This window comes from Micromonospora sp. URMC 106, assembly GCF_051386395.1.
Lineage (GTDB): Bacteria > Actinomycetota > Actinomycetes > Mycobacteriales > Micromonosporaceae > Micromonospora.
Window position 1 is genome coordinate 54,929 of record NZ_JBPQTP010000010.1, and the last position, 46,247, is coordinate 101,175.

The 46,247-nt window shown below is 76.1% G+C and carries 38 protein-coding genes and 1 pseudogene (1 of these 39 cut by a window edge); 18 read left to right on the forward strand and 21 right to left on the reverse strand.

Annotated elements, in window-relative coordinates:
* The 6 genes and pseudogenes from ACSNOB_RS05420 to mraZ form a co-directional block, all read right to left on the reverse strand.
* Positions 1–410: the 5' end (the start) of a UDP-N-acetylmuramoyl-tripeptide--D-alanyl-D-alanine ligase gene (locus ACSNOB_RS05420; protein ID WP_436685475.1), read on the reverse strand. The gene continues 1,015 nt to the left of window position 1, outside the view; only the first 410 of its 1,425 coding nucleotides appear in the window; its start codon is at positions 408–410; its stop codon lies beyond the left edge, outside the window.
* Positions 407–1,903, reverse strand: coding sequence for a UDP-N-acetylmuramoyl-L-alanyl-D-glutamate--2,6-diaminopimelate ligase (locus ACSNOB_RS05425; protein ID WP_436685536.1), 1,497 nt, complete (start codon positions 1,901–1,903; stop codon positions 407–409). Before ACSNOB_RS05425 ends, ACSNOB_RS05420 begins: the two co-directional genes overlap by 4 nt.
* 118 nt (positions 1,904–2,021) lie before the next feature.
* Complete coding sequence (locus ACSNOB_RS05430) at positions 2,022–4,232, reverse strand: peptidoglycan D,D-transpeptidase FtsI family protein (protein ID WP_436685477.1); 2,211 nt, start codon at positions 4,230–4,232, stop codon at positions 2,022–2,024.
* Positions 4,233–4,237: 5 nt separating this feature from the next.
* On the reverse strand, positions 4,238–4,843 hold the full coding sequence (locus ACSNOB_RS05435; RefSeq protein WP_436685479.1) for a septum formation initiator family protein: 606 nt from the start codon (positions 4,841–4,843) through the stop codon (positions 4,238–4,240).
* Positions 4,836–5,946, reverse strand: a pseudogene (rsmH, locus tag ACSNOB_RS05440) (16S rRNA (cytosine(1402)-N(4))-methyltransferase RsmH). Before rsmH ends, ACSNOB_RS05435 begins: the two are co-directional and overlap by 8 nt.
* A gap of 204 nt (positions 5,947–6,150) precedes the next feature.
* Entirely contained in the window at positions 6,151–6,582 is a 432-nt protein-coding gene (gene mraZ, locus ACSNOB_RS05445; RefSeq protein ID WP_393103486.1) for a division/cell wall cluster transcriptional repressor MraZ, read from the reverse strand.
* Positions 6,583–6,937: 355 nt separating this feature from the next.
* On the opposite strand from mraZ, the gene ACSNOB_RS05450 reads away from it, so the two are divergent.
* The 4 genes from ACSNOB_RS05450 to ACSNOB_RS05465 are packed head-to-tail and all read left to right on the forward strand — an operon-like array spanning position 6,938 to position 10,431.
* A complete protein-coding gene (locus ACSNOB_RS05450) occupies positions 6,938–8,185 on the forward strand; it encodes a MurT ligase domain-containing protein (RefSeq protein ID WP_436685538.1) in 1,248 nt (415 codons plus the stop codon).
* Positions 8,175–8,897 carry a type 1 glutamine amidotransferase gene (locus ACSNOB_RS05455; protein ID WP_393103484.1) on the forward strand — a complete coding sequence of 241 codons (723 nt, stop codon included), beginning with the start codon at positions 8,175–8,177 and terminating at the stop codon, positions 8,895–8,897. Before ACSNOB_RS05450 ends, ACSNOB_RS05455 begins: the two co-directional genes overlap by 11 nt.
* Complete coding sequence (locus ACSNOB_RS05460) at positions 8,894–9,574, forward strand: TVP38/TMEM64 family protein (protein ID WP_436685481.1); 681 nt, start codon at positions 8,894–8,896, stop codon at positions 9,572–9,574. The genes ACSNOB_RS05455 and ACSNOB_RS05460 overlap by 4 nt, the downstream gene beginning before the upstream one ends.
* Positions 9,575–9,582: 8 nt before the next feature.
* A complete protein-coding gene (locus tag ACSNOB_RS05465) occupies positions 9,583–10,431 on the forward strand; it encodes a phosphotransferase (protein WP_436685483.1) in 849 nt (282 codons plus the stop codon).
* 49 nt (positions 10,432–10,480) lie between these two features.
* On the opposite strand, the gene ACSNOB_RS05470 is transcribed toward ACSNOB_RS05465, so the two are convergent.
* A complete protein-coding gene (locus ACSNOB_RS05470) occupies positions 10,481–11,137 on the reverse strand; it encodes a response regulator (protein ID WP_436685485.1) in 657 nt (218 codons plus the stop codon).
* A complete protein-coding gene (locus ACSNOB_RS05475; RefSeq protein ID WP_436685486.1) occupies positions 11,134–12,354 on the reverse strand; it encodes a sensor histidine kinase in 1,221 nt (406 codons plus the stop codon). The genes ACSNOB_RS05470 and ACSNOB_RS05475 overlap by 4 nt, the downstream gene beginning before the upstream one ends.
* A 133-nt stretch (positions 12,355–12,487) precedes the next feature.
* Between ACSNOB_RS05475 and ACSNOB_RS05480 the strand changes: the two genes are divergently transcribed.
* Together ACSNOB_RS05480 and ACSNOB_RS05485 are read left to right on the forward strand one after the other, a co-directional pair.
* The gene (locus tag ACSNOB_RS05480; RefSeq protein ID WP_436685488.1) at positions 12,488–13,402 is read left to right on the forward strand and encodes an ATP-binding cassette domain-containing protein; all 915 of its coding nucleotides are present in this window, start codon (positions 12,488–12,490) and stop codon (positions 13,400–13,402) included.
* Positions 13,399–14,253 carry an ABC transporter permease subunit gene (locus tag ACSNOB_RS05485; RefSeq protein WP_436685490.1) on the forward strand — a complete coding sequence of 285 codons (855 nt, stop codon included), beginning with the start codon at positions 13,399–13,401 and terminating at the stop codon, positions 14,251–14,253. Before ACSNOB_RS05480 ends, ACSNOB_RS05485 begins: the two co-directional genes overlap by 4 nt.
* Positions 14,254–14,412: 159 nt before the next feature.
* Here the strand turns inward: ACSNOB_RS05485 and leuS are convergent, their stop codons facing one another.
* Positions 14,413–17,250: a leucine--tRNA ligase gene (gene leuS / locus ACSNOB_RS05490; RefSeq protein ID WP_436685491.1), complete on the reverse strand. Its 2,838-nt coding sequence runs from the start codon at positions 17,248–17,250 to the stop codon at positions 14,413–14,415.
* 567 nt (positions 17,251–17,817) lie between these two features.
* Between leuS and ACSNOB_RS05495 the strand changes: the two genes are divergently transcribed.
* The 3 genes from ACSNOB_RS05495 to ACSNOB_RS05505 are packed head-to-tail and all read left to right on the forward strand — an operon-like array spanning position 17,818 to position 22,658.
* Positions 17,818–18,873 (forward strand): AAA family ATPase, encoded by a 1,056-nt coding sequence (locus ACSNOB_RS05495; RefSeq protein ID WP_393103468.1) that lies wholly within the window; start codon positions 17,818–17,820, stop codon positions 18,871–18,873.
* Position 18,874: 1 nt separating this feature from the next.
* Positions 18,875–20,173 carry a DUF58 domain-containing protein gene (locus tag ACSNOB_RS05500; RefSeq protein WP_436685493.1) on the forward strand — a complete coding sequence of 433 codons (1,299 nt, stop codon included), beginning with the start codon at positions 18,875–18,877 and terminating at the stop codon, positions 20,171–20,173.
* A 16-nt stretch (positions 20,174–20,189) separates the two neighbouring features.
* Positions 20,190–22,658, forward strand: a complete 2,469-nt coding sequence (locus ACSNOB_RS05505; protein ID WP_436685495.1) for a transglutaminase TgpA family protein — start codon at positions 20,190–20,192, stop codon at positions 22,656–22,658.
* A 251-nt stretch (positions 22,659–22,909) separates the two neighbouring features.
* On the opposite strand, the gene ACSNOB_RS05510 is transcribed toward ACSNOB_RS05505, so the two are convergent.
* The 3 genes from ACSNOB_RS05510 to ACSNOB_RS05520 form a co-directional block, all read right to left on the reverse strand.
* The gene (locus ACSNOB_RS05510; RefSeq protein WP_350685819.1) at positions 22,910–23,305 is read right to left on the reverse strand and encodes a DUF3040 domain-containing protein; all 396 of its coding nucleotides are present in this window, start codon (positions 23,303–23,305) and stop codon (positions 22,910–22,912) included.
* A gap of 115 nt (positions 23,306–23,420) precedes the next feature.
* Positions 23,421–24,680, reverse strand: coding sequence for a DNA polymerase IV (locus ACSNOB_RS05515; RefSeq protein ID WP_436685497.1), 1,260 nt, complete (start codon positions 24,678–24,680; stop codon positions 23,421–23,423).
* A gap of 89 nt (positions 24,681–24,769) precedes the next feature.
* Positions 24,770–26,308, reverse strand: coding sequence for an MFS transporter (locus tag ACSNOB_RS05520; RefSeq protein WP_436685499.1), 1,539 nt, complete (start codon positions 26,306–26,308; stop codon positions 24,770–24,772).
* A gap of 84 nt (positions 26,309–26,392) precedes the next feature.
* On the opposite strand from ACSNOB_RS05520, the gene ACSNOB_RS05525 reads away from it, so the two are divergent.
* Positions 26,393–26,965 carry a TetR/AcrR family transcriptional regulator gene (locus ACSNOB_RS05525; RefSeq protein ID WP_436685501.1) on the forward strand — a complete coding sequence of 191 codons (573 nt, stop codon included), beginning with the start codon at positions 26,393–26,395 and terminating at the stop codon, positions 26,963–26,965.
* A 93-nt stretch (positions 26,966–27,058) separates the two neighbouring features.
* Here the strand turns inward: ACSNOB_RS05525 and ACSNOB_RS05530 are convergent, their stop codons facing one another.
* The 7 genes from ACSNOB_RS05530 to ACSNOB_RS05560 all read right to left on the reverse strand — a co-directional run bounded on the left by ACSNOB_RS05530 (position 27,059) and on the right by ACSNOB_RS05560 (position 35,568).
* Positions 27,059–28,210 (reverse strand): alkaline phosphatase family protein, encoded by a 1,152-nt coding sequence (locus ACSNOB_RS05530; protein WP_436685503.1) that lies wholly within the window; start codon positions 28,208–28,210, stop codon positions 27,059–27,061.
* Positions 28,207–28,971 carry a methyltransferase domain-containing protein gene (locus ACSNOB_RS05535; RefSeq protein ID WP_436685505.1) on the reverse strand — a complete coding sequence of 255 codons (765 nt, stop codon included), beginning with the start codon at positions 28,969–28,971 and terminating at the stop codon, positions 28,207–28,209. The genes ACSNOB_RS05530 and ACSNOB_RS05535 overlap by 4 nt, the downstream gene beginning before the upstream one ends.
* A 38-nt stretch (positions 28,972–29,009) precedes the next feature.
* Positions 29,010–29,186, reverse strand: a complete 177-nt coding sequence (locus ACSNOB_RS05540) for a hypothetical protein (RefSeq protein ID WP_393103452.1) — start codon at positions 29,184–29,186, stop codon at positions 29,010–29,012.
* 97 nt (positions 29,187–29,283) lie between these two features.
* Positions 29,284–32,649 carry an error-prone DNA polymerase gene (locus tag ACSNOB_RS05545; RefSeq protein WP_436685507.1) on the reverse strand — a complete coding sequence of 1,122 codons (3,366 nt, stop codon included), beginning with the start codon at positions 32,647–32,649 and terminating at the stop codon, positions 29,284–29,286.
* 21 nt (positions 32,650–32,670) lie between these two features.
* Entirely contained in the window at positions 32,671–34,230 is a 1,560-nt protein-coding gene (locus ACSNOB_RS05550) for a DNA polymerase Y family protein (RefSeq protein WP_436685509.1), read from the reverse strand.
* The gene (locus ACSNOB_RS05555; protein ID WP_436685510.1) at positions 34,227–35,027 is read right to left on the reverse strand and encodes a hypothetical protein; all 801 of its coding nucleotides are present in this window, start codon (positions 35,025–35,027) and stop codon (positions 34,227–34,229) included. The genes ACSNOB_RS05550 and ACSNOB_RS05555 overlap by 4 nt, the downstream gene beginning before the upstream one ends.
* Positions 35,028–35,118: 91 nt before the next feature.
* Positions 35,119–35,568 carry an SAV_6107 family HEPN domain-containing protein gene (locus ACSNOB_RS05560; RefSeq protein WP_436685512.1) on the reverse strand — a complete coding sequence of 150 codons (450 nt, stop codon included), beginning with the start codon at positions 35,566–35,568 and terminating at the stop codon, positions 35,119–35,121.
* Between the two features lie 638 nt (positions 35,569–36,206).
* On the opposite strand from ACSNOB_RS05560, the gene ACSNOB_RS05565 reads away from it, so the two are divergent.
* The 6 genes from ACSNOB_RS05565 to ACSNOB_RS05590 are packed head-to-tail and all read left to right on the forward strand — an operon-like array spanning position 36,207 to position 41,570.
* On the forward strand, positions 36,207–36,695 hold the full coding sequence (locus tag ACSNOB_RS05565) for a YbaK/EbsC family protein (protein WP_393103442.1): 489 nt from the start codon (positions 36,207–36,209) through the stop codon (positions 36,693–36,695).
* Between the two features lie 43 nt (positions 36,696–36,738).
* Positions 36,739–37,485, forward strand: coding sequence for a monooxygenase (locus ACSNOB_RS05570; RefSeq protein WP_436685514.1), 747 nt, complete (start codon positions 36,739–36,741; stop codon positions 37,483–37,485).
* Positions 37,482–38,060, forward strand: a complete 579-nt coding sequence (locus tag ACSNOB_RS05575; protein WP_393103438.1) for a GNAT family N-acetyltransferase — start codon at positions 37,482–37,484, stop codon at positions 38,058–38,060. Before ACSNOB_RS05570 ends, ACSNOB_RS05575 begins: the two co-directional genes overlap by 4 nt.
* Positions 38,057–38,947: a carotenoid biosynthesis protein gene (locus ACSNOB_RS05580; protein ID WP_436685516.1), complete on the forward strand. Its 891-nt coding sequence runs from the start codon at positions 38,057–38,059 to the stop codon at positions 38,945–38,947. The genes ACSNOB_RS05575 and ACSNOB_RS05580 overlap by 4 nt, the downstream gene beginning before the upstream one ends.
* Positions 38,944–40,071 carry a glycosyltransferase gene (locus ACSNOB_RS05585; RefSeq protein ID WP_436685518.1) on the forward strand — a complete coding sequence of 376 codons (1,128 nt, stop codon included), beginning with the start codon at positions 38,944–38,946 and terminating at the stop codon, positions 40,069–40,071. The genes ACSNOB_RS05580 and ACSNOB_RS05585 overlap by 4 nt, the downstream gene beginning before the upstream one ends.
* A gap of 11 nt (positions 40,072–40,082) precedes the next feature.
* Positions 40,083–41,570 carry a phytoene desaturase family protein gene (locus ACSNOB_RS05590; RefSeq protein WP_436685520.1) on the forward strand — a complete coding sequence of 496 codons (1,488 nt, stop codon included), beginning with the start codon at positions 40,083–40,085 and terminating at the stop codon, positions 41,568–41,570.
* 57 nt (positions 41,571–41,627) lie between these two features.
* On the opposite strand, the gene ACSNOB_RS05595 is transcribed toward ACSNOB_RS05590, so the two are convergent.
* Both ACSNOB_RS05595 and metF read right to left on the reverse strand, forming a co-directional pair.
* Positions 41,628–42,317, reverse strand: a complete 690-nt coding sequence (locus ACSNOB_RS05595; protein WP_436685522.1) for a CDP-alcohol phosphatidyltransferase family protein — start codon at positions 42,315–42,317, stop codon at positions 41,628–41,630.
* Positions 42,318–42,361: 44 nt separating this feature from the next.
* Entirely contained in the window at positions 42,362–43,279 is a 918-nt protein-coding gene (gene metF / locus ACSNOB_RS05600; protein ID WP_436685524.1) for a methylenetetrahydrofolate reductase [NAD(P)H], read from the reverse strand.
* A gap of 370 nt (positions 43,280–43,649) precedes the next feature.
* Between metF and ACSNOB_RS05605 the strand changes: the two genes are divergently transcribed.
* Together ACSNOB_RS05605 and ACSNOB_RS05610 are read left to right on the forward strand one after the other, a co-directional pair.
* Positions 43,650–45,020 carry a helix-turn-helix domain-containing protein gene (locus ACSNOB_RS05605; protein ID WP_436685526.1) on the forward strand — a complete coding sequence of 457 codons (1,371 nt, stop codon included), beginning with the start codon at positions 43,650–43,652 and terminating at the stop codon, positions 45,018–45,020.
* A 24-nt stretch (positions 45,021–45,044) separates the two neighbouring features.
* A complete protein-coding gene (locus ACSNOB_RS05610; protein WP_436685528.1) occupies positions 45,045–46,127 on the forward strand; it encodes a polyprenyl synthetase family protein in 1,083 nt (360 codons plus the stop codon).
* The last annotated feature ends 120 nt before the right edge of the window (positions 46,128–46,247 follow it).

The following is a 46,247-nucleotide window of genomic DNA, read 5'->3' on the forward strand; positions in this document are numbered from 1 at the left end:
GAGCCGGGCGGGGCGACCGTCGGGCCGAGCCGCGCGGCGAGCTGGGCGATCAGGTCCTTGGTGGTGGTCTTGCCCGACGAGCCGGTCAGCCCGATCACGGTGAGCCCGGGCAGCCGGTCGACCACCGCGCGGGCCAGCCGGCCCATCGCGGTCAGCGCGTCCTCGACCAGCACCATCGGCACGCCGGGCACCTCCCGGGTGCCGAGCACCGCCACCGCGCCGGCCTCCACCGCGGCCGCGGCGTAGTCGTGCCCGTCCACCTTCTCGCCGGGGAAGGCCACGAAGAGCGCGCCCGCGCGCACCTTGCGGGAGTCGAACTCGACCGGGCCGGTGACCCGGGCGTCCGGGTCGGCGGCGGCGAGCCGCCCGTCGACCGCCGAGGCGACCTCGGCCAGGCTGAGCGCGATCATCGCTGACCCGCCGGGTCGCCGAACCGGGCGCGCAGCGCGTCGGCCAGCTCGGTGCGGTCGTCGAACGGGTGCACCTCGCCGCCGATCTCCTGCCCGCGTTCGTGGCCCTTGCCGAGCACCGCGACCACGTCGCCCGGCGCGGCCAGCCGGACCGCCGCGTCGATGGCCGCCCGGCGGCCGGCCACCTCCTCGATCCGCGCCGCCGTGCCGGCCCCCCGGGCGCCGGCGAGCACCTCGGCCCGGATCGCCGCCGGGTCCTCCGTGCGCGGGTTGTCGTCGGTCACCAGCACCACGTCCGCTCCCTCCGCCGCGGCGGCGCCCATCACCGGCCGCTTGCCCCGGTCGCGGTCGCCACCGGCGCCGATCACACAGATGAGTCGGCCGGCGCCGTACTCCCGCAGCGCGGCCAGCGCGGCGACGATCGCGTCCGCCTTGTGCGCGTAGTCGACGACGCCACGCACCGGCCCCGGGGCGCTGACCAGCTCCAGCCGTCCGGGCACCCCGCCGCAGGCGGCCACCCCGGCGGCGGCGGTCTTCGGGTCCACCCCGGCGGCGACCAGCGCGGCGATGGCCAGCAGGGCGTTGGCGACGTTGTGCCGCCCCGGCAGGGCCACCCCGGCCGGCAGCGCCAGCCCGTCCGGGCCGTGCACCGTGAAGCGCTGCGCGTACCCCTCGCCGCCGACCTCGTCGGCCCACCAGGTGGCGCTCGGGTCGCCGGCCGCCGAGTAGGTCACCGTCGCCGGCTTGTACAGCGGCTTCAGCGCCGGGTCGTCGTGGTTGAGCACCTCCACCGCGCAGCGCCCGTCGAACAGCTGGGCCTTGGCCGCGAAGTAGTCCGCCGAGTCGGCGTGGAAGTCCAGGTGGTCGGAGCCGAAGTTGGTGTAGCCGCCGACGGTGAACCGGACGCCGCCGACCCGGCCCATCGCCAGGGCGTGGCTGGAGACCTCCATGACCACGGCGGTGACGCCGCGCTCACGGGCGGCGGCCAGCATGGCGTGCAGGTCGGTCGCCTCGGGCGTGGTGCGCACGCTGTCGACCACCAGGTCGCCGAGGCGGGTCTCCACGGTGCCGATCAGGCCCGTGGTGTGGCCGGCGGCGCGCAGGCCGGATTCGACCAGGTAGGCGGTGGAGGTCTTGCCGGCCGTGCCGGTCACCCCGATCACCGTCAGCCCCTCGGTCGGGTCGCCGTAGACGGCCGAGGCGAGGGTGCCCAGCACCGCGCGCGGATCGGCGACCACCAGCGCCGGCAGGCCCGCCTCGGCCGCGGCCGGGGCGCCCGCCGGATCGGTCAGCACGGCCACGGCGCCGGCCGCCGCCGCGCCGGCGGCGAACTCCGCGCCGTGCCGGCGGGCGCCCGGCAGCGCCGCGTACAGGTCGCCGGGGCGGACCTCCTGGCTGGCGTGGGTAACCCCCGTCACCACCAGCTCGGCGGCCCCCGCCGGGGGGTCGACGGCGAGCCGGGCGGCGAGGTCGCCGAGCCGGGCGCCGATCACGGTACGGGGACGAGGATTGCCGGACACGGCGTCAGACCCTACCCGGTCGTCCGGTTCCGGCCACACAGCCGCCCCGGTGGTTCGTCCGCACTCACCGATGATGTCCCGGCGTGACCGCTCAGCGCGGATAGACCGTGAACTTCGGGGCCTTCTCCCCGCTCGGCGGCACGCCGTGGTGACGCAGCGTGAACTGCATCATGTCCCGGAACGCGGGGGCCGCGATGTCCCCGCCGCCGCCCGCGGGCGTGTGCGCGAAGACCGCGATCACGTAGCGGGGGTTCTCGGCCGGGGCCATGCCGATGAACGAGGCCACCTCGCCGGGCTGCTTGCGCCCGTCGACCAGCCGCCAGCCGGTGCCGGTCTTGCCGGCCACCCGCCACTCGGGGATCGCCGCGGCCCTGCCGGTGGCCCCCTCGACGGTGGTCACCGCCTCCAGGATGGTGCGCAGGGCGGCGGCGTTCTCCGGGCTGAGCACCGACCGGGTGACCGGGGGGTCGGTCGGCGTGCGCTTCCCGTCCGGCCCGATCACCTCCTTGACCAGGCGCGGCTGGACGTACGTGCCGTCGTTGGCGATCGCCGCGTACGCGGCGGCCATCTGCAGCGGCGTGGCGTCGACGCTGTGCCCGATCGGCACGGACCCGTACGACGACCCGCTCCACTCGTCGGCCGGCAGCAGCCGGCCGCTGGCCTCGCCGGGCATACCGACCCCGGTCGGCTCGCCGAGGCCGAACCGCTTCTGGTAGTCGATCAGGCGTTCCCGGCCGAGCTTGTCGGCGATCTCGATGGTGCCCACGTTCGAGGAGTACGCCATCATCCCCGGCAGGCTCATCCGGCGGCCGTCGGCCGGGTGGGTGTCGGCGAACCAGGTGTCGCCTTTGCGGATCGCGTTGGCGATCGGCAGCGTGGTGTCCGGCGTGATCACCCGCTCCTGCAGCGCGGCGCCGAAGGTGATCGCCTTGTGCACCGAGCCGGGGTCGACCACGAAGCTGGTGGCCGCGTCCTCGCGGTCGGCCGGGTTGCTCGGTACGGGCTTCGCCGCGTTGTAGGTGGGGTGGCTGGCCTGGGCCAGCACCTCGCCGGTGCCGACCTCCATGACCACGGCCGCGCCGGTGCTGCCCTTGCTCTGCGCCATGTGCCGGGCCAGCAGCCGCTGCACCATGAACTGGAGGTCGCGGTCGATGGTGAGCGTCAGGGAGCTGCCCGGCTTGGCCTTCGTCGTCTCGCTGTAGCCGCCGGGGATCGGGGCGGCCAGGTCACCGAGGCCGACCTCGTAGACCCGCTTGCCGTCCTCACCGCGCAGCACGTCGTCGTAGCGGGCCTCCAGCCCCTCCAGGCCGACCATGTCCTGGCTGGTGAAGCCGAGCAGGTTGGCCGCGAGGTCGCCGCCGGGCACCTCGCGCCGCTCGTCGCGGTGGGTGTAGATGCCGGGCAGTTCCAGGGCGGTGATCTGCCGGGCCCGGTCGATGTCCACCCCCCGGGCGAGGTATTCGAACTGCGAGTCGACCCCGTTGACCCGCTTGCGCGGCTTCATCTTCTCGGCCAGTTCGGAGGCCGGTATGCCGAGCAGCGGGGAGAGCGCCTTCGCGGTGCCCTGGATGTCCTTCACCTGCGTCGGGTCGGCGTAGACGTAACGCGCCTCGACGCTGTGCGCCAGCGGGGCGCCGGACCGGTCGTAGATCGCCCCCCGCGCCGCCGGCAGGGTGACGGTGCGCAGCCGGTCGGCCACGCCGCCCCCGGCGTACGCCGGGGTCTCCACGGCCTGGAGGACGACCAGCCGGATGCCGATGACGGCGAACAGCGCCAGGGTCAGCACGGTGCCCAGCCGCAGCCGGCGGCGGGGATCGGCCAGCCGCGGCGGCTTCGGCGGCTTGCGGGACGGCCGCCGGGCGGCCGGGCGGTCCGGCCGGCGCGGCGCGCGGCGGCGGGGCGCCGGCGGCTCGTCGTCGTGACGCGGGCCGCGCGGCGTGCGCGGGGTGACGGTGCGGACGACGCCGGAGCGGCCCGCCGCCTCCCGCCGGCCGGTCCGGCCGGCGCCCGCGCGCCCGCCGTCGAGCACCTGGAGGGCGGGACGGAACGGGTCGCCGGAGCGGGTGCTGCGGGGGGTCCGGCGCTGCTCGGCGCGGCCGGTGTCGTCGTCGCGTTCGCCCCGCCCGCCGGCGCGCTGCTCGCGGACGGTGCGCCCCCGCGGGGTGTACGCGCGGGCGTCGGAGATGCCACCGGTTCCCGGCTCGCCGGAGCGCCGCTCGCCGCCCCGACCACCGACGTCCCGGGACGAGCCGCGCCGGGAGCCCGTGGCGTCCCGGCGCGGTTCCTCCGATCTCGGTGGCACGGTCGTCAGCCTCCCGCGCCCTGCTGGCTGGTGATCGACGGCTGGCCGTCGGCCGGCTGCGGCACACCGATCACCTTGCCGTCGGGCAGCCGGATGTAGGCCGGCTCGCCCGCCTCCACCAGGCCCAGACGGCGGGCCTGGGCCTCCAGGTTGCCCGGGGCCTCCGCCTCGGCGATCTGCTTGTTCAGCTGCTGCTGCTCCAGGTCGAGCTTGGCCTGCTGTTCCTGGAGCTTCTCCAGCCGGAACGCGTTCTCGTTGATCTTCGTGTTGACCAGCAGGATGCCGAGCACCCCGCCGACCACCAGCACCAGCACCAGCGCGGCGAACGGCGCCCGCGGCACCTTCACCGGCGGCGGCGGCGCCACCCGGAGCCGCGGCGGGCGCGCCGCGGTGGCGTCGCCCCGCTCGGCCGGCCGCAGCGCGGCGCTGCCCTGCGTCGGGAACTCGCGCGCCCCCCGGGCGCGAGTCTCCCCCAGCCGGCTCGTCCGGTCCGCCCGCGGCGTGCCGGTCCCGGTGCGCGTGGCCCGCTCCGCCGCGGTCCGGCCCCCCGACCGCGGTGTGCGCTGCCCGCCGCCGGTCACGTTCCGGCGGTCGCGCTTGTCATTAGTCATGTCCCTCCCCCTCTACGTCCGTCCCTGTCCCGTCCCCCGGGGTCCGTCGGATCCGTCGCGGATCCGGTGGACCCCGCCCCCGGTTGGTGCATCGCCTTGACCCGCCGGCGGTACCGTTCGCGGTCGGTACGCCCCTGCTGCGCCGCGTCCGGGTCGAGCCGCTCCGCGGCCCGCAGCCGCACGGAGGCGGCCCGCGGGTTCGCGGCGACCTCCCTCTCCCCGGGCAGTTCGGCGCCCCGGCTGAGCAGCCGGAACGTCGGACCTGACCCGGGCAGCTCGACCGGGAGGTCGACCGGGCCCTTGCTGCGGACCCGGTCGGCGAGCGCCGCCTTGGTGAGCCGGTCCTCCAGCGAGTGGTAGGACAGGACCACCATGCGGCCGCCCACGTTGAGCTTGTCGAGCGCGGCCGGCAGCGCCGTCTCCAGCGCTGCCAGCTCCCTGTTTACCTCGATCCGTAAAGCCTGAAACGTTCTCTTTGCCGGGTGCCCCCCGGTTCGTCTGGCTGCTGCCGGAATGGACTCCCGAACCAGCTCGGCCAGCCGCGCCGACGAGGTGATCCGGGCCCGCTCGCGCTCCCGGATGATCGCCGAGGCGATCCGGCCGGCGAACTTCTCCTCGCCGTAGACCCGCAGTACCCGGGCCAAATCCGGGTGGGGGTAGGTGTTGACCACCTCCTCGGCGGTCACCCCCCGGGTCTGGTCCATCCGCATGTCCAGCGGGGCGTCCTGCGCGTACGCGAACCCGCGGTCGGGTGCGTCGAGTTGCAGCGACGAGACCCCCAGGTCGAACAGGATCCCGTCGATCGCCGGGTAGCCGAGCCGGTCGAGCACCTCGGGCAGCTCGTCGTAGACGGCGTGCTCCAGGTGGATCCGGTCGGCGAAACGGGCCAACCGGACGCGCGCGTGGGCGAGCGCCTCGGTGTCCCGGTCCAGCCCGACGAGCACCGTCTCCGGGTGCGCCTCCAGCACCGCCTCGGCGTGCCCGGCCAGGCCCAGCGTCGCGTCGACATGGACCGTCCGCCCGCCCCGGCCCAGCGCGGGGGCCAGCAACTCGAGACACCGCTCGAGCAGCACGGGCACGTGCGTGCCGCGTAGCTCCCCCATGTCGACCCCCACTGGTTGAAACCTCAGTCCTTCTGCGCCTGTCGTCGGACGACGCCGTGCCCGTCGTACCGCCAGATCCCCATCCGCTCCCGCCCGCCGGAGGCCGCGGCCCTCCCATCGGATCGTGCGCCTGGCACCGGGGAAGGGGTGCCAGGAACTCGAAAGCGGGTGGAGATCTCGCAGTACGTCGGGCGTCGTCACGCCCTACAGACCGCCGGGCAGCACCCCCTCCTCGATGTCGGCGAAGTCGTCTTCGCTCTCCGCGAGGTAGGACTCCCAGGCGAGCTTGTCCCAGATCTCCACCCGGGTGCTCGCGCCGATCACGACCAGATCCCGGTCGAGAGCGGCGTACGCCCGCAGGTGGGCCGGGATCGTCACCCGGCCCTGCTTGTCGGGCACCTCGTCGTGCGCGCTGGCGAAGAAGACCCGGCTGTAGGCCCGGGCCGCCTTGTGCGTCATCGGCTGCGCGCGCAACTGCTCCGCGATCCGCTGGAACTCGGGCATCGGGAAGACGTAGAGGCAGCGCTCCTGCCCTTTGGTGATCACGACACCCCCCGCCAGCTCATCCCGGAACTTCGCCGGAAGGATCAACCGGCCTTTGTCGTCCAGGCGCGGGGTGTGGGTGCCGAGGAACACGGCCCAACCCCCTCGCCCTTGAGCGGCGTTCGCGGCGCCGCTGACCCCCCGGGCCGGTGGGCCCTCCCGGCCTCACCATTGCGCCCCACTCTACTCCACTTCCCTCCACCCGCAACCAGAAACGCCCGCGTGGCGCGCCCTTTCGCCGCGCGAAACCGCACGTCAGACGGGGTGGAGCGGAGTGGAGGGCCACGGGGCCCCGGAGGGCCCGTCCGCTTTCCGACATAGATCGACTCCGTCCGGCTGAGCGCGATCCGGCCACCCCGCCGGGGCGCCCCGGCCGAACGGTTCGCCGTCGGCGGCGATCTGGTGGGGCCGCCGGTCCGGTAACCTCGCTCGGGTGACGGACGCGAAGATGCCCCTGCGGGCAAAGGTGGCCAGCTCGGTGTCGCGGACCGCCGCGGCGCTGTCGCGGGCCGCGGGCCGCGGCGACGGCTCGGTGATCGGCGGCTGGATCGGCCTGAAGATCGATCCCGACCTGCTGGCCCACCTGTCGGCCGGGCGCGCCATCGCCCTGGTTTCCGGCACCAACGGCAAGACAACCACCACCCGGCTCACCGCCGCGGCGGTCGGGGTGCTCGGCCGGGTCGCCACCAACTCGTTCGGCGCCAACATGCCGACCGGGCACACCTCCGCGCTGGCCAAGGCCGGCAGCACCCCCTACGCGGTGCTGGAGGTGGACGAGCACTACCTCGCCCAGGTGCTGGAGGCCACCGAGCCGCACGTGGTGGCGCTGCTCAACCTCTCCCGCGACCAGCTCGACCGGGCCAAGGAGGTCGCCATGATGGCGCAGCTCTGGCGCGCCGCGCTGGTCCGGCACACCGACGTCCGCATCGTCGCCAACGCCGACGACCCGATGGTGGTGTGGGCCGCGACGCCGCCACCCAACCACGACCACCGCATCGCCCCGCCGCACGTCACCTGGTTCAGCGCCGGGCAGCGCTGGCACGACGACTCGTGGGTCTGCCCCGAGTGCGGCTCGACCATCCAGCGCTCCGGCGACCAGTGGTGGTGCAGCGGCTGCCCGCTGCGTCGGCCCGAGCCGCAGTGGACGGTGGAGGACGACGGCGTGGTCGACCCGACCGGCGCCTGGCACAAGGTCAAGCTCCAGCTCCCCGGCAAGGTCAACCTCGGCAACGCGGCAACCGCGCTGGCCGTGGCCGCCGAGTTCGGCGTCCGGCCGGTGGACGCGGTGCTCCAGCTCGGCACCGTCACCTCCGTCGCGGGCCGCTACGCGCAGGTCGACCGGGACGGGCGCAACATCCGGCTGCTGCTGGCCAAGAACCCGGCCAGCTGGCTGGAGGCGTTCGACATGGCCGACGAGGCGCCGACCCTGCTCTCCATCAACGCCCGCGACCCCGACGGGCTGGACACCTCCTGGCTGTTCGACGTCGACTTCGCCCCGCTGCGCGGGCGGCAGGTGCTGATCACCGGCGACCGCGCGTACGACCTGGCGGTCCGGCTGGAGGTCAACGACGTGCCGTTCCAGCACGTGCGGACGTTCCACGACGCCGTCCGGGCGGTGCCTCCGGGCCGCCTGGAGGTCATCGCGAACTACACCGCGTTCCAGGACATCCGAGCGGAGTTGGACCGTGTCAACTGAGAGCCTGCGCATCGTCTGGATCTACCCCGACCTGCTCTCCACCTACGGCGACCGGGGCAACGCCCTGATCCTCGCCCGCCGGGCGCGGCAGCGCGGGTTCCCGGTCGAGGTGCTGGAGGTCCGCTCCGACCAGCGCCTCCCCTCCACCGCCGACATCTACCTCATCGGCGGCGGCGAGGACGGCCCGCAGGCGCTCGGCGCGCAGCGGCTGCTCGCCGACGGCGGCCTGCACCGCGCGGTCGCCCAGGGCTCGGTGGTGTTCGGCGTCTGCGCCGGCTACCAGCTCCTCGGCACCTCCTTCTTCGCCAAGGGCACCCGGTGCGCCGGGCTGGAGCTGCTCGACCTCTCCTCCGACCGGGGGCCGACCCGGGCCGTGGGCGAGCTGGCCGGCGACGTCGACCCGCGGCTGGGCGTGCCGGCGCTGACCGGGTTCGAGAACCACGGCGGCCGCACCCACCTCGGCCCCGGCGTCTCCCCGCTGGCCCGGGTCACCGCCGGGGTCGGCAACGACGGCGCCACCGAGGGAGCCTGGCGGGGCAAGCTGCTCGGCACGTATTCGCACGGTCCCGCCCTGGCCCGCAACCCCGCCCTGGCCGACCTGCTGCTGCGCTGGGCCACCGGCGTGCACCAGCTCCCGCCGCTGGACGACACCTGGTCGGACCGGCTCCGCGCCGAGCGCCGCGCCGCGGTGGCCGCCGCCGCCCGGGCATGACCCCCGCCGTCCGGCGGCTGGGGAAGCCGTCGGCCGTCCGGTTCGCGCTGCTGCTGCTCCTGCTCGCCACGTTCGGGGCGGCGCTGCTCGTCGTACCCGTGCCCGAGGCCGGGGAGCTGCCCCGGCTGGCCGACCGGCTGGGCGACCTCGCCCCCGTGGCGGCGGTCGTCGGCGGGGCGCTGCTGCTGGTGGCGCTCGTCCCCCGGACCTTCATCACGCTCGCCTCGGGGGCGATCTTCGGCGCGCTGGAGGGCGCCGCGTACGCGCTGGGCGCCGCGCTGCTGGCGGCGGCGCTGGGCTTCACGGTCGGCCGCCTCCTCGGGCGGGAGTTCGTCGCCGAGCGGGTGCGCGGCCGACTGGCCCGGCTCGACGGCTGGTTCGCCCGGCAGAGCGTCCTCGGCGTGGTCACCGTACGACTGCTGCCGATCGCGGGCTTCGGCCTGGTCAGCTACGGCTACGGCACCACCGGCGCGCGGGTGCTGCCGTTCCTGGTGGGCAGCGTGCTCGCCTCCGCCCCCACCGCCTTCGGCTACGCGGCGGTGGGCGCGGCGGCCACCTCCCCGGGGGACGTCAACTGGTTCGCCGCCGCCCCCGCTGCGCTCGGCCTGGTCGCCAGCGTGGTGCTGATCCGCCGCTGGTGGCGCGCCGAGCGGCAGCGCCGGCTCGGGCCGAGCTGAGGCCGGCGGTGCGCGGCGGGCCGCCCGGACCGGGCGGGGACAGCGGGCCGGGTCACGACAGGCGGCAGCCGACCGGGGCCACCGGCCGCGTCGACCCGGCGGTCGCCGAGGAGCGGCTGGCCGGGGGTTTCATCGCCGAGGTGGTCCGGGTGGGCGACACCGTCCGGCGTACGCCGCCGGCGAACGCCGACTTCGTCGCCGCGCTGCTGCGGCACCTGGAGCGGGTGGGCGCGGAGGTCGCGCCACGCCACCTCGGCACGGACGGGCACGGCCGGCAGGTGCTCAGCCACGTCGACGGCCGGGTGCCGTGGCGGGACCGGGAGGACCCGGCGTTCTTCGCCGACCCGGCGTTGACCAGGCTGGCCGAGCTCATCCGGCGACTGCACGACGCGTGCGCCGGCAGCACGCTGGCCGGGGCCGCCGAGACGGTCTGCCACCGCGACCTGTCCCCGAAGAACACGGTGTACCGCGACTCTCCCGCCGGCCTGCTGCCGGTGGCGTTCCTCGACTGGGACCTGGCCGGGCCGGGGCGGCGGGTCGAGGACGTGGCCTTCGCCGCCTGGCACTGGGCGGAGCTGGGGCCGGACGCCGACCCGGCGGAGCTGGGCCGGCGCGCCCGGCTGCTCTGCGACGCCTACGAGGCGGGCGGCGGGGAACCGCTCGCGCTGCCCCGCGCCGAGCTGGTCGACGTCGTGCTCGGCCAGCTCGACGCCACCTGGCGGGGCATCGTGGCCGGCGCCGAGCGGGGCGAGGAGAGCATGCGCCGGCTGCGCGACGCCGGGGTGCCACCGATGATCCGCGGCTGGCACGACTGGCTCACCGACCACCGCGCCGCGGTGGCGGCCGCCCTGCGCTGACCGGCCGGGGACACGGCCGGCAGCGGCCCGCGCCCGGCGGGACGACGCGTCACCGCGTCGGGGACACCAGACCGGCCTCGTAGGCGGCGATGACGAGGTGCACGCGGTCGCGGGCGTTCAGCTTGCTGAACAGCCGGGCCACGTGCGCCTTGGCGGTGGCCGCGCTGATCGTCAGCTCGGTGGCGATCTCGCCGTTGGACAGGCCCCGGCCGACGAGGGTCAGCACCTCGCGCTCCCGCTCGGTGACGCCGTCCAGGGCCCGGTTCGGGGCGGCGGGCGTCGGCCGGCGGGCGAACTCGGCGATGAGCCGGCGGGTGACGCCCGGGGCGATCAGCGCGTCCCCGGCGGCGACCACCCGGACCGCGCCGAGGATGTCGTCCAGCGCCATGTCCTTGACGAGGAACCCGCTCGCGCCGGCGCGCAGCGCGGCGTGCACGTGCTCGTCGTCGTCGAAGGTGGTGAGCACGAGGACCCGGGTCGGCCCGCCGTGCGCGGTGATCGCGCGGGTGGCCTGGATGCCGTCCGTGCCGGGCATCCGCAGGTCCATCAGGACCACGTCGGGCGCGAGGTCGCGGGCCAGCCGCACCGCCTCGGCGCCGGTGCCCGCCTCGCCGACGACGTCGATGTCGGGGGCGTCGGCGATGAGCACCCGCAGGCCGGCGCGGACCAGTGGCTGGTCGTCGACGAGCAGCACCCGGACGGTCACCGCTCCCCCGTCCCGGTCCGCGATCCGACCGGCTCCCGCGCCGTCGGTGGCGCCGGCAGCCACGCCGCGACCCGGAAGCCGCCCTCGGGGCGCGGCCCGGCGTGGAACCGGCCGCCGGCCAGCGCGACCCGTTCCCGCATGCCGACGATGCCGTGCCCCTCGCCGCCGACCGTGCCGCCCCGGCCGTCGTCGACGACCTCCACCGCGATCTCGTCGGGGCCGTGCGTGACGGTGACCCGGCAGCGGTCGCTGCCCGCGTGTCGTACCACGTTGGTGAGCGCCTCCTGCACGATGCGGAACGCGGCGAGGTCGACCTCGGCCGGGACCGGCCGCCGCTCGCCGCCGCGCCGCAGGTCCACCCGGACCCCGGCGTCGGCGGCGGCCGTGACCAGCCGGTCGAGGTCGTCCAGTCCGGGTGTCGGATCCAGCGACGCCGACTCCGACTGCGGGCGGCGCAGCGCGCCGAGCGTACGCCGCAGGCCGGCCAGGGTGTCGCGGCTGGTCGCCTCGATGGTGGCCAGCGCGGCGCGCGCCTGCGCCGGTTGGGTGTCGATGACCCGGGCCCCCACGCCGGCCTGGATGGCGATCACCCCGATGCTGTGGGCGACCATGTCGTGCAGCTCGCGGGCGATGCGCAGTCGCTCGGCGGTGACCGCCTCGGCGGCGGCGTGCGACCGGAGCGCCTCGGCGTAGCCGCGTCGGGCCCGCACGGAGTTGCCGACCGTCCACGCGGTGACGACCGCCAGCACGGAGAGCGTGGCCCGGTTCACCGGATCGGTGGAGGGGTTCACGAAGCCCGCGACGACCTGCACGGCGAGCGCCACGACGGCCACCGGCGCCGAGACCCGGCGGGACCTCCTCGCCGCGATCAGCCCCACCACCAGGTCGATCGCCAGGAACTGCGCGTACCAGATGTCGGTCAGGTAGCCGTCCTCCGGGACGCCGACGACCACGGTGACCACGCACGCCGCGCCGAGCATCAGCGCCAGGGCGAGCACCGGCCGGCGCGGCAGCAGGCCGGCGGGCGGGGCCACGGCCAGCAGCGGCACCAGGTAGCGCTCGGGGAGCCACCAGTCGCCGAACCCCACGCCGTTCCGGCTCGACGCCACCACCGGGGCCATGAGCACGGCGGCCGGCAGCACCGCGACGCCGACCCAGGGCAGCACCGCCCGCGCCAGCGACGAGGCGCGGCGCGGCGGCGAGGCGGTCGCATCCATGCCGCACACGGTAGCCAGCCCGCCGCCGCCCGGGCATCGGCCCACGGGCGTACGCCCCGGGGCGGGTCACCGGCCGCCGGATGTGGCCGCCGGGGCGACGCCCCGCCGGCCGCCGCCCGGCAGCGTGGGCCGGGTGATCGAACTGAACGCCCTGACGAGACGGTACGGCCGCACGACGGCCGTCGACGACCTCACCCTGACCGTGCGCCCCGGTCACGTGACCGGGTTCCTCGGCCCCAACGGGGCCGGCAAGTCCACCACACTGCGGATGATCATCGGGCTCACCGCGCCGACCAGCGGCACCGTCACCGTGGACGGGGTCCGGTTCGCCGACCGGCCGCGGGGCCTGCGGCACGCCGGCGCGCTGCTCGACGCCGGCGACGTGCACGGTGGACGCAGCGCCGCGGCCCACCTGTCGGCCCTGGCCCGCAGCAACGGCATCGCCCGCGCCCGGATCGACGAGGTGTTGCGGGAGGTGGGGCTGTCGGCCGTCGCGCGGCGACGCATCGGCGGCTTCTCGCTCGGCATGCGCCAGCGGCTCGGGATCGCCGCCGCGCTGCTCGGGGACCCGCCCGTGCTCCTCTTCGACGAGCCGTTCAACGGCCTCGACCCCGAGGGGGTGCGCTGGGTACGGGACCTGTTCCGGCGGCTGGCGGCCGAGGGGCGCACGGTCTTCGTCTCCAGCCACCTGATGAGCGAGATGCAGAACTGCGTCGACCGGCTCGTGGTGATCGGCCGGGGCCGGCTGATCGCCGAGCAGAGCCTCGCCGAGTTCGCCGCCGGCAGCACCCGGGCCGGCGTGACCGTCCGCACGCCCGACGCGGCGGGGCTGGCCGCCGCGCTGGCGGCCGAGGGCGCCGACGTGCGACCGGCCGACGCCGGGGCGCTCGCCGTGACCGGCCTGCCGGCCGCCCGGATCGGCGACCTCGCGCTCGCCCACGGCATCGCACTGCACGAACTGACCACCCGCACCGCCTCGCTGGAGGAGGCGTTCATGGAACTCACCGCCGACAGCGTGGAGTACCTCGCCGGGGAGGAGACCCGATGACCGCCGTGACCGAGCTGACCCGCAGACCGACCGCGACCGGGACGCCGGCCCGGTTCCGCGACCTGCTGGCCGCCGAGTGGATCAAGCTGTGGTCGCTGCGCTCGACCCGCTGGACGCTGCCGCTGGTCTTCCTGTTCGTGGTCGGGGTCAGCGTCAACGCCAGCCTCGCCGACCACCGGAACTGGCCGACGTATCCCGAGGGGCGCCGGGAGATGTTCCGCCTGTACGGCCCGGTGCGGGACGCCTTCCCGGAGGCCGGCTACCTGCTGCTGATCCTCGCCTCGGCCACCCTCGGCGCCCTGACCGTCGTCGGCGAGTACCAGAGCGGGCTGATCCGGGCCACGTTCGCCGCCGTCCCCGCCCGCCGGGCGGTGGTCGTGGCGAAGGCCGCCGTGCTGGCCGGGGTCATGCTCGTCCTCGGCACGGTCACGGCGGCGACCTCGTTCTGGGTGTCCCAGGCGATCCTCGCCGACCGGGACGCCGGCTGGTCGATCGGCGAGCCGGGGGTGCTGCGCGCCGTCGTGGCGAGCGCCGTGCTCGTGCCCGTGTGCGCGCTGGTCGGGATGGGTCTGGGCGCGCTCACCCGACACGCCGCCGGGGCCGTGGCCACGGCCACGTCGGTGCTCGTGCTGGCGCCGATGGTGGTGGACAGCGACGAGCAGCGGTGGATCGCCGAGCTGTACAACGCCCTGCCCCTCACCGCCTGGCTGCGGCTGATCGAGGTGCATCCGGACGTCATCAACCCGGACCCGTTCCCGGCCACGGTGGCCGGCTCGTGGCTGGTCCTCGCCGGTTGGTCCGTCGCCGCGACGCTGACCGCCGTGACCGTCGTCCACCGCCGCGACCCGTAGCCGCCACCGACGGGCCGGGGCGACGGCGCGCCGGCACCGACGGGCCGGGCGACGTCGCGGGTCGCCCGGCCCGGCAGTCCCTGCCGACCGCTCGGGTGCGGGGAGAGTGCCCCCTCCTGCCCGAAGGCGACAGGAGGGGGCCGCCGCACCCGGCGCGGGTCAGGCGACGACGGAGACCATGCGGCCCTTGACGACGATGACCTTGCGGGGCTCCTTGCCGGCCAGGGACGACGCGACCGCCTCCAGGGCCGCCGCGCGGACGGTCTCCTCGGACGCGTCGGCGGGGACCTCGACCCGGCCCCGCACCTTGCCGTTGATCTGCACCGGGTAGGTCACGGTCTCCGCCACCAGCAGCGCCGGGTCGGCGGTCGGGAAGTCCGCGTACGTCAGGGAGGTGTCGTGGCCCAGCCGCCGCCACAGCTCCTCGGCCACGTGCGGGGCGAACGGCGCCAGCATCAGCACCAGCGGCTCGGCCACCTCGCGCGGGGTCTCCGACAGCCGGGTCAGCCCGTTGGTCAGCTCGATCAGCTTGGCGATCGCGGTGTTGAACCGGATCGCCTCCATGTCGCCGCGGACCCCGTCGACCACCTTGTGCAGCAGCCGCCGGGTCGCGTCGTCGGCCGGCGCGTCGGTGACCCGCAGCGCGCCGGTCTGCTCGTCGACGACCGCCCGCCAGACCCGCTGCAGGAACCGGTACGACCCGACGACCGCCCGGGTCTCCCACGGGCGGGACACCTCCAGCGGACCCATCGACATCTCGTAGACCCGGAACGTGTCCGCCCCGTACGCGGCACACATCTCGTCCGGCGTGACCACGTTCTTCAGGGACTTGCCCATCTTGCCGTACTCGCGGTTGACCTGGGTGTCGCCCAGGTAGAAGCCGCCGTCGCGCTCGGTCACCTCCTCGGCGGGCACGTACGCGCCCCGGGCGTCGGTGTACGCGTACGCCTGGATGTAGCCCTGGTTGAACAGCTTGCGGAACGGCTCGAACGACGAGACGTGGCCCAGGTCGTACAGCACCTTGTGCCAGAACCGGGCGTACAGCAGGTGCAGCACGGCGTGCTCGGCGCCGCCGACGTACAGGTCGGTGCCCCCGCAGTCGCCCTCGCCGCGCGGCCCCATCCAGTAGCGCTCGTTCTCGGCGTCGACGAACCGCTCCGAGTTGGTCGGGTCCAGGTAGCGCAGCCCGTACCAGCAGGAGCCGGCCCACTGCGGCATCACGTTGGTCTCGCGGGTGTAGCGCTTCGGGCCGTCGCCCAGGTCCAGCTCCACCTCGACCCAGTCGCGCCGGCGCGACAGCGGGGTCTCCGGGTTGCTGTCGGCGTCCTCCGGGTCGAAGGTGCGCGGCGAGAAGTCGTCCACCTCGGGCAGCTCGACCGGCAGCATCTCCTCCGGCAGCGCGATGGCGGCGCCGGTCTCGTCGTACACGATCGGGAACGGCTCGCCCCAGTAACGCTGCCGGGAGAACAGCCAGTCGCGCAGCCGGTAGGTCACCGCGCCGGCGCCGTGCCCGTTGGCCTCCAGCCACTCGATGATCCGGGCCTTGGCCTCGGCCACCCCCAGACCGTCCAGGTCCAGGCCGCGCTCGGGCGCGGCGCTGTTGACCGCCGGCCCGTCCCCGGTGTACGCCTTGCCGGCGAAGCCCTCCGGCGGCTGCACGGTGCGCACGATGGGCAGCTCGAAGACCTCGGCGAACGCCCAGTCCCGCTCGTCCTGGGCCGGGACCGCCATGATCGCGCCGGTGCCGTAGCCCGCCAGCACGTAGTCGGCGATGAAGATCGGGATCTGCGCGCCGGTGACCGGGTTGGTGGCGTACGCCCCGACGAAGACGCCGGTCTTCTCCTTGGTGTCGGCCTGCCGCTCGACGTCGGTCTTGGCCGCCGCCGCCTTGCGGTACGCCTCCACGGCCGCACGCGGGTTGGCGTGCCCGCCGGTCCACGCGTCCCTCGTCCCGTCCGGCCAGGCGGCCGGCACCAGCGCGTCGACCAGCTCGTGCTCGGGGGCCAGCACCATGTAGGTGGCGCCGAAGATCGTGTCGGGCCGGGTCGTGAACACCCGGATCGGCTCGACGGTGGTCGGGAAGTCGATGTGCGCGCCCTGCGAGCGGCCGATCCAGTTGCGCTGCATCAGCTTGATCGGCTCGGGCCAGTCCAGCGTGTCCAGGTCGTCCAGCAGCCGGTCGCCGTACGCGGTGATCCGCATCATCCACTGCTTCAGGTTGCGCTTGAAGACCGGGAAGTTGCCCCGCTCGGAGCGGCCGTCGGCGGTGACCTCCTCGTTGGCCAGCACGGTGCCCAGCCCCGGGCACCAGTTGACCGGCGCCTGCGACACGTACGCCAGCCGGTGGTCGTCGACGACGGCCCGGCGCTCGGCGACGGACAGCTCGGCCCACGGGCGGCCGTCGGGGGTCGGCCGGTTGCCGCCCTCGAACTCGGCGATCAGCTCGGCGATCGGGCGGGCCCGCTTCGCCTCGGCGTCGTACCAGGAGTTGAAGATTTGCAGGAAGATCCACTGGGTCCAGCGGTAGAAGTCCGTGTCGATGGTGGCCACCGAGCGGCGCTCGTCGTGGGCCAGGCCCAGCCGGCGCAGCTGCGCCCTGTAGCGCTCGATGTTGGCCACGGTGGTGGTCCGCGGGTGCGTGCCGGTCTGCACCGCGTACTGCTCGGCCGGCAGGCCGAACGCGTCGAAGCCCATCGCGTGCAGCACGTTGCGCCCCGCCATCCGCTGGTAGCGGGCGAAGCAGTCGGTGCCGATGTAGCCCAGCGGGTGCCCGACGTGCAGGCCGGCGCCCGACGGGTACGGGAACATGTCCATCACGTACAGCTTCTCGGCCCCGGCGCGCGGGTGGCCGGGGTCGGCCAGCGGCCCGGTCGGGTTCGGGGCGTGGAAGGTGCCCTCCCGCTCCCAGATGTCCTGCCAGCGCTGCTCGATCTCCTCGGCCAGGGCCGCGGTGTACCGGAACGGGGGAATGTCGCCCGCCGGTGCTGCCTCACTCATGGCGTCTCCTCGCTTCGCTCGTCGCCGCCGGCCGCGCCACGGCCGGGCTGGATGCTGACCTCGCTCGGCGCGGTCATGTCGGTATGGGTCGGGTCTGCTCGCCGCCGACGCCGTGCCGCCGGCGCCGGTGCCGATCGCCGGGACGCCCGGCGAAGGGCACAAAAAAGCCCCTCGCGCAGGAGGGGCCGCCGTGCTGTCGCGCGTCAGCGCATCAGCACGGCCCGGTAAGAAGCAGGAAGAATCCGGCCATGACCGGGAGTGTACCCCGCCGTCCGGTCCCGCACCTCGCCCGCTACCACCGGTCGGGACGCGGGCCCCGCCCGGAGGACACCCCGTCGCCCCCTTCGCGATCATGGCTCGCACCGGGAGCGACCGCGGATCCCCCGACCCGGCGAATATTCGGGGCGTAACCGGCGGTCCACCTGCGGGGGTCGGCGACAGCGAGAAACATGGTTAGCCTGAGAGACCAGTGAGATTCCTGCGGCAGACGAGGCTCGACGTCGCGAACCCAACGGCGGGTCCAGCTGCTCTATACAGAGCTGCCGTCCGGCGACGAGGAGGAGGCCCGTGACACAACAGACCTGGGACGAGGTGGGCGGCCTGCTGCCGCACGACGAGTTCCGCGCCGCCAGCGAAGCCATCGTCTCGAACATCGAGCAGGTCATCGAGGGTAAGACCGCCACCGTGCGGCTCGCCCTGGCGGTCCTGCTCGCCGAGGGGCACCTGCTCATCGAGGACGTGCCGGGCGTCGGCAAGACCAAGCTCGCCAAGGCCATGGCCCGCTCGATCGACTGCTCGGTGCGCCGCATCCAGTTCACGCCGGACCTGCTGCCCAGCGACGTCACCGGGGTCAGCGTCTACAACCAGGAGACGCACGACTTCGAGTTCCGCCCCGGCGCGGTCTTCGCCAACCTGGTCGTCGGCGACGAGATCAACCGCGCCTCGCCGAAGACCCAGTCCGCGCTGCTGGAGTGCATGGAGGAGCGGCAGGTGACCGTCGACGGCGTCACCTACCAGCTCCAGACGCCGTTCATGGTCATCGCCACCCAGAACCCGATCGAGATGGAGGGCACCTACCCCCTCCCCGAGGCGCAGCGCGACCGGTTCACCGCCCGCATCGCGATGGGCTACCCGGACCCGAACGCGGAGCTGGCCATGCTCGACGGGCACGGCGCCACCGACCCGCTCGACGAGCTGCGGCCGGTCTCCGACGCCAACACCGTGCGCCAGCTCATCGGCCACGTCCGGCAGGTGCACGTCGCCGACGCCGTCAAGCAGTACGCGATCGACCTGGTCACCGCCACCCGCGAGGCCCCCGACCTGCGCCTCGGCGCCAGCCCGCGGGCCACCCTCCAGTTGCTGCGCACCGCCCGCGCGGTCGCGGCCCTGGAGGGGCGCGACTACGTCCTCCCCGACGACCTGCAGGCGCTGGCCGTGCCGGTGCTCGCGCACCGGATCATCCCGACGGCCGACGCCCAGCTGGCCCGGCGCACCACCGACGCCATCGTCTCCGAGCTGGTGCACCGGCTGCCGCTGCCGCACGACCGCACCCGCTCCCCGTACGACACCCGGCCCACGGGTGAGGGCAACGGTCGAGCCGCCTACGAGCCGCGGAGGCGGTGACGTGCGCGACGGGCTGCGGGGGCTGACCACCCGCGGTCGCTCGTTCCTCGCGGCGGCGGTCGCGGCCGCGGTCTCGGCCGGCATTCTCGGCGAGAAGGACCTGCTCCGGGTCGCCGTGCTGCTGGCCATCCTGCCGCTGCTGGCCGCGGCCTACGTCGGGCGCAGCCGCTACAAGCTGGCCTGCAACCGGTCGCTGGACCCGCACCGGGTGCCCGTCGGGGCCAGTTCCCGGGTGGTGCTGCGGCTGCAGAACCTGTCCCGGCTGCCCACCGGCACCCTGCTGCTGGAGGACCGGCTGCCGTACGCGCTGGGCAGCCGCCCCCGGGTGGTGCTGGAGCGGCTCGGCGCGCACCAGGCCAGCTCGGTGGCCTACACGGTGCGGGCCGACGTACGCGGGCGCTACGAGGTGGGCCCGCTGGTGGTCCGGATGACCGACCCGTTCGGGCTGTGCGAGCTCAGCCGCGCCTTCCCGAGCACCGACCACCTGACCGTCATCCCTCAGGTCACCCCGCTGCCCTCGGTGCGCCTGCCCGGCGAGTACGCCGGCAGCGGCGACAGCCGGGCGCGGTCGGTCGCGGTGCACGGCGAGGACGACGCCGCCACCCGGGAGTACCGGATGGGCGACGACCTGCGCCGGGTGCACTGGAAGTCGACCGCGCGCACCGGCGAGCTGATGGTGCGCCGGGAGGAGCAGCCCTGGGAGAGCCGGGCGACCGTCGTGCTGGACACCCGCGCGTACGGTCACCGGGGCGACGGGCCGACCGCCTCCTTCGAGTGGGCGGTCTCGGCCACCGCGAGCATCGCGGTGCACCTGCGGCAGGCCGGCTACAAGCTGCGCCTGGTCACCGGCTCCGGGGCCGACGTCGACGCCTCCGAGGCGGCCGGCGACGGGCTGCTCCTGGACCACCTGGCCGAGGTCCGGCTCGACAAGAACGTCGAGCTCACCGCCCTGGTCCAGCGGGTCCGGCAGCGGGCGGACGGCGGGCTGGTCATCGGCCTGTTCGGGTCGTTGAGCACCGCCGAGGCCGAGTTGCTGGCCGGGCTGCGGGCCAACGGCTCGACCTGCGTCGGCTTCCTGCTGGACAGCTCCACCTGGCTCAACCTGCCCGACAAGGCGCGGGCCGAGGCCGACCACGCGCACGGCGCCGCCGCGCTGGCCCTGTTGCAGAGCGGCTGGCGGGTCATCGGGGTCGACCACGGCGCCCGGTTGCCGGCGTTGTGGCCGCAGGCGGCCCGCGGTTCGCAGGGCTTCGCCCTGCGGGCGGCGATGGCCGAGACGGTGGCCGGCGGCGTGCGATGAACGGAAGGGTCCCCTCATGATCGCCCACCGGAACCTGGGCTTCGTGGCCGCCGCGGCGACGCTGCTCGCCGCGGCGCCGCTGTCGGCCATCTTCGAACGCTGGACGTGGCTGATCGAGGCGACGATCGCGGTCGCCGCCGTCGCCGCCGTGGCCGCGCTCGCCCGGCTGGCGCGGGTGCCGCTGTGGGGCCAGGCGCTCGGCATGCTGGCCGGCCTGACGCTCGCCCTGACCTGGCTCTTCCCCAGCGGGAGCGAACTGCTCGCCCTCCTGCCCACCCCCGGGACCTTCGCGCACTTCGGCGAGCTGTTCGGCGGGTCGCTGGAGGACATGCGCTCCTACGGCGTCAAGGTGCCCGACACCGACCCGCTGCTGTTCGTCACCGTGTTCGGGATCGGCGCGGTGGCGGTGGTCGTCGACGTGCTCGCCGTCGGGCTGCGCCGACCGGCGCTGGCCGGCCTGCCGATGCTGGCCATCTACTCGGTGCCGGTCGCGGTCTACGTCGACAGCGTTCCGGCGGTGCCGTTCGTCGTCGGCGCCGCCGGCTACCTCTGGCTGCTGGTCACCGACAACGTCGACCGGGTCCGCCGGTTCGGCCGGCGCTTCACCGGGGACGGCCGGGACGTCGACGTCTGGGAGGCCTCGCCGCTGGCCGCCGCCGGCCGGCGGCTCGCCGTGGTGGGCGTGGCGCTGGCCGTGGTGCTGCCCCTGGCCGTGCCGGGCATGACCGGCGGGCTGCTCGACAGCCTGACCTCCGGCTCCGGCGCCGGCAACGGCACCGGGCGCCCCGGGCAGGGCGGCCCCCCGGGCCGGATCGACCTGTTCGCCGCGCTGAGCGGGCAGCTCAACCAGTCCGACGTCGCCGACCTGGTCAAGGTCACCACCAACGAGCCCAACCCGTTCTACCTGCGCTTCGGGGTCGCCGACCGGCTGGAGCAGGGCGGCTTCTCGGTGCGCAACCCCACCGGGCGGTCGGTCGGGAACCTGCCGGCGCCGGCGGGCGGGGGCGTCGAGCAGCGGACGTACCGGGCCACGGTCGAGGTCACGAAGAACCTCACCATGCCACTGCTTCCGGTCTACCCGGAGCCGGTGCGCACGGAGGACCTCAACGGCAGCTGGTCGTACGACCCGAACCTCCAGGTCATCTTCTCCAACCGCGACAACTCGCGCGGCAAGCGCTACTCGTTCGACTACGTGCGCTCGACGTACACGCCGGAGGCGCTGCGGCAGGCGCGACCGCTGCCGTCGGACCACCCGGTGCGGCGTGGGCACCCCGCGCCGCCGCCGATCCCCGAGGTGGAGGAGCTGGTCCGCACCCTGGTGGCGGGCAAGAACACCGAGTACGACAAGGTCCGCGGGATCTACGACCACTTCTCCGCCGACAACGGCTTCACCTATTCGCTGAGCACCAAGGGCGGCACCAGCGGGCAGGAGATCGTCAACTTCCTGAACAACAAGGTCGGTTTCTGCCAGCAGTACGCCGCCGCGATGACGTGGCTGGTCCGGGCCGCCGGGATCCCGGCCCGGGTGGCGTTCGGCTTCGCCAACGGCAGCAACTCCAGCGGTGACACGTACACGCTGAGCAACCGGAACCTGCACGCCTGGACCGAGGTCTACTTCGACAAGATCGGTTGGGTGCCGTTCGACGCCACCCCGGCGTACGGCGTGCAGGGCTCGACCCGGTCCCAGTCGGCCTGGGCTCCCGACGTCGACGCACCGGAGGACGACACGCCGGCGCCCGGCCCGTCGACCCCGGCCGACGACGTCGACCCGTCGGCCGGCCCGGCGGGTCCGGAGGGTCCCGAGGAGGACCCCGACTCCGGGCTGGCCGTCGGCGCGGCGGCCCCGGCCGAGCAGGCTCCCGTCTGGCCCTGGTACGCGGCCGGCGCGGTGCTTCTCCTGCTGGGCCTGCTCGCCGTGCCGGCGTTGCGCCGGCTGGCCCTGCGCCGGCGGCGCAGCGGTGCGGCGGCACCGGCGGCCGCGCGGGCGGGTGCGGGCGGCGGCGCGCCGGCCGACGGGCGGCGCATGGTGGTCCTCGCGGACGCCGACCGGGCCCGGGCGGACGCGCACGCCGCCTGGGACGAGCTGCTCGACACGCTGGTGGACTACCGGGTGCGGGTGGACCGGACGGAGACGCCGCGGGCCACCGCCGACCGGCTGTCCCGGGAGACGCTCACGGCCGACGCCGAGGCGACCACGGCGGTACGGCTGCTGGGCCGCGCCGAGGAACGCGCCCGCTACGCGCGCGATCCGCTCACCGGCGAGCAACTCCTGCCGGCCCTGCGCCTCGTCCGCGGCGCCCTCGCCGCGCGGGCCGACCGGCGGACCCGCCTGATGGCGGCGGTGCTCCCGCCGTCGGTGCTGCTGCGCTGGCGGACCGCCACCGCCGACGCGTCGTCCCGGCTGCTGGCGGCGCGGGGGCGGAGCCGCTCCCGGCTGCTGCGCTGGAACCCGCGTCGTCTGCTGGCCAACCGCATGGCCCGCTGACCGCACGGCCACGGCCACGGGCCGGGAGCGGCGACCTCGCCGCTCCCGGCCCGTTCCCGTCGCTGGGGCATCCCCGGCGCGGGCCCGGTTCCCGCAGACGCGACAGGAGCGCGCGGCGATGCCGCGCGCTCCTGTCGCAGAAGAAGTGTGTGCGGCGCGCCCGGAGCGCGCGGAAACGTCGGGGGTCGCCGGAAAGTCCCGGCGACGCGGTTCGTCGCGGTGGCGCGGCCCGCCTCAGCGGCGGGTCGGGCTCAGCGGTGTCCCTCCGGGCGCTGCCGCCACCGGTCCTCCATCCGGTCGAGGATCGAGGGCCGGCGACCTGTCCGGCCGCGGGGGCGGCGACGACTCGTCGTCCCTCCCACGACGTGCAGGTCGGGTGACTGGGCCCGACGGTGCGACTGCACCGCGAACGCGGCCGAGGCCAGCATGACGACAAAACCCGCCACTGCCAGCGGCGGAGTCTTGATCACCGCGCCGTAGACCAACAGGGCCAGCCCAGCGATGATCACGCCGGCAGCGACGAGCAGGCGACGCCGCGCGTGGAAACGCGGATCGCTGGCGCGCACGGCCGAGGCGAATTTGGGGTCCTCGGCAAGCGACCGCTCGATCTGCTCGAACAGCCGCTGCTCGTGCTCCGAGAGCGGCACGGCACTCCTCCCCGGTCACGTGGGTCGGCCCGGGCGGGCCGACAGACCGTGGCAGCCAACCGGCTGCTTACCCGCAAGTCTACGAGGGCCCTCGCGCGTCGGAAAGCGGGACGACCTACGGCCGGGGAGGATTTTCATTTCGTCGCCCGTCCCGGCCCCCGAGCAGACTGGCCGGACCTATGACGGACCGCCCGAAACGGGCAGCCGCGGCGTCGGCGGCGGCTTCCGCCTCCCGCCAGCCCCGCTCGGGCGCGCCGAGGGTGAGCTGACGCGGGGTGTCCTGCGCCGCGGCGAGGCCCTCGACGCGAACGCCGACCAGGCGGATGCGCTCTCCCGGGTCGAGCGCGGTGTAGAGCGCCCAGACGGTGTCGAAGATCTCCCGGGCGACGTCGGTCGGCACGCCCGACGTGCGCGACCGGTTGACGGTGCGGAAGTCGGCCAGCCGCACCTTGAGCGACACCGTCCGCCCGACCTGCCCGGCCCGGCGCAGCCGGGCGCCCACCTTGTCGGAGAGGGCGAGCAGGGCCCGGCGGATCTCCAGCGGATCGGCCACGTCGGCGTCGAAGGTCACCTCCGCGCCGATCGACTTCTCGACGTGCTCGGGGCTGACCCGGCGCGGGTCGCGCCCCCAGGCCAGCTCGTGCAGGTGGGTCGCGGAGGCCTCGCCGAGCGCCTTGCGCAGCATGCCGACCGGCGCCTCGGCGAGGTCGCCGATGGTGGCCAGGCCGAGCCGGCGCAGCGTCTCGGTGGACCGCTCCCCCACCCCCCACAGCGCCGACACCGGCAGCGGGTGCAGGAAGTCGAGCACCTTCGTGGCCGGGACGACCAGCAGCCCGTCGGGCTTGGCGCGGGTCGAGCCGAGCTTCGCCACGAACTTGCTCGGCGCGACCCCGACCGAACAGGTGAGCCCCTGCTCGGCGGCGACCCGCTCCCGGATGCGCCGGGCGATGGCGGCCGGAGGGCCGAAGAGCCGCCGGGCACCCGCCACGTCGAGGAACGCCTCGTCCAGGGAGAGCGGCTCCACCAGCGGGGTGACGTCCCGGAAGATCTGCATGACCGCGCGGGAGGCCGCCGAATACCGCGCGAAGTCCGGCGGGAGGTAGACCGCGTGCGGGCAGAGCGCCCTGGCCCGCGCGGTGGGCATGGCGCTGCGCACGCCGTAGCGTCGGGCCTCGTAGCTGGCGGAGCTGACCACTCCGCGCGGACCGACCCCGCCGACCACGACGGCCCGACCGCGCAACTCCGGGCGGTGGCGGACCTCGACCGAGGCGAAGAACGCGTCCATGTCGACGTGCAGGATCGGGCAGCCGGAGTCGTCGGCGTCCGGCCCGAACCGGGGATCGCCGCCCCGGGGCAACGACTGGCTGCGGCCCATCCCCGCAGGTTAGCGGGCACCCCCGACATGCCGCCCGGGCCGGCCGGCGGCGCGCTGCGTCGCCTGGTCCGCCCGGGCGGCGCGCGCCGTCAGCCCCGGTCGGCGGATGGTGCTCCCGGGGGTACGCGTCGCAGGGCGACGGCGCAGACGAGCGCCCCGACGAGCAGGGTCGCCGCCCCGATGACGGCGGTGACCGTGAAGCCCTCGGTGAACGCGGCGAATGCCCGGTCGAGCAGCACGCCCGCCACCTCGGCCGGGACCTGGCCCGCCACGGCGAGGGCGCCGCCGACGGTGTCGGTCGCGGTGTGGGCGAGGTCGTCGCCGAGCCCCGCCGGCACCTCGGTGTCCATCCGGGCCCGGTAGATGCCCGCGGAGATGCTGCCCAGCACGGCGATGCCGAGCGCGCCGCCGAACTCGGTGCTCGTCTCGGAGATGGCCGAGGCGGCCCCCGCCCGCTCGGGCGGCGCCGTGGTGAGCACGAGCGAGGTCGCCAGGGTGCTGGTCATCCCGACGCCGACGGTGAGCAGCCCGTAGCTCGCGATCAGCCACCAGACCGGCGCGTCGACCCGCATGGCGCTGACGAGCAGGAAGCCGGCGGCGGCGACGACGAGTCCCGCGGCGACCAGTACCGCGGGTCGGGTGCGCGGCGCGAGCGCGGACGCGAGGGCGACGCCGACGACGCTGCCCAGGATGGTCGGGAGCATCCAGAGCGCGGCGTCGAACGGGCTGAGGCCGAGCACCGTCTGCAGGAACGTGACCGCGAGCAGACCCATGCCGGCGCTGGCGAAGGCGATCGCCGTGTTCGCGCCGATGGCGGCGGAGAAGGAACTCGCCGAGAAGAGTCGCACGTCGATCATCGGGCGGTCGCTGCGGCGCTGGCGGCGGACGAAGAGGGCGCCGACGGCGAGGCCGACGAGGAGGGCCACCAGCGACGACGGGTTCGGGCCCTGCTCGGCGAAGTGCTTGACGGCGTAGATGACCGGCAGGACGGCGGCGAGGGACAGCACGGAGCTGAGCGGGTCGAACCGGTTCGGGGCCGGATCCCTCGACTCGCGCAGCAGGAACGGCCCGACGGCGAGCAGCAGGAGCATGACGGGGACGTTGATGACGAACACCGATCCCCACCAGAACCGCTCCAGCAGGAAGCCGCCGACGATGGGGCCGATCGCGATGCCACCGGTGAAGCCGGCCGTCCAGATCCCGACCGCGGTGCGCCGCTGGTTGTCGTCGGCGAACATGCCGCGGATCAGGGAGAGCGTCGACGGCGCGAGGGTCGCCCCGCCCAGGCCGAGCAGGGCCCGGGCGGCGATGAGCAGCTCCGGGCTGGTGGCGAACGCGGCCAGGAGAGATGCCGCGCCGAACGCGGCGGCACCGACGAGCAGGAGCCGGCGGCGTCCGACGCGGTCGCCGAGGCTGCCCATGGTCACCAGCAGACCGGCCATCACGAAGCCGTAGATGTCCATGATCCACAGGTACTGGCCGGTGCTCGGTTCGAGTTCGGCGCTGATCCAGGGCGCGGCCATGAACAGGACCGAGAGGTCCATGGAGGTGAGGAGGGCGGGAATGACGAGAGCGGCGAGGCCGAACCACTCGCGACTGCGGGCACGGGGAGGAACAGAGGTGGTCACGCGCCGAACTGTACAGGCGTACAATACGCATGTTCAATACGCGCGTACAAGACGGTCGTTCAAAGACCTGGCTACACTGCCGTCATGGGACAGCGAGAGGAACTCCTGGCGGGGGCGAAGCGATGCCTGGTGGAGAAGGGCTACGCCCACACCACGGCCCGCGACATCGTGGCGGCGACCAACGCCCACCTCGGCTCCATCGGCTACCACTTCGGCAGCAAGGACGCCCTGCTGAACGCCGCCGTCCTGGAGATCTTCGACGCCTGGGGGGACGCGATCGCCGCGGCCGTCACGACCGAGCCCGGCGGAGCGCCGCTGGAGCGCCTCCGGCAGTTCCTCCACGGCGTGTTCGAGCTGGCGCACGAGCAGCGGGCCGTCCTGGTAGCGAGCGTGCAGGCGTACGCCCAGGCGGAGTTCGCGCCCGAGGTGCGCGACCAACTCGCGGCCGGCTACGCCGCCAGCCGGCGCGACCTCGCCGCCCTGACGCTCGACATCGCTCCGACGGAGGTCTCGGCGGAGCAGGCCCGCCGCTACGGTTCGCTCGCCCTGGCGCTCATCAACGGTGTGATGCTCCAGTGGCTGCTCGACCCCGGAGCCGCGCCCACCGCCGACGACCTCGTGCGGGCGCTCGAAGGGCTCGCCGGGCGGGAACGGTGACGGCGGCACCGCCGGTCCGCGCCTGACCGCGCCGGCGGGACAGGCGATCCGCGCCGCGACGCGGCGCCCGCCGGCGGGACGGTCGCCCGGTCGTCAGCCGCGTACGACCAGCAGCGGGATGGTCATCTCGGCCGCGGTGTCCGCCCCGTGGTACGCGACCAGCCGGGAGACCGTCGGCGGCTCGGAGCGGGAGGCCGTCACCGCGTACGTGGCGTTGCAGACGACCACCACGTCGCCGATGCGGAGCAGGTGCTCCTCCGGCACCGGGCCGAACCAGCCGGAGGCCACCACCTCCTCGCGGGTGCGGACCCGGGCCGCGGGGCCGAGCACCGCCGACCAGGCGGCCACCACGTCGTCCCGGGCGCCGGGCGTGACGTGCAGGTAGCGGACCCGGGGCTCCCCGGCGACCACCGCCACCCCGGCGCGCAGCCGGGGATCGGTGTCCAGGTCGACGCGGTGCGCGGCCGGCACGTCGAGCTGCCCGTGGTCGGCGGTGACCAGCAGCGCGGCGTCGGGCGGCAACCCGTCGACGAGCCGGGTGAGCAGCCGGTCCACCTCGGCCGCGGCGACCCGCCAGGGCGCCGAGTCGACGCCCGTGAGGTGGCCGTGGCGGTCCAGGTCGGGGTGGTAGCCGGAGACCAGGGTGGGCCCCGTCCCGGCGGCCAGGGCGGTGAGCATCCGTTCGGCGAGCGCGTCGACGCCGGCCGCGCCGCGGTAGTCGCCGCCCCGGTTGGCGGCCACCGTCAGCCCGCTGCCGCCGAACTCGGGTCGGCTCACCACCGTTACCGCGACCCCGGCGGCCCGGGCACGTTCGAGCTGGGTACGGACCGGCTGCCAGCGCAGCGGCGCCGGGTCGGCCGCCCACTCGATGTGGTTGAGCACCCGGTCGGTTCCGGGCACCCGCACGGTGAAGCCGAGCACGCCGTGCGCCCCGGACGCGGCGCCGGTACCCAGCGTCACCAGGCTGGTCGGCGTGGTGGACGGGAAACCGGAGGTCAGCGGCCGGCCGACGGTCGCGGCGAGCCCCGCCAGGGTCGGCGCGTACGGCGCGGCGGTCGGGATCTGGTGCCAGCCGAGGCCGTCCACGAGCAGCACCGCCACCCGGCGCACCCCGGCCAGCGCGGGGCCCAGCCCGAGCGGGTCGGTGGCGCCGGGCACGCCGAGCACGGCGAGCGCGCTGGGCAGGACGTCGGCGAGGCTGCCGTCGCCGTAGCGCGGCGCGACGACCGCCAGCGGGTCGGTCACGGGCGACGGGCGAACAGGTGCAACTGGGCCGCGAGGTCCCGCCAGGGGCTTCGCGCCGCGAGCGCCCGTTCCAGCTCCACCAGGGCGGCCGGCTGGCCGTCGGCCACGGCCGCGGGAAGGAGGTCGGCGAGCACGCGTACGCCGTGGATCTCCTCGACCACGAGCCCGGCGGCGCCGAGCAGCGCGGCGGCGCCCTCGGCGTCGTAGCGCCGGCGCAGCGTGTCCCGGGCCCCCGCGCTGCCCGCCGGGTCGGCGGCCAGCGTGGCGGCGACGTCCAGGTGCCCGTTCATCGCCCGGCCGAGCACCGCGGCGGCCCGGCCGGCGACCAGCACGCTCGCGGCGCCGCCCGGGCGCAGCGCGGCGGCCAGCGCGGCCACCACGGGCGCCGGATCGTCGACCACCTCCAGCACGGCGTGGCAGAGCACCAGGTCCACGCCGCCCGGCTCGACCAGCCCGGCGAGCGCGTCGCCGTCGCCCTGCACGGCACGGACCCGCTCGGCGACCCCGGCCTCCGCGGCCCGGCGGGTCAGCGCGGCGAGCGCGTCGGGACTGGCGTCGACCACGGTGACCCGGTGCCCGGCCTGGGCGAGCGGGACGGCGAAGCCGCCGGTGCCGCCGCCGACGTCGAGCACGGTCAGCGCGGTGTCGCCGCGGCGTTCCAGCTCGGCGCGCAGCACCGACCAGATCACGGCGGTACGGGGGGTCAGCGGCGGCCCGGCGAGCCGGCCTGGGGTCTGCTCCACCCGGTCGAGCCTAGTCACCCGGTCCAGCCCCCGACGGGGACCGTCCGGTGCGGCGCTCAGGACTCGCCGGTGGCGCCGTCCTCCTCGGCCCGCGACCGCAGGGCGTTGGCCACCGGGCCCTCGGTGATCTCGTACTCGCGAGGCTCGGTGTGGTGCGTCGGGGTCCATCCGGCGCTGAGCCGGGTCCGCCGGGAGTTGGCCACCCCGCCGCTGTACTCGTGATTCCCCGTCATCGGTTCGTCCCCCTCGTGCTGACGCGGGCCGCTCTGCCCGCGCGAGCAGGAGTCTCCCGCCATCGCGCGCGGAAAACCGTAATGTGGATCACTACCGTCAACGGAAATCGCGCGATGCCGGGCTGACCGGCGGCTCGATGGCGTCCAACCGGTCGGCGGTGAGATTGGTGACTCCCTCGTGCCGCTGCAACCGGCCGCGCACCACCAGCGCCGCGCTGGTGCGGGCGATTCGACGGTAGCGCTGCCAGAGCCCCGGGGAGCACGTGACATTGAGCATGCCCGTCTCGTCCTCCAGGTTGAGGAAGGTGACCCCGCCGGCGGTCGCGGGGCGCTGCCGGTGGGTGACGATCCCGCCGACCCGGATCCGCCGACCCGGCTCCACCCGGCCGAGCCGGGCGATCGGCACCGCCCCGAGGGCGTCGAGCTGCGGGCGGATGAAGCGGGCCGGGTGGCTCTCCGGCGACAGCCCGGTCGCCCACACGTCGGCGACCAGCCGGTCCACCGCCTCCATGCCGGGCAGGGTGGGCGCGGCCGTGCCGGTCACCGTGCCGGGCAGCCGACCCGGCCGGTCCTGGGCCGCCGCGCCGGCCGCCCAGAGGGCCTGCCGCCGGGACAGCCCGAAACAGGCGAAGGCGTCCGCGGTGGCCAGCGCCTCCAGCTGCGCGGCGGTGAGACCCACGCGCCGGGCCAGGTCCGGCATGTCGCGGTACGGCCCGTGCGCCGCCCGCTCCGCCTCGATCCGCTCGGCCACCTCGTCGCCGAGGGTACGCACGCTGGCCAGCCCGAGCCGGACGGCCGGGCCGCCCAGCCCCCAGGCGTGCGGCGGCTCCCCCGGCGCGCTGCCCCACCGGGTCTGCGGGGTGGACTCCAGCACCGCCTTGGCGCCACTGGCGTTGACGTCCGGCCGGCGCACCTGCACCCCGTGCCGGCGGGCGTCGTCGACCAGCGTCTGCGGCGAGTAGAAGCCCATCGGCTGGGCGTTGAGCAGCGCGGCCAGGAACGGCCCCGGGTGGTAGCGCTTGAGCCAGGAACTGGCGTAGACCAGGTAGGCGAAGCTCATCGCGTGGCTCTCCGGGAAGCCGTAGCTGGCGAACGCGGAGAGCTTGCGGTAGACGTCGTCGGCCAGCTCGCCGGTGATGCCCCGCTCGGCCATCCCGGCGTAGAGCCGGTCGGCGATGCGGGCCATCCGCTCGGCGGAGCGCTTGGCGCCCATCGCCCGGCGCAGCTGGTCGGCCTCCGCGGCGTCGAAGCCGGCCAGGTCGATGGCGAGCTGCATCAGCTGCTCCTGGAACAGCGGCACGCCGAGGGTCTTCTCCAGCGCGTTGCGCATCAGCGGGTGGGCGTACTCCACCGGCTCCTGGCCGTTCTTGCGCCGGATGTACGGGTGCACCGAGCCGCCCTGGATCGGGCCGGGCCGGATCAGCGCCACCTCGACCACCAGGTCGTAGAACTCGCGGGGCTTCAGCCGGGGCAGGGTCGCCATCTGGGCGCGGCTCTCCACCTGGAACACCCCCACCGAGTCGGCCCGGCAGAGCATGTCGTAGACCTCGGGGTCGTCCAGCGTCATGCCGCCGAGGTCCAGGCTCATCCCGATCATGTCGTAGCCGTAGTGCAGCGCGGAGAGCATGCCGAGCCCGAGCAGGTCGAACTTGACCAGGCCGACGGCGGCGCAGTCGTCCTTGTCCCACTGGAGCACGCTGCGGCCCGGCATCCGCCCCCACTCCACCGGGCAGACCTCGATCACCGGCCGGTCGCAGATCACCATGCCGCCGGAGTGGATGCCCAGGTGCCGGGGGAAGGTCTGCAACTCGTCGGCGTACGCGACCACCTGCTCGGGAATGTCCGCCACGTCGACCGCGGCGACCGAGCCCCAGCGGTCGATCTGCTTGCTCCAGGCGTCCTGCTGGCCGGGCGAGAAGCCGAACGCCTTGGCCACGTCCCGCACCGCCGAACGGGGCCGGTAGGAGATGACGTTGGCGACCTGGGCGGTGTGCTCCCGGCCGTAGCGGGCGTAGACGTGCTGGATGACCTCCTCCCGACGGTCGGACTCGATGTCCACGTCGATGTCCGGCGGGCCGTCGCGCTCGGGGGCGAGGAAACGCTCGAAGAGCAGCCGGTGCCGGACCGCGTCCACGTTGGTGATCCGCAGCGCGTAGCAGACCGCCGAGTTGGCCGCCGAGCCCCGGCCCTGGCAGTAGATGTCCTGCTCGCGGCAGAACGCGACGATGTCGTAGACCACCAGGAAGTAGCCGGGGAAGCCCAGCTCCTCGATCATGTTCAGCTCGTGGTCGAGCTGTGCGTACGCCCTCGGGTGCGCCTCGCGGGGGCCGTAGCGCTCCCGCGCGCCCCGCTCGGTCAGGTGGCGCAGCCAGCTCATCTCGGTGTGCCCCGGCGGCACCGGGTACGCCGGCAGCCGCGGCGCGACGAGCTGGAGGTCGAAGGCGAGCTCGGCGCCGAACTCGGCGGCCCGCGCCACCGCGCCCGGGTACGCGGCGAACCGGGCCGCCATCTCGGCCCCGCTACGCAGGTGGGCGGTGCCGGCCGCGGGCAGCCAGCCGTCGATCTCGTCCAGGCTGCGCCGGGCCCGTACGGCGGCGACCGTGGTGGCCAGCCGGCGCCGGCCCGGGGTGGCGTAGTGCACGTTGTTGGTGGCCACCGTGGGCAGCCCGGCGGACGCGGCCAGCTCGGCGAGCGCGTCGTTGCGGTCGGCGTCGACCGGATGACCGTGGTCGGTCAGCTCCACCGCCACCGTCTCCGCGCCGAACAGGGCGGTCAGCCGGTCCAGCTCGCGGGCCGCCGCGGCCACCCCCTCGGTGAGCAGCGCCGCCGGCACGTGCCCCTTGCGGCAGCCGGTGAGCACCAGCACGTGGTCGCGCAGCTCGGCGGCGACCTCCTCCAGCTCGCCGTAGACCGGGCGGCCCTTCTCCCCGCCGCGCAACTGGGCGCGGGCGATCGTCGAGGCGAGCCGGGCGTACCCCTCGTGGCCGTGGGCGAGCAGCAGCAGGTGCCGCCCGAGCGGGTCGGGCTCGCCGTTCTGCGGGCCGGGCAGGCCCAGCGAGAGCTCGGCGCCGAAGATCGTCGGCAGGTGCAGCGCGCGGGCCGCCTCGGCGAAGCGCACCACCCCGTAGAAGCCGTCGTGGTCGGTGACGGCGAGCGCGGTGAGGCCCAGCCGGGCGGCCTCCTCCGCCAGCTCCTCGGGATGGCTGGCGCCGTCGAGGAAGCTGAAGTTGGTGTGCGCGTGCAACTCGGCGTAGGGCACCGCGTCGTCGGGACGGGCCAGCTCCGGCGGCGCGTACTCCTGCCGCTTGCGGCTCCACGCCGGGGAGTCGCCGCCGTCGGCGTCGACCGCGAGCGGGTCCACCACGTGCAGGTGCCGCTCACCCCTGGGACGCCCGACGTCGGACCGCCCGGAGAGCACCTGCTCCAGCTCCGACCAGGGCATCTTCGGGTTGTGGAAGCTCACCGGCCCACCACCCGGCGGCGGTCAGTCATAGATCGCCTCCACCAGCCACCGGCCGCCCTCGACCGCGAGCAGCAGGGCCGCGCCGTCGGCCAGGCAGACCTGGAACCGGGCCCGGCGGCGAGCCTCGGCCGGCGCCCACCAGCGCTCGTCCACCGGCCACGGACCGGCCCAGCCGACGATCTCGGCCGGCCGGGCGGTGCCCACGGCCAGCCGGGCCGGCGCGGCGCTGACCTGGAGCCGCGCGCTGACCACGACCGGCTCGCCGGCCGCGTCGTGCACGGTCGCGGCGAGCGGGTCGGGCAGCACCACGGCCGGCGCCGGTGGCGGCAGCCGGCCCGGCCACGGCGGCTCACCCGGGCGGGCCGGCAGGCGTTCGTCCCCCCACGGCACCAGGCGCACCTGGTCGGCGGGCGAACGCCCGCCGCCGAGCACCGCGGTGACCACCGCCTCGGGGCCGAGGATGCCCTGCACCCGGCTCAGCGCCCGGTACGCCCGCTCCCGCTCCTCGCCGGCCTCCCCCCACAGGCCGGGTTGCAGGCCGGCCTGGGCGAGCACCCCGTCGGGGACCAGCCGCAGCCGGATGATGCCCGCCGTCGGGCGGGCCGGGCGGGCGCCACCCCGGCCGCCGCCGGACAGCCAGCCGTCGAGCTGCCAGCGCACCCGGTCGGCGATGGCTGCCGCGGTGAGCAGCCCGTCGTGCCGCCAGACCCGGTGCAGCTCCTGGCCGTGCGCGGTGACCGCCTCGATGCCGAGGCGGGTGCAGGCCAGCCCGTGCGCGGCGAGCCGGTCGTGCAGCCGCTCGGCCAGCGCCCGGGCGGCGAAGGCCGCCGCGTCGACCCGGTCGAGCGGCTCGTCGTGGTCGGCGGTGACCGCGAGGTCGGCCGGGGGCTGCCGGACGGCGAGCGGGCGGTGGTCCCGCCCGGCCGCCAGCCGGTGGGCCAGCGCGCCGTCGAACCCGAACCGGGCCAGCACGTCGCCGGCGGGCAGCGCGGCGAAGTCACCCAGGGTGCGTACGCCGAGCCGGCGCAGCAGGTCGGTCAGGGCCGGCCGGCCGAGCGCCTCGACCGGCAGGTCGGCCAGGAACCGCGGGGTCTCCCCGGGCGGAACGACCTGCCCGGCGCGGGCGGCCAACCCGGCGGCGAACACCCCGTCGGCGATGCCGACCTGGCTCTCCACCGCGCAGGCCTGCGCGACGTGCTCGACGATCCGCTCGGCCGCCGCCTCCTCGCCCCCGAGGTAGCGGCTCGGGCCCCGGGCCGCCACCGCGCACGCGCCGGGACGCACCACCTCGACGCCCGCGACCAGTTCCTCGACCGCGGCGACCACCGGCTCGAACGCCCGGGTGTCCCGTCCCGGGTCGTACTCGACGACGGTGAGCTGCGGGCAGCGCCCCTGCGCCTCCCGCTTGCGCAGCCCCCGGCGCACCCCCTCGGCGCGGGCCCGCTCCGAGCAGGCGACCACCCGGTTGGCGTGCAGCACGGCGACCGGGCCCGTGGCGGGCACCCCGTCGACGATCTCGGCGGCGAGCACCGGCCAGTCCGGGCACCAGAGCAGCAGGGTCCGCACCGGCGCACCGGTCATGCCGGACCGACCAGGGTGAGCGCGCCGCGACGGGAGGTGCCGGCGGACGCGGAGGCGGCCACGGCAACCGGGCGGGGCCGGCCGGCGACCGACCGGCCGGTGACGGAACCGGCGACAGCTCCGGGGGCCGGACGGGGAATGACCCGGGTGAGCCCGTCCCCGGGGAGCCAGACCTTGATCTCCTTGGGGCGGGCGGCGGCCCCGCGCCCGCGCGCCGAGACGGTGACCTCGCGGCGGCGCAGCCGGCCCCGCCCCGGCCCGAGCCCCTCCCAGGCGCCCCGGACCACCTGGAGGGTCACGTCCGCGCCGTCCCACCGCCCGTACGGGACGAGGACGCTGCCCCGCTGCCGGGCGCGGGCCGCCAGCCGGTTGGCGACCGAGGCGGAGACCGTCGCCGGCACGGCGGTGACCACGACGTCCACCCCGTCGATCAGCGCGGCGATGACGGTGGCCCACTCCGGACCCGGGTGGGGCACCAGGGCGAGCCGGTCCAGGGCGATGCCGAGCTCGGCGGCCGCACCCGCCCCGAACGTCGGCACCCCCACCACGGCGCACCACGAGCCGGCCCGGGACGCCTCGGCGAGCAGCGCCAGGACCAGCGACGTGCCGCCGCTGCGGCGGGGTTGACCGGTGGCGACCGCGATCGTGCTGCCGCGCCGCAGCCCTCGGTTGGGCAGCAGCCCGGTCAGCTCCGGGGCCACCGGCAGCACCCGGTGACCGCCTGCCGGGTCCGGCGCGCTCGCCGGACGCACCAGCGCGGCCAGTGCGGCGGAACCGACCACCATCCGGCCCGCCATCGGACCTACCCCCCGTCGTGCTGTCGATCGGATGTGCGCGTGACGCCCCGGCCGCCCGGCTCCCCCCGCTGGGCGGCCGGGGCGTCACGGGTCAGGCGGCGAGGCCGTCGAGCGCCGGTTGGTGGGTCACGCCGAGCGCGGTCTCCACCACCGTGACGAACTGTTCGGCGGCGCGCAGCAGGTCGTCGGCCTCGCGGGCGGTCACGACCCGCGGGATGCCGGCCTCGGCGGCGGCGCGCTTGCCGGCGCCGAGGGCGAAGAACCGGGCCCACTCGTCGAGCTCGGGGGCGACACCCGAGAGCAGGACCCAGACGCTGGTGATCCGGTTGCGCCGGGCGGGAGCGGGACGCGCCCGGGCGGCGAGCAGGGCCGCCGCCGCGCGCAGCGCGGCCAGGTGGGCGGCCGCGTAGCGGAGGCCGTCGGGGCGGGTCTGGGCGGCCTCGGCCAGGCCGTGGCGGGCCACCGCGAGAAGCTGGGCGGGGGTGCGGTGCGGCAGCACGTGCGCCGGCACCGTCGGTGCCTGAGCCGGGTTGGTCGGCATGGGACTGTCTCCTCCACGTGGCCGAGGCGCCGCCCCCGGGGCGGACCTGGTCCGCCGGCGGGACGCCGGGTCGAGTGGTGCGGAGGAAGACGCACCGGGTGGGGCCGGCCGGGTGTGGACGCTTCCCCACACCACACCCGGCCGGCGCAACCGGCGGGTTCGTGGCCCGCCGCCCGGGGGTCGTGGGCGGCGGGCGACGCTCCTGCCTGACGGGCCCGGGCTCGCGACTGCCCGTGACCCAGGTGCGGCCCGCGGAGCCGCACCGCCCGGGGCCGGCGCCGCGAAACACCGCCCGGGATGTTGGAACGGGCGTTCGATGCAATCGAACACTCGTTCTAACTACTGCTGACAGTACACCCTCCCTCCGACGAAAATGCAACGTGTGGCGCGCGGGACGTCGCACCGGTGCCCGCCCCGGCACCGGCCTGCTCACGCCGTCGCCGTCCCGCACCGAACCGACCGGCCGACCGCGCGGGCCCGACCCGGAGCGGTCGCACCTCGGGCGGCCCGGCGTGGCCGGGCGAGCCGACGTGGCCGGGCGGGCGTCCGGCGTGGCCGGGCGGGCGTCCGGCGTGGCCGGGCGGGCGTCCGGCGTGGCCGGGCGGGCCGGCGGCGGGCGTACCGGGAAGAATGGCGGCATGCAGCCACACCCGAACGTACGGGCGGTGCAGGACGTGCTCGACGCCGCGGGCGCGCGGGACGGGTCCGGCGCGCCGAGCGCCGTCCGCCTGCTGCCCGACGCGGTCCACACCGCCGCGGCCGCCGCCGAGTCGCTCGGCGTCGGGGTCGGCCAGATCGCCAACTCGCTCGTCTTCGAGGCGGACGGCGCGCCGCTGCTGGTGCTCACCTCCGGCGCGCACCGGGTGGACACCGCCGGCCTGGCCGCGTCCATCGGGGTCACCCGGCTGCGCCGGGCCACCCCCGACTTCGTCCGCGCGCACACCGGGCAGGTGATCGGCGGGGTCGCCCCGGTCGGCCACCCGCGCCCGCTGCGCACCCTGGTCGACACCGCCCTCGAGCGGTACGACGAGATCTGGGCGGCCGGCGGCGTGCCGCAGGCGGTCTTCCCCACCACGTACCGGGAACTGCTGCGGGTCACCGGCGGCACCCCGGCCGACGTGGCGTGAGCGGGCTGAGCGGGCGGACCGTCGGGCTCGGCGGCGGGGCGGCGTGAGCGGGACCGACGGCGCCCCGGAGCTGGTCACCCTGCACGTGTGGCGCACCTCCCGCGCCGCGCTGCCCCGGGCGCTGACCCGGATGGCGGCCGACCCCCGCCGGCTGCGCGCGCTGCCCGGCGTACGGTTCGGCAAGCTGCTCGGCACCGGGACCGGCACCGGGTTCGGGCCGGGCGACGCCGACCTGACCCGGTGGGCGGCGCTGACCGCGTGGGACTCCCCCGCCGCGGCGGCCGGCTTCGACGACTCGCCGGTGGGACGCGGCTGGGCGCGGATCGCCCGCGCGGCCGTCCGGGTCGACCTGCGCCCGCTGAGCAGCCGGGGCGAGTGGTCGGGCCGCCGGCCGTTCGGCGAGCCGCCCGGCGGCCGGGTCACCGGCCCGGTGCTGGCCCTGACCCGGGCCCGGCTGCGCCCCCGGCGGGCGGCCACCTTCTGGCGGGCGGTTCCCCCGGTCGCCGCCGCGCTGCACGCCGCGCCCGGTCTGCTGGCCCGGTTCGGCGTCGGCGAGGCCCCGCTGGGCTGGCAGGGCACGGTGAGCGTGTGGCGTGCCCCGGCGGACCTCGTGGCGTTCGCGTACCGTCACCCGGAGCACCGCGCCGCGATCATGCGGACCCCCACGGAGGGGTGGTACGCGGAGGAGCTCTTCGCGCGGTTCGAGGTGCGCGACGTGGTCGGTGACCGGGCGGTGCTGGGGTGGGTCGCGGACGGCGGCCCGGGAACGGCGGAGGGTGCACGGGCATGAGGTTGGTGCGGTGGACGCCGGACGATCTCGTCCGACGGCTGGACGACGTGGTGGCCGTCTACGGCGAGGCGATGGGGTACCGCACCGACCTGCTGGAGGCGCGGCGCGGCTACATCGCCACCCACGTACGCCGGCCCGGCTTCCGCGCCGTCGCCAGCCTGACCAGCGAGGGTCACCTGGCCGGCTTCGGCTACGGCTACCTCGGCGCCCCGGGGCAGTGGTGGCACGACCAGGTGTGGCGGGCGCTGGACACGCCCGCCCGGCAGCGCTGGCTGACCCACTGCTTCGAGGTGGTCGAGCTGCACGTCCGACCGCCCGCGCAGGGGCACGGCCTGGGCGCGGGGCAGCTGCGGGCCCTGCTCACCATGGCGGAGGGGACGACCACCCTGCTGTCCACCCCGGAGGCCGACGAGCAGCGGTCCCGGGCCTGGCGGCTGTACCGCCGGTTCGGCTTCGTCGACGTCCTGCGCCACTTCCACTTCCCCGGTGACGAGCGCCCGTTCGGCGTGCTCGGCCGGGACCTGCCGCTGGAGCCGCCGACGTCCGCCCCGCGCGGCCGGGCCGCCGCGCCGTGACCCGACGGCTGTCCTGGACGCTGCTGGCCGTGCTGGTGCTGGCGCAGATCTGCTACCCGCTGAGCGCCGGGCAGACCCGGGCCCGGCTGACCGTCGCCACCGTCGTGCTCGGCTACCTGCTCTCGGTGAGCCACGCGCTGCTCAGCCGGGGCCCGCGTACGGCGGCGGCGCTGGTCGCGGTGGCCACGGTCGGCGGGTTCGCCATCGAGGCGCTCGGCGTGGCGACCGGCTTCCCCTTCGGCAGCTACGACTACTCGGGCGAACTGGGACCGAAGCTGGCCGGGGTGCCGCTGATCATCCCGCTGGCCTGGACCTGGATGGCCTGGCCGGCCTGGCTGGCCGCCACCCGGCTGACCGGCGGCGGGCCGCTGGGGGCCGGCGGCACCCCCGACAGCGGGCCGGGCGTCGGCAGCGACGCCGGTGGTCGGCGGGGGACCCGGTTCCCCGGCCGGCGGGTCGCGCTGGCCGCCGTCGGGCTGGCCGCCTGGGACCTCTTCCTCGACCCCCAGATGGTCGCCGAGGGCTACTGGGTCTGGCGGGACGCCACCCCCGCCCTGCCGGGGCTGCCCGGCATCCCGGTGAGCAACTACCTGGGCTGGCTGCTCTTCGCGGTGCTGATGATGGGCGCGCTGCGCCCGCTGGCCGGGCCCGCCGTCGGCGGCACCGACGAGCGGGACGACCCGATGTTCGCGCTCTGGCTGTGGACGTACTTCTCCAGCGTGCTGGCCCACGCGGTCTTCCTCGACCTGCCCGCCTCGGCGCTGTGGGGGGCCGCCGGCATGTCGGTGGCCGCCGTGCCGCTGGCGGTCACGCTGGTCCGCGCCCGCCGCGACGAGGGGCGCGAGCCGCGCCGACCGCAGCGCCCCGGCGTCGACGCGGCGGCATGACCGCCGTCCTCGCGCTGCTGGCCGGCGTGGCCGCGCTGACCGCGCACACCCTGGTCAACGCCGGCCGCTGGCTGCGCCGCCCGGCGGACCGGCCGGCGCCGGTCACCGAGACCGTGGCGGTGCTGCTGCCGCTGCGCGACGAGGCCACCCGGGTCACCCCCTGCCTGCGCGCGCTGCTCGCCCAGCGGGGCGTGCCGGGGCTGCGGGTCGTGGTGCTCGACGACGGGTCGACCGACGGCACGGCTGACGTGGTCCGCGCGGTCGCCGGCGACGACCCCCGGGTCACCCTGCTCGACGGGGTCGCCCCGCCGCCGGGCTGGCTGGGCAAGCCGCACGCCTGCTGGCAGTTGGCCACCCGGGCCGACCCCGCGGCGACCGCGCTGGTCTTCGTCGACGCCGACGTGGTGCTCGCCCCGGACGCGGTCGCGGCGGCGGTCACCGAGCTGCGCGCCGCGCGGGTGACGCTGCTGTCGCCGTACCCCCGGATCGTGGTGGCGACGGCGGCCGACCGGCTGGTCCAGCCGCTGTTGCAGTGGCTGTGGCTGACCTTCCTGCCGCTGCGGGCGATGGAGCGCTCGCCGCGGCCGTCGCTGGCCGCCGCCGGCGGGCAGTTCCTGGTGGTGGACCGGGCCGGCTACGACGCCGCCGGCGGGCACGCCGCGGTGGCCGAGAAGGTCCTGGAGGACATCGAGCTGGCCCGCGCGGTCAAGCGGGCCGGCGGCCGGATCGCCCTCGCCGACGGCTCGCGGCTGGCCGCCTGCCGGATGTACGAGGACTGGCCGCAGCTGCGCGACGGCTACTCGAAGTCGCTCTGGGCGACCTTCGGCCACCCCGCAGCCGCGGCCGCCGTGCTGGCCGTGCTGCTCCTGCTCTACACCGCTCCCCCGCTGCTGGCGGTCGTCGCCCTGGCCGCCGGCGCGCCGGCGGTGACCGCCGCGGCTCTCGCCGCCTACCTGCTCGGCGTCGCCGGACGGGTGGTCAGCGCCCGGGCGACCGGCGGCCGGTGGTGGCCCGACGCGCTGGCACACCCCGTGTCGGTCGTGGTCCTCGGTTGGCTGACCCTCCGGTCGTACCATCTGCGGAAGCGGCGTCGCCTCTCCTGGCGCGGCCGCCCCGTCAGCTAGGGAGGCGCGGCATGGCGCGGATCGTGGTCGTCGGCGCCGGGGTGGGCGGGCTGGCCACCGCCGCCCGGCTGGCCGCCACCGGGCACCAGGTCACCGTGCTCGAACGGGCGGACACGGTGGGCGGCAAGCTCGGCCGGTACGTCCACGACACCCCCGACGGCCCGTTCCACTTCGACACCGGGCCGAGCCTGCTCACCCTGCCCGACGTCTTCCACGACCTGTTCGAGGCGACCGGCGCGAAGCTCGACGAGTACCTGGACCTGGCGCCGGTGGACCCGATCGTGCGGCACGTCTTCCCCGGCGGCGGCCCGGCCCTCGACTCGTGCGCCGACCCGGCCGAGTTCGCCGCCCGGATCGGCGCGGCCTTCGGCGACCGGGCCACGGCGGACTGGCAGCGGCTGTGGCGCCGGGCCGCGCGGGTGTGGCAGGCCTCGCACCGGGACATCCTGCGCCGCCCGATCGACTCCCCGCTGGACCTGGCCGCGCTGGCCTGGCGGCTGGGCGACCTGGCCGCGATCGGCCCCGGCCGGACGCTGCGCGGGCTGGGCCGGCGGCACCTGTCCGACCCCCGGCTGCGGATGCTGCTGGAGCGGTACGCCACCTACACCGGGGCCGACCCGCGCCGGGCGCCGGCCGCGCTGGTCGCCGTGCCGTACGCCGAGCTGACCTTCGGCGGCTGGTACCTGCGCGGCGGGCTGGGCACGCTCGCCGACGCGCTGCTGACCCGCTGCCTGGACCTCGGCGTGGTCGTGCAGACCGGCGCCACGGTCACCCGCATCGACGCCGCGGGCGGCCGGGTGCACGGCGTACGCCTGCGCGGCGTCACCGCACCGGTCCCCGCCGACGTGGTGGTGGCCAACGTCGACGCGCTCACCCTCTACCGGGACCTGCTGCCCGACCCGCGCCGGCTGACCGGGCTGGCCGACCGCAGCCTGGCCGGCTTCGTGCTGCTGCTCGGCGTCACCGGGAGCTCCGGGTTGGCCCACCACAACGTGTTCTTCCCCCGCGACTACGACGCCGAGTTCGACGCGGTCTTCGGCCACCCGGGGCGCGGCGTGCGGGCCCGCCCGGCGGCGGACCCCACCGTCTTCGTCACCGTGGCCGACGACCCGATGGTCCGGCCGGCCGGCCACGAGGCGTGGTTCGTGCTGGTCAACGCCCCCCGGCACGGCACCGCCACCGGCGCGGTCGACTGGCGCCGGCCGGGCCTCGCCGGGGCGTACGCGGACCGGGTCCTCGACGTGCTGGCCGAGCGCGGCGTCGACGTGCGGGACCGGCTGGTGTTCCGGGAGGTCCGCACCCCCGCCGACCTGGACGCCGCGACCGGCGCGCCCGGCGGGTCGATCTACGGCACCGCCGGCGGCCTGCTCCGCCCCGCGAACCGGGGCCCGGCGCACGGGCTGTGGCTGGTCGGCGGCTCCAGCCACCCGGGCGGCGGCCTGCCGATGGTGACGCTCTCCGCCCAGATCGTCGCCGACGAGATCGGCCCCGCCTGGTAGGGCGTGCGGCACCCGGTCAGCGCCTCGGGTGGGGCCATCCCGACACCCGCCGGCCGGTCAGCCGGCGTCGATCAGGGCGCGGCGGACGGCGGAGAGGAGCTGGCCCAGCCCGAAGCCGGCCAGCAGCACCCAGACGGCGGTCGCCATGGTGATGGTGCCGGCGGCCAGGTCCGGCTCGATCAGCCCGGTCAGCCCCGCCAGCAGCAGCCCGGCCAGGGCGACCGAGACCCGGGTGGGGCGCTCCCCCACGGTCACCGCGCCGATCTCCCGCATGCCGGCGGAGACCGCCCGGGCGCGGACGTACTCGTGCAGCCAGGAGAGCGCGCCGGCGGTCGCGACGAGCGCCCCGGGCGCCCCGACCAGCCAGAACGCGACCAGCCAGGCGGCCTCGCCGAGCCGGTCGGCGAGCGAGTCGTAGACGTAGCCGAGCCGGGTGGTCCGGTTCGTGGCCACCGCCACCGCGCCGTCGACGCTGTCCGCCACCGCGGCGAGCAGCACGAACAGCGCCCCGAGGAAGGGGCCGTCCTGCGGCCGTACGGCGAGCAGCGGCACGCAGGCGCAGAGCAGCACGCCGACCACGGTGACCGGGGTCGGGCCGACCCGCAGCCGGCCCAGCACGAACCCGACGTGGTAGGCGAACCGCAGCCAGGCGCGGACGACCGGGGCCGCCGCCCGGGGGTCGAAGCCCCCGTGCAGGCGCGCCCACGCCGTGGCGTACTCGTCCCAGTTCAGCTGTGTGCCCACCACGGATCAACCGTTGCGGCGGCGCTCAGGTGTCGCGGCACGTACGGTCACACCCGCGCGCCGACCTGGAGGTTCTGCCAGACCTCGCGGGTGGCGGTGGAGCGGTTGAGGGTGATGAAGTGGATGCCGGGCACGCCCTCGTCGAGCAGCCGCCGGCACATCTCGCTGGCCTGCTCGATGCCGAGCCGGCGCACCGCCTCGGGGTCGTCGGCGATCTTCGAGAACCGCTCGGCCAGGGCCGGCGGGAAAGGCGCCCCGGAAAGCTGCACGGAGCGCTCGATCGTGCCGATCTGGGTCACCGGCATCACGCCGGCCAGGATCGGGGTGTCGCAGCCGGCGGCGGCGACCCGGTCGCGCAGCCGCAGGTAGTCGTCGGCGTCGAAGAACATCTGGGTGATCGCGAACTCGGCGCCGGCCCGGCACTTGCGCACGAAGTGCTCCGTGTCGCTGGCCACGTCGGGCGAGCGCGGGTGCTTGTACGGAAACGCCGCCACCCCGACGCTGAAGTCGCCGGCGTCGCGGACCAGCCGGACCAGGTCCTCCGCGTAGAGCACGCCCTCGGGGTGGCGGACCCACTCGCCGCCCGGGTTGCCCGGCGGGTCGCCCCGCACGGCGAGCACGTTGCGCACCCCGACCCCGGCGAGCCGGCCGATGACGTGGCGCAGCTCGGCGACGGAGTGGTTGACCGCGGTCAGGTGGGCCATCGGCAGCAGGGTGGTCTCGGTGGCGATCCGCTCGGTGACCGCGACCGTGGTGTCGCGGGTCGACCCGCCCGCGCCGTAGGTGATCGAGACGAACGAGGGCCGCAGCGACTCCAGCTCGCGGATGGCCTGCCACAGCAGCCGCTCGCCCTGCTCCGTCTTGGGCGGGAAGAACTCGAACGAGAAGGTCGGCTGGTGGTCACGGATCAGCTCCCCGATCGCCGGCTGCGGGTTGGGGAGGACCGAGGGAAGACCGAGCGCCACCCCACGACTCTAGCGGGCGGGGCACCCCGCGCCGGGGACCTTCCCACAGCGGGGGACACGGGCCGCGCGGGCCGGCCCGCGCGCCGGTCGCCGGGACTCGACCGGCCCGCCGGCCGGCGCCCGCCCCTACGGCGCCCGCCGGCGGCCCCGCACCGGCTCGCGGGCGGGTCGCCGGCCCCAGGCGTACGCCGGGTCGCCCGGCCGGGGCCGGAAAGCGTCGTACCCCCGGGGTAGTCATGGTGCAGCGCGGGGCGGGCCGGCCGGAGGTCGGCCCCGGCGGGGGCACGCGCGGGGGTCAGCATCCACCGGTGGCGCACCGGTCCGTCCGGGGCCTGCGCCGCCGTCCACGCCGACGCCCGCCGGAGGACCGATGACGCCGCCCCCGCCCGGCCCGCAGCTGCTCGGGCCGCTGCTCGCCCAGCTCCGGCTGGCCCGCGGCTGGAGCCAGCTGCGGCTCGCGGCCGAGCTCTGCCACGCCTCCGGGGTGCCGACGCTGAGCCGGCACGAAGTCTCCCGGTGGGAGCGACAGCTACGCGTTCCCGGCGAGTTCTGGCTCGGCTGGCTCGCCGTCGTCCTCGCGGTGCCGGCCGACGTGCTGGCCGACGCCGCGGCCCGCACCCGGCGCCTCGGCCCGCCGCCGTCCTTCGGCGGATCCCGGTCCCGGGCGGCGCTGCTCGCCCTGGCCCAGCGCTGGCTGGTCGACCCGCGCGCCGCGCTGCTGCCGGGCACGCCCACCCGACCGGCCGACGAGCATGCCGGCGCGTCGGCGGCCGGACGACCCGGGTCCCGCCCCGCCGGGCCGGTGCGGCTGGCGGAGCTGCGCCGGCTGGACGACCTCGCCGGCGGGGCCGACCTGGCCGGGCTCGGGGCGTACCGGCTGGGGCGGGCGGTGCGGGCGCTGGCCGGGTGCGGGCCGGCCGCGCGCCGCCGGCTGCTGCCCGAGCTGGCCGAGTCGGCCCAGCTCGCCGGCTGGCTCGCCGCCGACGCGGGGGACGCGGCCGGCGCGCTCGACGCCTACCGGTTGGCGCTGCGCGCCGCCGCGACCGCCGGTGACCCGGCGTTCGCCGGACACGTGCTCGGCTCGGCCAGCCACCTGCTCGCCGGCGCCGGCGACCCGGAGGGCGCGCTGGTGCTGGCCCGCACGGCGTACGCCGGGGCCCGGCGATGGGCCACCCCCGGCCTGCGCGCCCTGCTGCTGCACCGGGTGGCGCTGGCCGCGGCGCTCGGTGGTCGGGCCGGGGCGGCCCGGCAGGCGCTCGGTGCGGCTCGCCACGCGACCGGCGCGCCGGACCCCGGCCGGGAGCCGCCGTGGCTCTACTGGCTCGACGGGCCGGAGCTGGCGGCGATGACCGGGCGCGCGCTGGTCGCGCTGGGCCGGCCACGCCCGGCCGAGGCGCCGCTGCACGCCGTCCGGCAGCGTGGCCGTCCCCGCACCTCGGCGATCTACGGCGGCTGGCTGGCCCGGTGCTACCTCCAGCTCGGCGAGGTGGAGCGGGCCTGCGCGGTGGCCGGCGAGGCGCTGCTCGACGCCGTCCGCGCCGGGTCGCCCCGGGCGCTGGAGCACCTGGCCGAGGTGCGCCGGCGGCTGGCCGGGCACGGCGACCGGCCGGCCGGCCGGCGGTACCGGGCGCTGGTCGCGGCCGCCGGCCCGTACCTGCCCCGCCCGGGGCCCGCCCCGGCCGGCCGACGGGCTCCGGGGACCCGCGCGGCGCGTCGGGCCCCCGGTGCTGCGGCGGGGTAGCCCCCGACCGGCTAGCGTCGTGGCGTGACCCACGCTGCTCCCGTTTCCCCGGTCGACCGTGCCGGGCTGCGTCAACGGATCGACAAGGCCCTGGTCGAGTTCCTGGCCACCCAGCGCACCTGGATGACCCGTGTCGACGACGCCCTGGTGCCGGTCGCCGAGGCGATCGAGGCGTTCGTGCTGGGCGGCGGCAAACGGCTGCGGCCGGCGTTCGCCTACTGGGGCTTCCGGGGCGCCGGCGGCGTCGACTCCGACCAGGTGGTGACCGCCCTGGCGTCGCTGGAGTTCGTGCAGGCCAGCGCGCTGATCCACGACGACCTGATGGACCGCTCCGACACCCGGCGCGGGGAGCCGGCGGTGCACCGCCGGTTCGCGGCCCGGCACCGGGCGGCCGGCTGGGGCGGTGACGCGAACGGCTTCGGCGACGCCGCCGCGATCCTGCTGGGCGATCTCTGCCTGGTCTGGTCGGACGAGTTGCTGCACTCCTGCGGGCTGGACCCGCGGACGGTCGCCCGGGCCCGGCCGGTCTTCGACGAGATGCGCACCGAGGTCACCGTCGGCCAGTACCTCGACGTGCTGACCCAGGCCACCGGCGACACCTCGCTGGAGCGGGCCGGCAAGGTCGCCCGCTACAAGTCGGCGAAGTACACGGTCGAGCGGCCGGTGCTGCTCGGCGCCGCGCTGGCCGACGCGCCGGCCGAGGTCCGGGCGGCGTACTCCGCGTACGGGCTGCCGTTGGGCGAGGCGTTCCAGCTCCGCGACGACGTGCTGGGTGTGTTCGGCGACCCGGCGCAGACCGGCAAGCCGGCCGGCGACGACCTGCGCGAGGGCAAGCGGACCTATCTGGTGGCGGCGGCCCTGGAGACGACCGACGAGGCCGGGCGCGAGCTGCTGCTCGGCGGGCTCGGCGACCCCGGGCTGGACGAGGCCGGGGTCGCCCGGCTGCGGGAGATGATCAGCGACAGCGGCGCGCTGGCGCGTACCGAGCAGCGGATCGTCACGCTGACCGACACCGCGCTGGCCGCGCTGGCCACGGTCGACCTGGACACCGAGGCCCGGCAGGCCCTGGTCGACCTGGCCATCGCCGCCACCCGTCGCGCCGACTGACCGCGCCCACGCCCACGCCCACGCCCACGCCCACGCGATCTTGCACTTCCGGCCCGCGCTTCGCCACCCGCGTCCCGGTATGTCCGGGCACAAAGTGCAAGATCGCGGGGACGACGAGGG

Bases quoted from the DNA above. Each gene is read 5' to 3' on its own strand.
- ACSNOB_RS05435 (WP_436685479.1), bottom strand. From the start codon at position 4,843: ATGACTAATGACAAGCGCGACCGCCGGAACGTGACCGGCGGCGGGCAG.
- ACSNOB_RS05450 (WP_436685538.1), top strand. From the start codon at position 6,938: ATGCCCCTGCGGGCAAAGGTGGCCAGCTCGGTGTCGCGGACCGCCGCG.
- ACSNOB_RS05460 (WP_436685481.1), top strand. From the start codon at position 8,894: ATGACCCCCGCCGTCCGGCGGCTGGGGAAGCCGTCGGCCGTCCGGTTC.
- ACSNOB_RS05475 (WP_436685486.1), bottom strand. From the start codon at position 12,354: ATGGATGCGACCGCCTCGCCGCCGCGCCGCGCCTCGTCGCTGGCGCGG.
- ACSNOB_RS05485 (WP_436685490.1), top strand. From the start codon at position 13,399: ATGACCGCCGTGACCGAGCTGACCCGCAGACCGACCGCGACCGGGACG.
- leuS (WP_436685491.1), bottom strand. From the start codon at position 17,250: ATGAGTGAGGCAGCACCGGCGGGCGACATTCCCCCGTTCCGGTACACC.
- ACSNOB_RS05505 (WP_436685495.1), top strand. From the start codon at position 20,190: ATGATCGCCCACCGGAACCTGGGCTTCGTGGCCGCCGCGGCGACGCTG.
- ACSNOB_RS05515 (WP_436685497.1), bottom strand. From the start codon at position 24,680: ATGGGCCGCAGCCAGTCGTTGCCCCGGGGCGGCGATCCCCGGTTCGGG.
- ACSNOB_RS05525 (WP_436685501.1), top strand. From the start codon at position 26,393: ATGGGACAGCGAGAGGAACTCCTGGCGGGGGCGAAGCGATGCCTGGTG.
- ACSNOB_RS05540 (WP_393103452.1), bottom strand. From the start codon at position 29,186: ATGACGGGGAATCACGAGTACAGCGGCGGGGTGGCCAACTCCCGGCGG.
- ACSNOB_RS05550 (WP_436685509.1), bottom strand. From the start codon at position 34,230: ATGACCGGTGCGCCGGTGCGGACCCTGCTGCTCTGGTGCCCGGACTGG.
- ACSNOB_RS05555 (WP_436685510.1), bottom strand. From the start codon at position 35,027: ATGGCGGGCCGGATGGTGGTCGGTTCCGCCGCACTGGCCGCGCTGGTG.
- ACSNOB_RS05560 (WP_436685512.1), bottom strand. From the start codon at position 35,568: ATGCCGACCAACCCGGCTCAGGCACCGACGGTGCCGGCGCACGTGCTG.
- ACSNOB_RS05565 (WP_393103442.1), top strand. From the start codon at position 36,207: ATGCAGCCACACCCGAACGTACGGGCGGTGCAGGACGTGCTCGACGCC.
- ACSNOB_RS05575 (WP_393103438.1), top strand. From the start codon at position 37,482: ATGAGGTTGGTGCGGTGGACGCCGGACGATCTCGTCCGACGGCTGGAC.
- ACSNOB_RS05585 (WP_436685518.1), top strand. From the start codon at position 38,944: ATGACCGCCGTCCTCGCGCTGCTGGCCGGCGTGGCCGCGCTGACCGCG.
- ACSNOB_RS05590 (WP_436685520.1), top strand. From the start codon at position 40,083: ATGGCGCGGATCGTGGTCGTCGGCGCCGGGGTGGGCGGGCTGGCCACC.
- ACSNOB_RS05605 (WP_436685526.1), top strand. From the start codon at position 43,650: ATGACGCCGCCCCCGCCCGGCCCGCAGCTGCTCGGGCCGCTGCTCGCC.